A 57,671-nucleotide genomic window follows, 5' to 3' on the forward strand; every position below is an offset into this window, starting at 1 on the left:
GCTCTTAACTCAACAGCCTCCTGAACAGGGCATAAAATTCTACCCGTAGCGTTGATGAACGCTACCGCTTGCGTCGATTGTTTCTACCGCTAAGACTGCCTTACGCTACCGCTTGCGTTTTGGGGGTGTTTATAAAATCAATCCAATGGTAAGCAATGTGCCAAATATGAGCATGTTACGCGATGTTTCCCCCAAGATGCGGTTCAACTCTTTCCCCCGGTGAATCTTTGCCATCTTTTGAGTAGTCAGAATATGGGGTATCAGATAGATTTGCGGCAGGAGTGTGGCATAAACCTTTCCGATGAAAAGAAAGTAGAAGCAACACCAGCACGCAGCCATCCCCAACAAGAAGTAGAGTATCAGTCCTGTGCGTGCTCCGAAGCGTACCACTAACGTTTTCTTTCCGCTTATGGCGTCTTGTTCGCGGTCGCGGAAGTTGTTGACCATCAGCAGCGTGTCGATAACCAGTCCGCAGGCAAGCGATACAAACGTAACCGAACTGTTCCACCCGTGCGCCATGACATAGTATGTGCAGCCCACGGGGATGAATCCGAAGAAGATAAGTACCAGCACATCTCCCCACCCGTGATAAGCCAGCGGGTAAGGTCCTGTGGTATAGAGGAAAGCGAAAACGATGCACAGCAGTCCCACGGGAATCATTTCCCACCCCCCGTAATACAGCAGGCAGAGTCCGTCTATCCCCGATGCCACCGTCATCACGCCGATGCCCGCTTTCATGGCGCGCGGAGTAATCCAGCCCTGAGCGCAAGCACGTTCAGGCCCCAAACGGTCTTCTCGGTCGCTTCCCTTCAAGAAATCGTATAAGTCATTGATAAAGTTGGCGTTGATTTGCATCAGAAATGCAAAAAGGAAACACAGCATGGCAGGCATCCATTGGAACTGTCCGTAAATGTATGCGGTGGCACATCCCAGCATTACGGGGATGGCTGCGGCGGTCAGCGTCTTGGGGCGGCTTGCCAGCAACCAAGCATTTATCGAATTTGTTTTAACGGCATTCATGTCTTTCGGTTTTATTAATCAGACGGGCAAAGTTAGTTAAATTAGGCTAATGTTACGCGGATTATTTGTTACTATTTCTTATCTTTCGCTCAACTAAAATCGAAATTTTATGATAAAACATGTATGTGCGGGGCTTACCGCCCTCTTTTTCGCTGCGCTTTCCTTGCAGGCGGAAAACAAAGTTGTCAAGCTGCCTCGTGTGGTTGCTACAAACACGGCTTCAGTGGAAATCAAACAAATAGAGTTGTCCGATACGGCTACCGTGCTCGACATGGGCGCGTGGTATCGTCCCCATTACTGGATTCGCATCAGCAAGGATACGTACCTGCGCGGAGACGACGGAAAGAAATATCCGGTGCGTTTCGGTTCGGGCATCAAGCTGGATACCGAGTTCTGGATGCCGGACAGCGGTACGGCTTCGTTCAAACTCCATTTTCCGGCGTTGCCCAAGAGCGTAAAGTCGTTTGATTTTATAGAAAGCGATTGTGAGGATTGTTTCAAGATTTATGGCGTTTCGCTGCAAGGAGACACCCCTGTTTCCGTGCCTGAAGATTACCGTTCGGCAGAAACCGGTAAACCGGAAGCCTTGCCTGAGCCGCGCATTGAAGGCGGAAACGTAACCGTAGTCGGAAAGCTGTTGGAATACCAACCGTTCTATGACTTAAAGCCCATGTTCCGAATCCCGGAATTATGGCGGGGGAGCTTTGCCGAGCATCCGGTAACGGTTAATGAAGACGGTTCGTTCACTGCTACGTTTGAAGTCGCTTCAGCCACGCAGGTTGCGTTGGTAATCGGTACGATGAACCGCATGACCATGAATCTGTTTGTCTGCCCCGGTGATACGCTGTATGCGGCTGTCAATCTGCCTGAACTTACCCGCCGGAACAGCCATTTGCGCAAAGATGCGCCTACTTTAGGTCAACTTTGTTACTTCCGTGGAAAAATGGCGGCAATCAACAACGAGATGACCACCCGTTTTCCCACGCTTCCCAAAATGCCCGAAGGTCAGGAGTTCATGCTGGATATAGCCGGAATGTCTCCCAACCAATATAAAGCATATTGCTTGGAGAAAGAACGTGCTATCGAAGAAGCCGTGCAGTCGGACGCAACACTCAGCGAAGCCTGCCGCACACTGTATTTGAACAATATCCGTCTGAATTGTATAGACATGTTGAACATGCTTCAGCCTATGTTAGCAGAGGCATTGATAACGCGCGATAAAATCTCGTGGGAAGACGCTTATGCAAAGGTCAGAACCAATCTTCCGGATGTATCTTATTTTGATTACTTGAAAACTTTGCCTGTACTGAATGACCCGCAAGCTATATTTTCGTTAAGTTATCCTCAAAATGTATTATACAGTCGGTATCTGCCCATTGACCCTTCGGAAGGAAAAACAATGTTCCGCCGTTTGCTGGAGAGCGGAAAAGTTGAGGCGGCAGACGTTCCGGTACTGGAGAAATACGATGCTATGCAGAAAGAAAACCAGAAACTGGATGAGGAAGCAGCAAGAAACTTGGCTCAGAAGTACATGGAGGTGCTTCAGGAAATAAGTAATGCAGACCGCAGTTTCATTCTTGATAACATCATTAAGCCGAACTTGAGTGAGGGGAAAGGCTACTATTTCGATTTGCTTGATGTAATGACGTATGCAGGTAAGCTGCAAGATTTCATGCCTTTTACGGAGAGCGACAAAGAGGCTGTCCGTAACATCCGGATTCCATACTTCGTAAACAAGTTGGAGGAGATGAACAACCAGCTGTTGGTAACGATAGAAGAAAACAAGAAGAAAAGCGGTTACACGGTGAACGAAGTAGGAGAAGTAAGCAATGAAGATTTGTTCTACTCAATGGTATCGAAGTTTAAAGGTAAGGTGGTGTTAGTCGACTTCTGGGCAACGTGGTGCGGTCCTTGTCGCATGGCAATGAAGCAGATGCTCCCCATGAAAGAACAGTTGAAAGATAAAGACATTATTTATTTGTTCATAGCAGGCGAAAACTCTCCGAAACAAACGTGGGAAAATATGATACCGGACATTCACGGCGAGCATTACCGCGTAACAGACGAACAATGGAACTTCTTGAGCCAAAAGTTTGCCATCGAGGGCGTGCCCACTTACATTCTGTTGGATAAGGAGGGAGCGATAGCACAGAAATACACAGGCTTCCCCGGCGTAGACACCATGAAGAACCGGCTTTTGGAGTTATGTAAGTAAAAGATTGGGATGTATAAATCTTACCTTATCGTTTTAATGGCGGCGATGGCACTGTTATCTTCTTGTGCCACCGCCTCTTTTTCGCACTACAAAGGAGTAGGGCGCATCAAGCAGTACGACTTTTACAGCGAACAGTTACCCGATTCGTTCGACGGTTTTCGCGTAGCCTTTGCCTCCGATTTCCATTATGAAAGCCGCTTTACATCCAAGCGCCTGCCCGGAGCTATCCGCGCCTTGCAGTCGCTCGATGCCGATGTCTTGTTGCTCGGAGGGGATTATCGGGGACGGAACGGCGGGGATGTCGACGAACTTTTCCGCGCACTGGAGCAAGTCCGCACCCCTTACGGAACATACGCCGTGATGGGAAACCACGAGCGCGGCGAAGCAGACCGGATGGTGCGTGAAGCAATGCAGTACACGGGTGTGCATTTGCTTGAACACCGAGTCGATACGCTTCGGAAAGGAGATGCGTACATCCTGTTGTGCGGAATCCGTAACCCCTTCGACTTAAAAACAAACGGGGTTTCGCCTACGCTGAAGCTAAACCCCGAAGATTTTGTTCTGATGCTGACTCATACGCCCGACTATGTGGAAGATGTAGACGTATCGAATACCGACCTTGCGTTGGCGGGACATACACACGGCGGTCAGGTAAGCCTTTTAAAAAAATGGACTCCCGCTCATTTTTCGAAGTACGGGAATCGCTTTCTTACCGGACTGCGGCACAACAGTCGGGGGATTCCCGTTATCATTACCAACGGATTAGGAACTTCCCGGCGAGACATCCGGCTGTTCACGCCAAGCGAAGTCGTTTTAATCGTACTTCATAAGAAATAATATCCCGATATGAGTGCTTTAATAAAAAGACAGAATAAACAGGTCATCAGAAACGGCTTCCGGCTCCTCCGCCTCCGAAGTCTCCACCTCCGAAGCTGCCTCCGCTGAAACCACCGCCTCCGCCGTGACCTCCTCCACCTCCGAAGAACGGACCGCCCATAAACGGACCTCCCCATCCACCTGGATGATGGTGGTTATCATTGTCTCTTGATTTGCGTTGCTGCCGCTTGATATGTCCGCAATTCGTACAGCGGTAAACCACTTCTTCGGTACGTATTCCGTTTTCTCGCGATACTGTACGCACAGAAAGTTGGCGTAGCGTGTGCTTATGACACTGTGGGCAACGGTTACGCTGGCGGACGCTGTACCATAAAGCAGCAGGAGCGAGTACGAAGCAAGATATAAATATCATCAAAATCAGCATGTCGTCTTCTTCATTGCCTGCCGATGGCTGGCGCTCCATGCTGCCATCAAGTATGCCCCGTACCGCCTGTACGCCGGCAACCATCCCCGCATCCCAGTTTCCCTCAGCCAGCTCCGGATTCATGTAACGCTGTTGAATTTGTTTGCAGAGTGCGTCGGGCAAATCACCTTCCAGCCCGTATCCGGTAACAAACTGGATACACCGCTCCGAAGTAACGAGCAAGATGACCAACCCGTTGTCGCGTTCCTTTTCACCTACACCGGCGTGTCTGCCCAGTCGGTAAGCGAAATCAAAACAGTCGCCTCCCTCTATCTGTTCCACAGCTGCCACAAGCACCTGTATGCCTGTCTGTTTCTCCAGCGCATAGAGTGTGGTATCCATCACCGATACAGCCGCCGATGAGAGAATACCGTCGGGATTGGTGACATAAACATTACCCTGCGAGCGGGGCATGGGCAGGTTCTCCACCGTATATTCTCGCGCTACCAGCGAGATACAGGCAGAGATGAACAGCAACAGGAGCAGCTTGCGCTTCATACCGCTTAGAATTTAACTTCGGGAGCTTTCTCCGAACCCTCTTCTGCTTCAAAGTACGGATGTTTCTCGAATCCGAACATCGAAGCAATGATGTTAGCCGGAAAGCGGCGGATGCTTGTATTATACTGGCGCGCTTCATCGTTGAATTTACGGCGCTCTACGCTGATGCGGTTTTCTGTTCCTTCAAGCTGGGCTTGCAGTGTCTGGAAATTCTGGTTAGCCTTTAAGTCGGGATAACGCTCTACGGTTACCAACAGTCGGCTCAGTGCGCTGCTCAGTTCTCCCTGCGCTTTTTGGAAAGCCGCCATCCGTTCCGGGGTCAGTTCGTCAAGACTTACCGATGTCTGCGTAGCTTTGGCACGTGCCGATACCACCGCATCGAGTGTTTCTTTTTCATGGTCGGCATATCCTTTTACCGTATTAACCAGATTAGGAATCAGGTCGGCGCGTCGCTGATACTGGTTTTCTACGTTACTCCAAGCCGTTTCAACAGCTTCTTCTTTTGAAACAAGCGAGTTATAAGAGGTTACACAGAATATCACCACAAGGGCGAGTATGGCAACTACAATGATCCAAGTTTTTTTCATAACAGATGTGTTTGATTGATTTGTAAATAGTTTCGCCGACAAACATACGGAAAAATCTGAGTTTTTGCGTATCTTTGCCCCACAATTTTTTTTGATGACATATAGTTTATGAAGAATATACGGAATTTTTGTATTATAGCCCACATTGACCACGGCAAATCAACGTTGGCAGACCGCCTGCTGGAGTACACAAACACCATAAAAGTAACCGAAGGGCAGATGCTGGACGATATGGACTTGGAGCGAGAACGAGGCATTACGATTAAGAGCCATGCCATACAGATGGAATACATGTATAAAGGAGAGAAATACGTGTTGAACCTGATTGACACTCCGGGACACGTGGACTTTTCATACGAAGTTTCTCGTTCGATAGCAGCGTGCGAGGGAGCATTGCTGGTGGTAGACGCTTCGCAGGGTGTGCAGGCGCAAACCATCTCAAACCTCTATATGGCGCTGGAACATGATTTGGAGATTATTCCGGTGATGAATAAATGTGACATGGCGAGCGCCATGCCCGAAGAGGTGGAAGACGAAATCATAGACCTTATCGGCTGTAAGCGTGAAGACATTATCCGTGCTTCGGGAAAGACCGGAATGGGCGTGGAAAACATTCTTCAGGCTGTGGTAGAACGCATCCCTGCTCCGGTAGGCGACGAAAACGCTCCGCTTCAGGCGTTGATTTTCGACTCGGTATTCAACTCCTTCCGTGGTATTATCGCTTACTTCAAAGTGGTAAACGGGGTGATTCGCACGGGCGACAAGGTGAAATTCTTTAATACCGGAAAAGAATACGATGCCGATGAAGTGGGAGTTTTGAAGATGGACATGGTGCCTCGCAAAGAGTTGCGTACGGGAGACGTAGGCTATATCATTTCGGGTATCAAAACGTCGCGTGAGGTAAAAGTAGGGGATACGATTACCCACATAGCCCGTCCGTGCGACAAGGCTATCGAAGGATTTGAAGAAGTCAAACCGATGGTCTTTGCCGGAGTTTACCCCATCGAGGCGGAAGATTACGAAAACCTGCGTGCGTCGTTGGAGAAGTTGCAGTTGAACGATGCTTCACTGACCTTCCAGCCTGAGTCATCGCTTGCATTGGGCTTCGGTTTCCGCTGCGGATTCTTGGGCTTGCTCCACATGGAGATAATCCAAGAACGCCTCGACCGTGAGTTTGACATGAGCGTGATTACCACCGTGCCCAACGTATCGTATATGGTGTACGACAAGCAGGGCGGCGTACAAGAGGTGCATAACCCCGGCGGAATGCCCGACCCGACGCTTATCGACCACATCGAGGAACCCTATATCGACGCTTCTATTATTACGGCTACCGATTACATCGGACCCATCATGACCCTTTGTTTGGGCAAGCGGGGCGAACTGATTCGGCAGGATTATATTTCGGGCAATCGTGTGGAACTGCATTACAAGATGCCGCTCGGCGAAATCGTTATCGACTTTTACGATAAGTTGAAAAGTATATCGAAAGGATATGCTTCGTTCGACTATCACCAATCAGGCTTCCGTCCGTCGAAGCTGGTAAAGCTCGACATTCTGCTTAACGGAGAGTCGGTTGACGCACTTTCTACATTGACACACTTCGACAATGCTTACGATTTAGGGCGGCGCATGTGTGAAAAGTTGAAAGAACTCATCCCGCGTCAGCAGTTTGAGATTGCCATCCAAGCAGCTATCGGTGCGAAAATTATAGCCCGCGAAACAATTAAGGCCGTGCGTAAAGACGTAACAGCAAAATGTTACGGAGGTGACGTGAGCCGTAAGCGTAAGTTGCTTGAAAAACAGAAGAAAGGAAAGAAGCGTATGAAACAAATCGGAACGGTGGAAGTTCCTCAAAAGGCTTTCCTTGCCGTACTGAAGTTAGACTAAATCTTTGTCCTGAAAATAGTCTTATAATCAGTGATTTAATTCTACCGCTTATGTTCATGGATTCTACCGTATATGTTGCCTTGTTTATCGGCATGAATTCATGAACATAAGCGGTAGAATTTTTTTGTCATTCAAACCAGTTTTTAAGGCTTGTTTGGAGATTGTTTGCCCATCTATTTTGTAGTTTTCTTTTAAAAAGTTTGTACCATTCTTTTTAATTGGTTACATTTGCTCCACTAAAATTTTAATATTATGAATTGGCTACAAGATTTATTGACGAATCCTAACTCGATAGCCCATATCGTTGCACTTTATGCCTTTGTTATATCGGTAGGTGTCTTGTTGGGAAAAATTAAGTTCTTCGGCATTTCGCTGGGGGTTACTTTTGTCTTGTTTGTCGGGATTTTGGTCGGACACTTCGGATTTACCGGAAATACGTCTATCCTCTCGTTCATACAAGACTTCGGGTTGATTTTGTTTGTATTCTGTATCGGTTTGCAAGTCGGCCCCTCATTTTTTTCTTCCTTTAAGAAAGGAGGTATAACCCTAAACCTGCTTGCGGTGGGGATTGTAACGTTAAACATTGCTGTAGCACTGGCGTTGTATTTTGCTTTACAGGGCCGTGTGGAAATACCGATGATGGTGGGTATTCTTTGCGGTGCGGTAACAAACACTCCGGGGCTTGGTGCTGCCAACGAAGCTTTACAGCAGTTGCATTACGACGGACCGGAAATAGCAACGGGGTATGCGTGTGCTTATCCGCTCGGTGTAATGGGAATTATTCTGTCAATGATTTTAATCCGTTACATTTGCCGTATCGACCTGAATCGGGAGGCGGAAGAAATTCAGCGCGAAGAAGATGAGAATCCACATTTGAAACCTTATACTATTTCATTGAAGGTGCAGAATGAAGCCCTCGATGGAAAGAGTTTGTTACAGGTTCAGAATTTCCTCGCTCGTAATTTTGTATGTTCGCGTATCTATCAAAACGGACATATCCATATCCCGAACGCAAATACCTTGCTTCATGTGGGCGACCGAATGTTCATCGTTTGCGCGGAAGACGACTCGGAAGCTATTTCTGCTTTCATCGGTCCGAAGATAGATGATGTGGATTGGCAGGCAACGGATAAACAGGATAAGCCGATGGTTTCGCGCCGTATTTTGGTAACGCAGCCCAGTATTAACGGTAAGACGTTGGGTGAAATGCACTTCAGCAGCATTTATGGTGTAAATGTGACGCGCGTTAACCGTTCGGGTATGGACCTTTTTGCTGCCCGTAACCTGCGCCTTCAGGTGGGCGACCGTGTGATGATGGTAGGTCCGCAAGATGCTATCGAACGTGTGGCAGGCGTATTGGGTAATCAGTTGAAGCGACTCGACCATCCGAATATCGTAACCATTTTCGTCGGTATTCTTTGTGGTATTATTTTCGGAAGTCTTCCGATAGCAGTTCCGGGTATGCCGACTCCGGTGAAGTTAGGTTTGGCCGGTGGTCCGTTAATCATATCCATCCTGATAGGACGATTTGGTTATAAAGTGAAATTGGTTACCTATACTACCATGAGTGCCAATTTGATGTTGCGCGAAGTGGGATTGGTTTTGTTCCTTGCCAGTGTAGGTATCAAGGCCGGCGGAAACTTTGTTCAGACAGTAGTGGGCGGCGATGGATTACTTTATGTGCTTATCGGTTTCCTGATAACGTTTATTCCGTTGATAATTATCGGAGTTGTAGCCCGCTGGCATCATAGAGTTAATTATTATACGTTGATAGGTCTTATTGCCGGTAGTACAACCGATCCCCCTGCATTGGCATATTCCAATCAGATTTCCGGAAACGATGCTCCGGCGGTAGGTTATTCTACGGTTTACCCGTTGGCAATGTTCCTCCGCATATTGACTGCCCAGTTGCTCATATTGCTGATGGCAGGATAAAGACAGAAAGAAAGTTATAACTGAAATATTCTTATAAGGTGTGGATTGATGAGATAATTCTTTTGGGTGAGAATCTTACAATCCACACCTTTTTATTTTGATACATATTTTAATACTGGTGTTTATGAATTTTCTTGAATTAGTGAAAGCGCGTCATTCTGTACGTAGTTACAAGCAATGCCCGGTTGAACCGGCCAAATTAGATTACATTTTAGAGTGTGTGCGGTTGGCTCCCTCGGCAGTAAACTGTCAGCCGTGGCGTTTTTCTGTGGTAACCGAACCAGACAAACTGGCTCGCCTGAAAGAAACATACGCCCGCGAATGGATTCAGAACGTACCTTGTATAATCGTTGCGTGTGGAAACCATGCCGAGGCATGGCATCGGAAATCAGATGGAAAAGACCATACGGATGTCGATGTGTCTATCGCTGTGGAGCATCTGTGTTTGGCTGCCACTGAACAAGGATTAGGTACATGCTGGGTATGTAATTTTGATACTGAGCGATGCCGACAGGTGATGCAATTGCCCGAAGAACTTGAACCGATAGCTTTGATTCCGATAGGTTATCCTTCAGAAGAGGTTATAGCGGAAAAGAAACGAAAACCGTTGGATGACATTTTATTTTAAAAGAAAAACAGATTCGCGTAAACACAGCCATGCTGGGCAGTATGCGAATCTGTTTTGTTTTTATACGGTTATTTACTTCTGGTTACGGTGTAAATAACCTTTCCGTTTTTATCAATCAAGTGTAATTTCAGCTCTTTTTTATCTGCTGTGATAAGCGAGAAGCCCGATGTGTCACTGCAAAACTGAGTTCCTTCGATGGGTTGAACCTTGCGGCTGAGCGACCCCGAAGTATTAACCACATAGTCGATGTTGCTGCCCGGCTTGCGGATATGCTGGAAGTTATGAATGTGTCCGCATAAATACATGTCTACGTTTTTATGTTTGCGCAGAATGCTGTCTAAACGTTTCTGTAAATCGGTGCGTTCCGAGTCGTTCTTATCCGTGTCGGCATAAATAGGATGATGCCCTACCACCAATACCCAATCTTCTTTCGAGGCAGTCAGTACCGAGTCAATCCATGCCAGTTGTTTGTCTATATCCTGTTTGCAAGCGTCGGGATATTTGTCGGTATCCTTGCGGTACTTGTCGAGTAGCGGAGCCGTGTCTACCATAACGAGCCGGATAGTTATGTCATCGTTTTCTTCTACACGTGTATAGTAGCGTGCAGGCATCCTCCAACGCGCACTGACGTTACTGTAATCAATTACCGCCTGTGTGTTGCCCCGGTATTCATGGTTACCAAGTATCGGATACCACGGTAACATCAAGTCAGGATGACTGTAAATCAGTTCATAGTTGGTCAGCCACAGCGGGTCGTTCACGCTGCGTACACCTTCAAAGTGGTGCACATCTCCGGCAGCCACAACGAACTCTATGTCGATGTTCTCTGCCATCTTGCCCATCATTTCGGCTATCGGTTTCTGGTCGTAATACCCGTTTCTTCCCAAGTCGTTGGCTAAGTAAAAGTTCAACGGCTTTTCCAATCCCGACCAGTCTTGAGGTGTTTGTGCAAAACCGGCGATGAAAAACAATCCCAAACAGAGTGAGATTATAAATCTTTTAATAGTAGTCATAAGAGTTTAAAATGATTAGTTTGTTAATAAATGCGTTACAAAGATGAATACTGATTCTGAAAAGATATTGAAATCGTTTTCGAGCCTGCTTAAAATATTCGGTTAAGCCGAAGAATCAAAAAAACAAGCCTTTGTGTTACCCTAAAAAATGCTATGGGTAGTGTTCCTTGTTCCATGCGGAAGAATTGCCTTGTTCTATTCGAAAGACTTGTCTACTCTATGGGTAGAATTTTCCGGGTTTCAGACATCAGGAAATTTATATTCAGAAAGCTTTCCATCCTGAAATAAAAAAGTCCGGGATAAAAGTGCGTTCCCGGACTTCCTAATCAGATATAATCACTATATCTGAACTTGGAATTTAGAAAAGGATTATTCAATTCCGTAAGCTCCGAAATGATTTGCCACAGCCGGAGAGGTATAAGTTTCTCCGTTGACGGTCAAACCCGAAGTTTGGAAGAAAGGAGCCATTGTAGCATCGGTTCCGTCATACGCACCGGTAAGAACCGGAGAACCGCTTTGTACATGGAAGTCCCAACTGTCGTCATAAGTGTAGCTGGTCAGTGAAACTCCGTTGATGTCGAAGTTTACAAACATCGGGTCTTTGCCATCTTCTTGCGTAGCGATGAGGCTGTGAGCATCTACCACCCCTTGATTATAATCTTCGTGAGCGTAGTTGTATCCTTCCCAAGCGTAAGCCACACCCGATTCGTCTTCGAATACGATTTCACTTTCCTGACTTCCTGAAGCGTAGTAGTTATAGTCGATAACCGAAGCGTCGGCATAACCTTCTTCAGGGTCGTTGGCAAGTGTATAGCTCGGAGTCATGGCTCTGAACTTGCAGTTTACCATCAGGTTATTGAATACATGTACAAGTGCATTCTTTTCTACATAGATGCAACCGCCTTTTTCTCCGTCTCTGCGCCATCCTGAGTTGATGATGGTATTGTTATAGGCTTGGATGAGCGCCTGTCCGCGTGTTTCGCTCTGTCCGGAGCTTGACAGTTTCAATCCGTTTGTGTTGGGGCTGAACATGATGTTTCCGGCAACGTCTACCTTACATCCGGCTTTTACGTTAACGGCTTCGGCACCGTCGTAACCGTTGGCAGCAAACGTGTTGTTGGCAATGATGGCATTACCTCCCATCAGATAAATACCGTCGCTCCATCCGTTGCGGATAATTGAGTTGGTGATGACATAATTACCGTTGATATTGTTTGTCGTGATTTGCGGGTAAGCATCATCTCCGGCAGTATAGATGCCGGCAGAAGCAGCGGGCGAACCATCAGTTACTTGTCCGCCGGTATATTCGATGATGGTATGGTCGATAAGCATTTCGTCGCATGACTCTGTAGCTACTATACCGCCCCACATACCTTTCAGCGTGTTGTCTTCCGTACGTTCTGCTTCAGGGATGGAAAGAAGAACCGGATTGGCTTCCGTACCCTCGCAATACAAATTACCTTCTACGGTGAACTCGATGGGCACATGATTCGTACCTACACCCGATGTGCTGAATATAACCTGTACACCTTCTTCGATAGTCAGCGATTTTCCTTCGGGGACAGTGATGTGTCCGCTTACGTTGACAACAGAGTTTGCCGTCCATGTACCTTCTACTTCACCCGATACGGTTTCAGTCTGTTCAGGTTCGTCATTTCCAGTTCCACTGCCACCGTTGTTTGTCGGTTGGTCATCGTCACTACATGCAGCGAAAAATGACATAGCCATCATCGCCGTTCCTGCTAATAAATACTTCTTAAAGTTCATGTGTATATAAAATTAGTATGTAAAGTTAGTTATTGTCAGATGCTGTTTTATAGTTTATATCTCACTCCGATCATGAAAGACTGTCCGTGCCACTCTTTGCGTTCAATAACATTTCCGCCCGTACGTTCCGAGTCAACGTTTTCCGTACGCGAACTGCTGTGAATGTAGCGCAGCACCGGCATGTTGAGCAAATTAGATGCTTTGGCAAAAATGGCTATCCCGTTTTTGAAGCTCTTTTCCACCGATGCGTCTAACTGTGCATAACCTTTCTCCCATATATCGTCTTCGTACCAATTTGAAATATCGCTCAAACGTTTTCCCGTATAGCTTCCGGCTATCTGTCCTTCCCATCCGTATTTGGTGCTCTTGAAGAGGAGAGACAGGTTGGCTACGTGGGCAGCCTGACCGAACAAGGGGCGCGACTGGCGGATGGATTTCACCTCTGAGCCGTCCATGATTCGCTTGTCGGTAGTAATCTTTGAGTGCGTATAGGTATAGTTCGCCTTAATGCCAAACCAGTTGAAATACTTCATGATATCAACTTCCACCCCTAAGTTCTTGGCGTTACCGAAGTTCATCGGTTTGTAGTATGTATCTTGTCCTTCGTTTATCAGTCCGTACTCAATCGGGTTTTTCAGCTTTTTATAGAAAAGCCCCACCATGAACTGTTCAGACGATTTGGGGAAGAATTCATAACGCAGGTCGATATTGTCAGCCACCGTATGCAGCAAGTCTGGATTACCTTTCTCCTTGTAATCTTCATTGATGATGGTATAAGGTACGATTTCGAAGAAACTCGGACGGTTGATGGAACGTGCGTAAGAGAAACGCAGGTTCGCATTGCGATGCACATTGTACTTGGCATGGAAGCTGGGTAGTACGTCCGTGTACTTCTGGTTGCCTTCCGGGTCAGCGTTGTCTGTCGGGAACTTCAATACATATCCCTGATTGGTGTGCTCCATGCGGACACCGGCTATAAGTTCCCATTTGTTCCATGTATATTTCACCATACCGTAAGCCGCACCGATTTTCTCCGTGGCATCATAATTCAACGGGTCACTGATGTTTCCATACGTACGTGGAGTAAATAATATTTCATCGTAGTTGTTCCAGTCGTCTCCTTTATATTGCAAATCTCCGAGACCGGTAGCCGAATCGAAAGTATATTCGTTGAAGAAACTGTCGCGCTTTTTGTCACGGTACATACCACCGATAGAAAAATCGAATACAGAACCACCGTCTAATTTCAATTTGTACATCAAGTCTATGTATCCCGCCTTGTCTTTATCCGAGTTATGTTCCCAACGCCGGGTAGCCGAATCGGTGTTTTGTAGGTGGCTTCCCTGCATGAAGATTTCGGCACGGTCGGGTGTTTCACTGTACGCTTTCGATAGTACCGCCGACCAGTTCAGTCGTAAAGCATCATCGTCGAGAAAAGCATGTTCGCCTTTCAGCGTTGAGTTGATGATGTATTGATGCTCCCACATCATGCGTACCGAACCTTCTTGGTCATCGTGCGCATCTTTTACCTCCGCTTCACGCATATCCATGTAACCGTTATACCACGTCAGTTTATGATGCGGGTTGATATGATAATCCAGCTTGGCGTGAGCGCCGATACGTGTCTGCTGTGATGAATAATTGCGGTATTCAATGCCGTTATGACTTGTGCCGGGCTGGTAATACAGATTGCTTTCCTTGCCGCGATACGTGTTTAAGAAACTTCCGGCAAGCATTACTCCCAACTTATTATCGAAAAAGCGGTCGCCGTACGAAAGCCCAGCCGTAAGGTCGGGAAGCGGTTTCTGCCATTTCATGCGTAAGTTATCTGTCTTAAAGTTATCCATTGTCACACGGTTATCTTCGGGCATCCCCATCGCTTCGTAAGGAGATTTCTTTACGATGGCACCGTGGTTGAACGATTGGAAATCGCGGTCGAAATACATGGCGTTATATCCGGTTGAAATGTTGGCCGTAAACTGGCGTTCCGTTGGGGCATCTTTCATGATTAAGTTCACAGCCCCGCCAATACCGTCGCCTTCCATGTTGGCAGTGAGCGATTTGGTGACCTCTAAGCGGTCAAGCATTTCCGACGGGAATATATCCAGCGGCACAAAACGGTTTTTGTTATCCGGACTCGGTATCTTTACGCCATTCACCAGCGTGTAGTTGTATCGCTTGTCCATGCCTCGCAGGATGGCGTACTGACCTTCTCCGCTGCTGTTCCGCTCTACCGTTACGCCCGACATACGCTGAATCACGTTGGCAACCGTGATGTCGGGCGACAGTTCGATGGCTTTCGCACTCATCACATTTACTACGTTCATGGCAGTCCGTTCGATGCTTCGTGCACCCGCTTCGGTACGTCCGGGGTTGGTAGCCACCACCGTAACGCTTTCCAGTAATACATCGTCGCTCTTCATCGGGATAATTACTTCCGAATCTTTAGAGCCGATTTCAATTTCGTATTTCTTATATCCTACATACGAACACACCAGCGTATATTTAGGACGGTTTACCGTCAGGTTAAAACTACCGTCCAGTCCGGTTACAGTGCCTTTCGAGGGGTCTTCCTTTACGATGACGGAAGCTCCGATGATTTCCTCTCCCGTTTGGGCATCTTTGATTTTTCCTTTGATGTCTCCCGCATACAGATTACTGCTTGCCAGAAACAATGTACATAACACTAAATTTAATTTCATCCTTTTCTTTTTTGATGTTGCAAAGGTAGAGGGGGCGTTTTACATGATGATTTCGTTCATATTTCAAAAAGAATACAGAATAGATACAGAATAAATACAAAATTTAACCAAAATTGCTTTGTATGGGCGAGATGGTCTGTGCGGACTGTTGGTGAACAGACCTCTGAGCTTTTTTAACTTTTCTGTCCGGCGAAAGAAGGGGAGAAATTCTTTGGTTACATACTCGGAAAACGCAACCGTTAGTGTTGCTCATCCCATGCGGATAAGTTGGTCGGTTCTACCCATAGAGTTACCCCGTTCTATGGGTAGCGTTTTCAAGCTATATATAAAGGAAGGTAAGCCGTAAAAAGAAAAATCCATGCGGATGTTTTTTATAGGAAGCATCCGCATGGATTAAATAATGATTCGAATGGAGTTTCTGCCCGCTAAGGAAATGTTGGGGATTAGTTGTTACTGTGTGCCGACGGCAAAGAGATAGCCGAAGTAACTTGCTGCCAATACCGCCGCACGTCTTTCCAGTGGTAATACGGAGCCTTGTCTGTCTTTACGGGCAACGTAACTTCTCGTTCGTTTAAAAGAAGTTTCACCAAAATGTCTTCGCTTCCGGCTTTGCGGTAAAAAATGAGTTGTACGTTGCCACACATGGGAATAATCCGGTATGTACGATAAGTATCGGCTATTTTTTGCCAGTCGGATGTAGCTTCGGTCAGCCGGTTGATACCCATCAGCGCAGCGAGCGGCGCCAAATTCGTATCGTGTCCGTAGCGCAGGCTGACAGCGTTTCTTTTTGAGGCAATCACCGTATCTGCCGTTTCAATAAAGTTGTCAAGCAGATTTTTTTCCAGTTTATACATACACGAACCGCTCAGCGGAGAAGCCCCCTTTTCATAATACCACTCAAAGTTGTTCCGTTGCCATAAGTCGTAGCGTTCGTCATCGGTAAACAGGAAAGAAAGATTCTCCTGCCCGTAACTGCTTTGACTGATGCCATCCAGTTCAAATAAATCGGCCATCAGTTTTGAAGGCTCTTTTACATACTTGCTGTCGGTGAATAATTGTTTCATCAGCCGGTCGGGATGAATATATATGCAATCCGCCGCACGATATACACTATCAGCATTCGCTAAGTGAATAGCCTCGTAAGCCTCGTTCTTATATTTAATGTAATAAGCATCGTGTTCACTGGCATCGGTTGTGATGTTGAGTTGAGGATTTAAGCCTTTCAGCTCCACACAAGCTGCCGCCATCGACAAAAAAGCACGTGTCTTATATGTAGAGCGTGCATCGACATGTGTTCCATTTGTAAATACCTGCGGGTAGTTTTCATACATGCGGCGTATTAACTCCCGGTGTTGCTGAGCCCCTTTCGGTGTCAGCTCGCCATACCTACCCTCCGCCTCTTTAGCTAAGGCTTCTACTATTCGTAAGGCATGTTTCCCGTCATCGGTTAATATCCCCTTGTTTGCCGCTTCCTTTAAAATGGCAAGCGGTTCATCGTATTTCTTCTTTTTGGTAAGATAACGCGACCCGTGACGTGCAAAGGCAGAGATATAAAACGGTTTGTATCCGTCGGGAGCAGCAGTGAGAGACGTTTTTGGCGCTTGATAAGCATAATACTTTCCTGCGGCGAATGCAGGATTTGCTTGAATTTCCTCTGATGCACTTTGTCCGGCAGCCGGCAAGAACGTTCCGGCAATCAACATTGAAATAATAAATCTTTTCATCCTTCTTTTAATTTTTGCGGGTGTAAAGGTAGGTATCTTTTCGGGAGTGTCCGATGAAAAAATCGGGCTGATTGACTCGGAACAGGCAAATGAAATAATGTTGTAATGTGTTTGTAATACAAAAGGATATCACCGAAAAATAATGTTTGATTTTGTAATTAAGGGGAAAAGATATTAGAGTGGGAGAAAGATTTGTTTGTTAAAATGTGTTTAGATGAAAGTAAATATTTTCATAAAATACGATAAATTCAATATAATTTTATATATTAGCGGCACTGTTAATTGAAAGAAATCGCTTTATCGTATAAATAAATAAAATCATACATAAATTTGTATGAATATAGATTATAGATATATTAACCTTAAATTTGTTAGTTATGCAGAAACGATCATTTCTTGTAGTTGTAATGTTCCTGATAGGAACGTTGTTTACGAGTTTGTATGCGCAGACGCATACAGTTACCGGTAAGGTAACGGATAAAGAAATGGGAGAACCATTGATTGGTGTGAATGTTTTGATTAAAGGGACATCCACAGGTACTATTACCGATTTCGATGGTAATTACACGCTCGAAGCATCTGCTTCTGATGTTTTGGTATTCTCGTATGTCAGTATGAAATCGATTGAAGAACCGGTAGGCAACCGGAGCACAATCAACGTAGTCATGTCGTCTGATTCGGAAGTCTTGGGCGAAGTGGTGGTAACTGCGATGGGTATCAAACGCCAATCGGAAACCTTGACCTACTCGGCACAGACAGTGGGTGGTAAAGATGTGAACGACATCAAGAGCGTTAATATGATTAATTCGCTGCAAGGTAAAAGTGCCGGTCTTACCATTACTCCGAACTCAACCGGTGCCGGAGGTTCTTCTAAAATCCTGTTCCGTGGAAGTAAGTCTATCAGCGGAAGCAACCAGCCTTTGATTGTTGTTGACGGAGTTCCGGTTATGAACAGTGTCAGCGATGATCAGGTTGACAGTAACTATGGTGGTCAGCGAGATGGTGGCGATGTGATGTCGACTATCAATCCCGATGACATCGCTTCAATCACTTTGCTGAAAGGTGCATCGGCAGCAGCATTGTACGGTGCGGTGGCAGCCAACGGTGCAATAATGATTACCACCAAGTCTGCACAATCGGGCAAAGTAGCAATAAGCGTGTCAAGCAACACCACGATGGAAACTCCGATGATACTTCCCGAATTCCAGAACCAGTATGGTGTGAGCGACAGCGGTATGTATAGTTGGGGAGAGAAACTGTCTGCCGAAGCTCCCAACTATGCGAAAGAGTTTTATCGCGTAGGGTTCACCACTAATAACTCTATTTCGCTTTCGGGAGGTGGTGAAAATATTCGTTCTTACTTCTCTTACGGTAATGTTTATTCGCAAGGCATTACTCCTACCAACGATTACCGGAGCCATAATTTGAACTCTAAAGTGGGCTTTGATTTGTTCGAGAAAAAAGTGCATGTTGACTTTAGTGCAAAATTCACCAATCAGCATATCAAGAACCAAGCGGCTGCGGGTTATTTGTTTAATCCGCTGACGGGTGTTTACCTTTTCCCGCGTGGTGAGGATTGGAATTACTATAAAGAAAACTTCGAAGTGTACGACCCGGCTCGCGGCATTAACGTACAAAACTGGACCAATACGTTGCAGGAACAGTTTGGTAATCCTTACTGGATGTTGAACCGTCAGGCTTCCGTAGTAGACCGTAACCGTTATGAATTTGGCGGAAGCATCAAATGGGATATCAACGAAGACTGGAACATTCAAGGACGTATGCGTTATGAAAGAGGCGAAGAACATTGGGTAAACAATCTGTATGCTTCCAGTGCCGGCGATAAATACAAGATGGGACGTATGAAAGATAACCGTTACTTCAGCGACCAGCTTTATGGTGACGTATTGATTAATTATAGCCATACATTCGGCGATTTCTTTGTGACGGCTACAGCTGGTTCCAGCTTTACGAAGAGTAAAACCTCTCATGTTGATATGAATGCTGAAGGTGAAGTCTTTACATCTCCGGGTTCGGGCAACGTATATTACCCCAACATCTTTGCGCCGGGAAACTATTATAAAAACATGTTCGTACTTGGCAATAATGATTTCTGGAATACGGAGAAACGTTTGAATGCTGTGTTTGCTACGGCTCAGGTAGGTTGGAAAGATGGTTTGTTTATTGATGTTTCGGCTCGTAACGACTGGTCTTCAGCCTTGTCATTTACTGAAAGCTGCTCGTTCTTCTATCCGTCAATAGGCGGTAGTTTCCTGATGAACAAGTTTGTTGATATGGGTAAGAATGTCGATTTGTTTAAGTTCCGTGCCAGCTACTCTATCGTAGGTAACGACGTGCCTGTATTTATGACCAATTTGCTTTACCACTTCGTTAAGGATGGTAACGGAGCAATAGCAGCTCCCGATAACGCACCGTTCCGTACGTTGAAGCCGGAAAAGACCCATTCTATCGAAGTCGGTTTTGACGGTACGTTCTTCCAAAACCGCTTGACATTGGGATTAACTTACTACAAAACCAACACCAAGAACCAGTTCTTCTCTGTAGCTGCTCCTTATCAGTCCGGTTTGCGTAACCGTTATGTAAATGCCGGTAATGTTCAGAATCAAGGTTTTGAAATCTCCGCAGGATGGTATCAGCAGTTTAATAACAACTTTAGTTGGAGTACGAATTTCAACCTTTCTTATAATGATAACCAAATTAAAGAGTTGGTTGATGACCTGCCGAATGGTTTGACTTTGACTGACTTTGGCGGTGCGAAGATTATCTTGAAAGAAGGAGGTGAATACGGTGATTTGTATGTACGTCACATTATACGCAATGAAGACGGTACGCCGGTGAAGGATGCTGCCACAGGTAAACCGCAAATAAGCGGCGACAGTACTGAAGATATGATTTATGCAGGCAACATGAATTCTAAAGTAAATGCCGGATGGACAAATACATTCCATTACAAAGATTTCACTTTGTCGTTCTTGATTGATGCGCGTTTTGGTGGCAAAGTTCTGTCAATGACTGAAGCTACATTAGACGGTTGGGGCGTTTCCAAACGTTCAGGCGATGCACGTAATGCAGGAAAAGTAGTGGTAGACGGCGTGGAATTTGATCCGAAGGCATGGTATACCACAACGGGTAGTACCAGTTACAATACTCCGTATGCGAATGAAAACTATGTTTACGATGCTACTAACGTTCGTTTGCGTGAATTAAGTTTCGGTTATACATTCCGTAATCTTTTCGGTATCGGAAAGAATCTGACAGCTTCTATCATCGGACGTAACTTGTTCTTCTTCTATAAAGACGCTCCGGTAGACCCGGATGTATCTCCCGGAACTGGAAACGGTGTTCAAGGTATAGATATGTTCGGATTACCAACTTCACGTAGTTTTGGTTTGAACTTAAAACTTAACTTCTAAATCTTTGTAACTATGAAACGAAATAAACTTTTTACATACGCTTTAATAATGGCATTGCCTGTGCTGGGCGGTAGTATCGTGACGTCTTGTACGGATAGTTTTGAAAGTTTGAATACGAGCGATGCACAAGTTAATCCGGACGATCTTCCTTTTTCTTCCCAATGGTTGGAGCCTATGACGTATTGTTATCCGCCTCAACAGAATATGTTCCAGTTCTGGACCAACTTGACCATCGACTGGTATAGCGGTTACTTTATGACTCCTAACGGAGGCTTTACGAACTGTAAAATGGCTGTTAACCGTGGACATAGCGGCGGTATGCACGAGAATTACTATTTGCATATTTTCAATAATACACGCCGTATCATTGCCAACTGCGAGGAACAAGAAGAAAATATCTTGGCAGCTGTGATGCGGATTGTACAGGCTTATGGTACGCTGATGACTACCGATGCTTACGGTCCGCTGGCTTATACGTCAGTAATAGAAGCCGACGATTATACCACTTCTTACTACTTCGACAGCCAGCAAACCATCTACACCTCTATGTTGAACGATTTGGGAAATGCTGTGAAAACACTTGAATCTATTAATGAAACCAATGATGCTACCGAACTTCAGAATTTGGCGAGTGCGGATGTATGGTGTGGAGGTGACATCGGATCATGGATTCAGATAGCCAATACGATGCGTTTGCGTATGGCACTTCGTTTGTCAAAGCGTGTTGACGAAATGAGTGCGGCAGGAGTCGACCTGAAAGCCATTGCCAAAGAAGCTGCTCGCAATACATTGGCAGCTTCCGGAGGTAAGGATATTTTAATTAATAAAGGGCTTGAAAACGAAATGTGGCTGATGTTCAACTGGGGTGACTGTGGATTTAATGCCAACTTGGTTACTTTGATGAGTGGAATGAAAGACCCTCGCCAACCGCTGTATATGACGAAAAATACCGATGAAATTTTGCATAAAGGGTATACGAAAGAATCGAAAGACGGTACTACCACCTATTACAAAGGTACGGGCGATAGCAAAACTCAGGTAGAACAAAGCGAAGCTGTGTCAGCTCCGACCAACTCAGGTTATTACGGAATCCGTTTTGCATTTGATGTTCCTAACAAACCGAACAGCTGGAGTACGCTTTCCGGATGGATTCAAGGCGATAATGGTTCTTCATACTCTATGCCGTTGCCTATATTCAAAGGAGCAGAAAGCTATTTCTTGTTGGCTGAAGCTGAACTCCGTGGATGGATTACAGCGCAAGAAGCAGGTGGCTCTGTACAGGAATTGTATGAAAGAGGTGTAAGAGCTTCCATCCAAAACGAGGTGGATTACCGTGGTCCGTATGCTAATTTAACTACTCCCATCAACGCTTCTGCCGCAGCCGATGAATACCTGAACCAAACTTCGGGTCAAGCAGATTTGGATGACCCCATTGACGATTCTCTTGACCATGAGGCTATGAATCATTTGGGTGCAAAATGGGTAGGTGGCGACCAAGAACAGCAACTGGAACAAATTATCATCCAGAAGTATTTGGCTTTGTTCCCCTTATCTACCGAGGCATGGGCTGAACAGCGTCGTACTGGATATCCAAGACTATTCCCTGCTCTTATTAATCAGGGAGGAGCCAGCTACGTAAATATGGAAGAAGGTCTGCGAAGAGTGATTTACAGTTCGAATGAATATGATACAAACGCGGCAGAACTGAATAATTCCGGACTAAAATTGTTAAACGAAGAAAATACAAGTAAAACAGGCATAACTGGCGATAACGGAGGTACTCGTGTATGGTGGGATAACGCCAATAAGGGCAACTTCTGATAACGCCGGGGAAGCTGATGGCGTTTAGCTCCCCTTTTGAATTTCTCTATTACTATAAGTCCCATGACCGGAAAAAACGTTTTTCGGTCGTGGGATTTTTTGTAGAATGAATTTTTGTTTTATTTGCATCAATATTGTCATTTATCCGCATAAATTCATAAGTATTGCCTGTTGTATAATTTTATTGACTAATTTTTTTACATTTCTGCCCGATTTTTAAAATAGGGTTGATTGTCTACTTTTTAAATTTGCAGAAAAAATCAAACATCTACAAATAAACAAAGTAATATTATGAAATTCATTATGAGGGCCTTTGCGCTGTGTTTGTTGGTTTTTTTATCGAATGCAGCGTTGTCGGCTAAAAAGACAGAAGCCGAAACGGTGAGGGAGATAATAGATAAGGTTAACCGCCATTGGCAGAAAGAAAATGTTCCCGAAGTTCGTTCATTTTGGGATAATGCCGCTTATCATACCGGGAATATGGAGGCTTATTTTCTTACTGGCAACGAAGAATATCGGGCTTATTCGGAAGCATGGGCAGAACACAATCACTGGAAAGGGGCGAAAAGCAATCGTCGTTCGGAATGGAAATATTCTTACGGTGAGACTGATGAATATGTTTTATTCGGCGACTGGCAAGTATGTTTCCAAACCTATATTGATTTATATAATATAGCTCCCGAAGATTATAAAATACGCCGTGCCCGTGAGGTTATGGAATACGAGATGAGTACGCCTAATCAAGATTATTGGTGGTGGAGCGACGGGCTGTATATGGTAATGCCTGTGATGACAAAACTTTACAAGCTGACACATAATGAATTATATCTGAAGAAACTGTATGAGTATATCGTATATTCAGACAGTATTATGTTCGATAAAGATGAAAATCTGTATTATCGCGATGCGAAATATGTATTCCCCAATCATAAAAGCGTAAACGGGAAAAAGGATTTCTGGGCGCGGGGAGACGGATGGGTACTTGCAGGCTTGGCTAAAGTCTTGAAGGACTTGCCTGCCGATTATGAACACCGTCAGTTTTTTATCGACAAATACAAGAAAATGGCAAAGGCGGTTGCCGCTGTTCAGCAGCCGGAAGGTTATTGGACGCGCAGCATGTTAGACCCTGAATATGCTCCCGGACCGGAAACCAGCGGAACGGCATTTTTCATGTATGGTTTTATGTGGGGAATCAACAATGGTTATTTGGATGAGGCATCTTATTTGCCCGTAGTGCGTAAAGCGTGGAAATATTTGTCTGAAACAGCGCTTCAGAAAGACGGAACGGTAGGTTACGTTCAGCCTATCGGGGAAAAAGCAATTCCCGGCCAGATTTTAGATGCTCATTCTACGGCAAACTTTGGGGTGGGGGCGTTTTTGCTGGCGGCTTGTGAGTATGTACGTTACCTCGAAGCTCCCGCTACGGCTGACCGTGCTTATTGGTGTGGCTTGGCTTATCAGTTGGCTGCACCCGTATTGAGCAACATGGCAAAAGGCGAATTACAGAAAAACATGCAGGTAGAGGTTAGTCCCACATGGGACGGACGCGATAAGCGGGTGACTTACATGGAGGCATTCGGACGTTTGATGGCGGGCATTGCACCGTGGTTAACTTTACCGGATGATGATACGGAAGAAGGTAAAATGCGCAAACAGCTCCGCGGATGGGCGTTGAAGAGCTACGCCAATGCCGTCGACCCTCAAAGCCCTGATTATCTGTTGTGGAGGAAAGAAGGACAACCGCTGGTTGATGCGGCATACATAGCCGAAAGTTTTCTTCGTGCATACGAACAGCTCTGGCTTCCTCTCGATGAAACGACTAAGAAACGCTACATCGAAGAGTTTACTTTATTGCGCCGGATAGACCCTCCTTATACGAACTGGTTGCTCTTCTCGTCTACGATAGAGAGTTTTTTGGCAAAAGCCGGAGCGCCTTACGATGCTTATCGTGTCAATTCTGCCATTCGGAAGGTAGAAGAATGGTATACAGGCGATGGCTGGTATTCTGACGGACCTGCTTTTGCTTTCGATTATTACAGCAGTTATGTGTTTCATCCCATGTATTTGGAAACTTTACAAGCCATGAAAGATGCCAATGCCTATACTCGTCTGCATTATGCTAAATATTACACCCGTGCCTTGCGCCGTGCGCAAAAGTACAGTTTGATACTGGAGCGTTTCATCTCGCCCGAAGGAACTTTCCCCGTATTCGGACGCTCTATTCCTTACCGGATGGCAACCATGCAGCCATTGGCGCTTATGGCGTGGTATCAGGAATTGCCCGCCGGAGTGAGCAACGCCCAAGTACGTAGCGCATTGACGGCTGTGATGAAGCGTATGTTTGCCACCGGGAAGAACTTCAATGAAGGAGGATTTCTGACCATCGGTTTTACAGGGCGTCAGCCTAACGTAGCCGACTGGTATACAAATAACGGAAGTCTTTATATGACTTCACTTTCTCTGCTTCCGTTAGGGCTTCCCGCATCACATCCGTTTTGGACGGATGCTCCGCAAGACTGGACGAGCAAACGGGCATGGGGAGAAAAACCTTTCCCGAAAGACCATCAATGGAAAGATGAAATTCGTACTTCGGATCTGTTCTGAGTATTGAGTGTTATAAAGCAAAAGCGCAGATTTTCAGCGGAAATACTCCAATGAAAATCTGCGCTTATTATGTTATTATCCCAAGAAAGCATAGGCAGAATCCTCTGCCTTTGTATCTCTGGAAACGCTACCGTTAGTGTTGGTCATTTCTAACGGTAGCGTTGCCCGGTTCTACCCATAGAGTTCATTGGTTCTACGGGTAGCGTTTTCGGGCTTTTCCCAAGCCGGATAAAGTTGATAAACTCTATATGGAAGAGGGCCTGTGGCTCTCTTTTTTATTTGTCTTTTTTCCCGAAAAGAGAAAAATGAACGTAGCGTTTCGGATGCTCTTGCAGGTCTTTCAGCAGACTGGCAGCATTGGCAGATGTAGCGTTCAGGTTATTGTAAAGCGATGAATCGTTCATCAGCAGTCCCAGTGTATTATCTTTTCGGTTCAGTTTGGCTGTCAGCGTATGAACATTTTGTAGGGTTGAATCTATTTTGGTGAAAGTCGATGCGTAGTCAATGTCTTTCAGGTTGCCGCTGATGGTTTCTAAGTTGGCGGTGATTTTTGCAGCATTATCTGTAATTTGCGGAATATCCTCAGACATCAGTCGGTTGAGCTGTTTTCCGGCGGCATCAAGCGATGCCGTCAGCTTTTCTGCATTATGTAAAGTATTGGCTAACGCCGGATCAGAAAGCAAACGGTTCAGCGACCCCATGATAGAGTCGAGTTTGGGAAGCATTTTCTGTATCTGAGGCAACAGGTCTTTTTCGGCAGCCCCTAAAATGCCATCGTTTGCTACTCCGGTAAGCGTGTCGCCCGGATTGTAAAAATTAGAAGAACCATGGTCTAAAAGCAAGTTCATCTTGACAGTTCCCAGCATTTCAGTAACCAGCTCAGCCTTACTTCCCGAAGGGATGCGCATGTTCTGGTCGATTTCCATACCTACCACCACGTGTCCCGGTTTGTTGTAATTATACTGGATATCGCGTATGATACCAACTTTAAATCCGTTGGCAAACACAGGGCTGGATTGAGATAGTCCGTTGATGTTTGTAAACTCTACATAATAATAGCTTTCAGGTTTAAACATGTTGATACCCTTCAGGTAATTGATACCGAAGAACAGAACCACCAGTGCCGTGATTCCCGTCAAACCTATTTTCATTTCTTTCTTCATATAATTTTTCTTTTTTTATTTTCGGTTGTTCTTAAATTCTTTGATGGCTTGGTTTACATCCATTTTTTGTTCGCCCCGGAATGCGATGATAAAAGCATCGCTGAATTTGCTGTCTACTTTATTGCGTTTCAATCGGAGTATTTTGTTATAATCGGTTTCTGCTCCGTAAGTATACTTCACCAATCCGCCTTCGCGGTAATAATCTACCGGCGAAAGTCCTTTCAGTTGTCTGCTGCCTTTGGGCAAAACTTTCGAAGCGGTCAGGATTTGTATCTTAAATACGGGTCGTGAAGTAGTTGTTTCTTCTGTCACCACAGGCTGTTCGGTTTCTACCTGTCGGTCTGCTTGCTGAGGCTGTGGTACGCTTACATCTTTCCCTTTGCCTTGCTTGTAGTTAAGAAATGCTTTATAAATGCTCCGTGCCAGCGTTGAACTGCCTGCATCCGACAATAAAAAACGTTCTTCTGCCGGGTTGGTAATATATCCCAACTCTATCAGTACGCTGGGCATTGTTGTTTCGCGCAGTACGAGAAATCCGGCTTGGTGAACCCCTTTGTCCGTACGGTTTTCGGCACGGAACTGTTTTTGTACCAACTGGGCAAAATTTACGCTTTGCGCCATGTTTTTGTCTTGCAAGAATTCAAAAATGATATAGCTTTCCGAAGAGTTTGGATTAAATCCTGCATATTGTTGCGTATAGTCATCTTCGATAAGAATAACCGAGTTTTCTTTTTTTGCCACTTCCAGATTTTCCTGCGTCTGGTGGAGTCCCAACGTGTACGTTTCTGTTCCGCTCACTTGCGCTGTACGCGAAGCAATGGAGTTGGTATGTATCGAGATAAACAAGTCTGCTTTAGCATTATTGGCTATTTCGGCCCTCCGGTGAAGCGGCACGAATATGTCTTTATCGCGTGTGTAAATCACCTTTGTATCGGGGCAGTTTTCTTTAATGAGCCTTCCTACTTTCAAGGCCACGCTAAGGTTGATGTTCTTTTCCCGTCCGCGTTTGCCTATGGCTCCGGGGTCATGTCCTCCATGTCCGGCATCGATGACTACGGTAAAGGTTTTGTCTGTCGGAGAAGCATACAGGCTATCCGGCTGGAGCATAGCCAAACAAGCCAAGATACCTGATAACAATATAATTATGTAGTTTCTTCTTATTCGCATAACTTTACAATCGGGACAAAGTTAATAGTTTTTTTGCGGATAACCGTTTTTCCGCCAAGAAAGAAAAGGATATTCATAAATAAAAGCTATAAAAACATCGAAAAATCCTATCAAATGCTGTTTTTTGCGTATATTTGTTGAATATAGGATGTGGCTCGGCAGCGTAAAACTCGAAACCAGTATTTTCGGTTTTCTTCTGCGCTTGCCTTTCGCTATATTTGTTGAATAACGGATTTTATAAAAATATTTATTGTTATGACATTGATTGACGGAAAAGCCGTTTCAGAACAAGTGAAGCGGGAAATAGCGGCTGAAGTCGCTGACATAGTTGCCAATGGCGGCAAGCGTCCTCATTTGGCAGCAATCCTTGTGGGACATGACGGGGGAAGTGAGACGTATGTGGCAGCAAAAGTAAAAGCATGTGAAGTTTGTGGTTTTAAGTCGACGCTGATTCGTTATGAGTCTGATGTAACAGAAGATGAGTTGCTGGCAAAAGTGCGCGAACTGAATGCCGATGACGATGTAGACGGATTTATCGTCCAACTTCCTTTGCCGAAGCATATTTCAGAACAGAAAGTGATTGAAACCATCGACTACCGTAAAGATGTAGACGGTTTTCATCCGATAAATGTAGGCCGTATGTCCATCGGCTTACCCTGCTACGTATCGGCCACTCCGAACGGTATTTTGGAGCTGTTGAGACGCTACAATATTGAAACTCAAGGGAAAAAATGTGTAATATTAGGTCGAAGCAATATCGTGGGCAAACCGATGGCTGCCCTGATGATGCAGAAAGCCTATCCGGGCGATGCGACCGTTACGGTATGTCACAGCCGTAGCCGCGATTTGGTTAAGGAATGTCAGGAGGCAGATATATTGATAGCCGCAATGGGCCAGCCGAATTTTGTAAAGGCGGAAATGGTAAAAGAAGGTGCGGTAGTAATCGACGTAGGTACCACACGTGTGCCTGATGCCACAAAAAAATCAGGATTCAAGCTCACGGGCGATGTGAAATTTGACGAAGTTGCTCCGAAGTGTTCGTTTATCACTCCCGTACCGGGTGGGGTAGGTCCGATGACCATCGTTTCATTGATGCGCAACACCTTGCTTGCCGGAAAGAAAGCTATTTATAAGTAATAAACCTCTGTTATCGGCTTGATTTCAGATAAAATATGCGGGTAGGCAATAAAAAACGTCTGAAAAATTTGCAAAGTCGGAAGAAATGTCTACCTTTGCAATCGCTTTTGAAAAGCAAGCTGACATGGTGACTATAGTTCAGTTGGTTAGAGCGTCAGATTGTGGTTCTGAATGTCGTGGGTTCGAGTCCCACTAGTCACCCTCCGAGAGAGGGATGCTTTGAGAAAGTTTTTTATTATCTATATGTTCATGGTGACTATAGTTCAGTTGGTTAGAGCGTCAGATTGTGGTTCTGAATGTCGTGGGTTCGAGTCCCACTAGTCACCCCGAAGGAGAGGGATTTCAGCGATGAATTCCTCTTTTTTTGTTGTAATCATTTCGTGTTTTCCAGTGGCTTTGCAAGAATCGTGAGACATCTTTGAAAACAATCGTCACACCCCAACGGAGAGATATTTGAACAAGCAAATCTTTCGAGAAGAGAAGACGAATAAATGTATTGTTTTTTTGTATTATTTAAAAAGAATTTGCTATATTTGCATCAAATACTTCTGATGACATGAAATTTCGCACGGTGGCAAAGTTGGGTATCATTCTTTCCGTTATTCTGTTTTGTATCGGAATAGGGCTTTATGGCTTTGCCCAATTAAGTGCTACGGATAAGGGACAAGATGTAGATGTACTGTCGTTTGTTCCGCAAAATAGCGTAGGAGTGCTTGAAACCGATAATCTGGAATTTTTTATGAATGAAATCCCGCAGACTGCATACGCCTCCCAGATGGATACGTTAAGTAGGGCGGGGATAACAGACGCCATATTCAGCGACTTGAGCAGGTATGCTGTTCGTAGTGCACACGGCTTGAGCGGACAAATGAACCACGTACTGATAAGTTTTCATGCACCCAGTACGGCCCAAGACATCGTGGTTTATTTCCGTGTAGGCAAAGGCGGCAAGGAAAAAGTGGTAGATGCTATTTGTGAGAAATACGGAGTAAACTTTACACCGAAGAAAGAAACTTACCGGGGCGAGAAAATAGAAATATATCCGATAGGCGCATCGAATTTTGTTGCCGTTTATGAAGAAAGCGGTTTCTTGGCGGTAAGTTACCAAAAACGTTTGATTGAAGACGTTATTGATGCAAAGCGAGACAATCTTTCTTTGCGCAACGATTCGATTTTTAATGCAGTTTATCGGGATAAGTCGACTAATTTCATGACTTTATACGGGCGTGTGCCTTCGCTTCCGTTACTTGCTTCTGCTGAAGACAGACAGCACTGCTGGAGTGAGTTCGATATTCATCTTAACAGTGATGTGTTTTATTTGAGCGGGGGAATGTATGAGCCTGATTCCTGCATACAGAAATCGGTTGATTTATTGCATGGCATCAATGAAATAAAAGAAGATAGTTTATTGGTTCTGTCAGGAACAGATAAAATAGCTTCTTATATATCCGGAGTGATAGCTTTGCCTTCTCACTCGCTGTTTGACGAATGCGTGTCTAACTTGTCGCGTGATGCCTCTTTTATTATGGTGGCGGATATGGATAAAGTATCTCGTTCGCCCGAACTTTATAGTGCTTATTTATCTCCATTTATATTGGCTCACCCTAATTTATTCCGTTCTTTCATCTTGTCTGTACAAATAACCGAAGTAGAAAACAGGTTATCTCATATTTTTGTTTTTACTTATAAAGATTGATGTCGGATTAGGCTAAGTCACTTATCTTAGTTTATACTTTTGAAAATGTGGAGTCACTTTCAAATGAAAGTATAACAGTGAAACAACCGTAAGGGTTGCTCCGAACATATAGGCAATGCGGAATGATGCTATTTCGGCAATATATCCTCCGGTTAACATTCCTATACCGATGCCTACATCCCATGAAGTCAGGTAAGTGCTGGTAGCTGTGCCGCGTTGGTTATTGGGAGCAAGGTTGACAAACAAGGTGTTGTAAGCCGGAAACATAGTCCCGAATCCTATTCCGAGCAAGAGGGCGATTGCGAAGAAAGAGCAGGTAGTAAAACTGTAACTCCAATCAATCAGCCACCCACATGCCGTTAGTCCGAAATAACAGAAGCACACCAAGTAAAGTCCGGCAGCGATAACCTGCGTAACCATGCCCTTGTCTACCAAACGTCCGCTGAATAATCGGCTGATAGCCATACCCATTGCCATACAAGTGAAAAAGAATCCGGTTTCGGCAGTGATGCCGATCTGCCGGGCATACATGGCTACATAATTGGTTGTCATTCCGTAAGGGATGGAAAGCAGCAACAAACTGAATCCGGCAGGAAGTCCTTTTAGTAAAATAAAGCGGTCGAGAGAAATCGGTTCGCGCTTTACCGGAGGTTTATATGGCGTTTTTACCAAGCAAGCGCAAAGAAATCCCAATACGCAAGAGCCTAACGCATAAGAGAAGATAGTAATATACGAAGCCCCTCCGCTGTGTAAGAATAATCCGAACATAGGGCCGATAGACATGGCTATGTTGTTTGCCAATCCGTAATACCCCAATCCCTCTCCGCGTCGTGAAGACGGCATGATGTCGATTACAATGGTATTCCCGCCCACGGTAACCATTCCGAACGAAATACCATGTATGATGCGGAAGATGATAAACATCGTCAGCATACCTGCCACCATATAGCCGGCGAATATCAGTGTGAATGTGAAATAAGCCAGCAGGTAAAGAGGTTTTCGTGCAAAAGCATCGAGCAGATAGCCGGAAAAAGGCCGGATACACAACGATGAAATGGTGTAACAAGACAGTACGATACCTATCGTAGTGTTGGACGAATGAAATATTTCAGATAAATAAAAAGGAAGTACAGGGGTAAGTAGCCAGAATCCAAAGTATAGTAAGAAATTGGCTGCCAGAATAAAGCAGTAGCTTGGAGTGACAAGTCTATCTTTTCTCATGGCGCAAAATAGTTTAAATGCGGATTAACACCGTTTTCTGTTCTGTGTTAATCCGCATTTTGTTATTAATTTGCTGATTCGAATTCTTTCAGGAAGCGAGTGTCGTTTTCAGAGAACATACGCAAATCTTTTACTTTGTATTTCAGATTTGTAATACGTTCTACACCCATTCCGAAAGCATATCCGGTATAAACTTTGCTGTCGATACCGTTGGCTTCGAGTACGGCGGGGTCAACCATTCCGCAACCTAAGATTTCCACCCAGCCGGTATATTTACAGAAAGCACAACCCTTTCCGCCGCAAATGTCGCAACTGATGTCCATTTCTGCGCTCGGTTCGGTAAACGGGAAATAAGACGGGCGCAAGCGAATTTTGGTCTCAGGACCGAACATCTCTTGTGCAAATTGAAGCAACACTTGTTTGAGGTCGGTAAACGATACATTTTTATCAATGTATAATCCTTCCACCTGATGGAAGAAACAGTGGGCACGGTAACTGATGGCTTCGTTTCGGTAAACACGTCCCGGACAAATAACGCGGATGGGAGGCTGTGAAACTTCCATGACACGGCTTTGCACAGACGAAGTGTGTGTACGAAGAATAATATCGGGATGGCTTTCGATGAAAAAAGTATCTTGCATGTCGCGTGCCGGATGGTCTTCTGCAAAGTTCATAGACGAGAAAACATGCCAGTCATCTTCTACTTCCGGACCGTCGGCAATGGTGAATCCCATTCGGCCGAATATGTCAATAATTTCGTTACGAACGATGTTCAGAGGATGGCGAGTTCCCAATTCGATCGGGTAAGCCGTGCGTGTCAAATCCAATTCTGCCGCTCCGGTATCTTTGCTGTCGAAAGCATCTTTAAGTTCGGCAATACGCTCTTGTGCGCGATTTTTCAATTCGTTCAGTTTCATACCCACTTCTTTCTTTTGTTCGGCGGGTACATTGCGAAAATCTGCCATCAGCGCATTAATGACTCCCTTTTTGCTCAAATATTTGATGCGCAAAGCTTCCAGTTCATCGGCGTTGCTGGCAGTGATATTCTCTACCTCTTGAAGCAGTTGTTCTATTTTTGCTAACATATTTCTTGTGTTTATTATCGTTAGGTGCAAAGGTAAGGATTAAAACCGAAATATCTTGTTTTTTGTTAGATAAAAAAGAAAACTTGTATTTTATGGCATAGCGAAACGAAAAAAACGGTATTTTTGCTCCGAATTATTCAGTAAGAAATGAGAGAATTAATCATCGGGTGTCTTTTGCTTGTGCTAATGGCATCCTGTGGGGGTAAGAAAAAGCAAGTTGACCCCTTTGAGACGTTGACAGAGCAAATTGATTCGGCAATGACGATACATTCGGATTCGGTTTGTGAAAAGGTAGATGCGGAAGAAGAAGCTGTCCCTGTCGCCGCTGACGAGAGTTTTGCCGATTTCTTTTATAATTTTGCTTCGGATGAAAGTTTTCAGCGTAAGCGTGTGGTGTTTCCTTGTCCATTTTATGTGGGCGAGGTGGTGAAGCGTATTGCCCGCGATGAATGGAAATATGACCCCTTGTTCAGTTGCGAACCTGTCTATACGGTTTTGTTCGATAGTGAAGAAGAAATGGAGGTAGAAAAAGATACTTCTATCCACAGTGTGCAGGTCGATTGGATTTATTTGTCGGAAGAGAAAGTCCAACGCTATTATTTCGAGCGTAAAGACAATCGCTGGTATCTGGAAGCTGTGGATATTCACCATTCAAAGGCTGTAAGTAAAGACAGTACGAAAGAAGATTTCCTTACGTTTTATGAGAACTTCTCCCGCGATTCGGTGTTCCAGCGCAGCCGTTTGCATAATCCGTTGACGTTTGTGACTTCCGATCCGGAAGATGAATTCCAGATTCTTGAAACAACTCTTGATGAAGGTCAGTGGTTTGCTTTTCGTCCTCCGATGATGAAAGACCGATTGACGAATGTGCATTACGGTCAGTCAGAGAATAAAGATTCGGATACAAAGATTGTTGAGTTCAAAGGGTTCGGCAATGGCTTCAATAATACATTATATTTTAAACGTCGTCATGGCATTTGGAAGTTAATGGAATTTGAAGATTTGAGCGATTGAAAAACAAGATTATGAAAGAATATAATAACTATTCTCTGCTTCCTTATAATACATTTGGGATAAATGTTCAGGCTGCCCGGTTCGTGGAATATGTTTCGGTAGACGAACTGGTAACTTTTCTTTCGGCTAATGAGAAAGAGCGTTCTTCTTTTTTGCAGATAGGAGGGGGCAGTAATTTGCTTTTTACATCAGATTATTCAGGTACTATTCTTCATTCTGCCATCAAAGGGTATGAAATAACCGGGCAGACTAAAGACTATGTGGAAGTTTGCGTTGGTGCCAGTGAGGTCTGGGACGACTTTGTATCTTATGCCGTGTCGTGCGGATGGTATGGAGCCGAAAATCTTTCTTTGATACCGGGCGAGGTTGGTGCGTCGGCTGTTCAGAATATCGGTGCATACGGCGTGGAAGTAAAAGATTTAATCCGTTTTGTTGATGCGGTTTGCATTGAGACCGGAGACGTAAGACGTTTCAGTGCTGAAGAATGTCAGTATGCTTATCGTTCAAGTGTGTTTAAGAAAGAACTGAAAAACAAATATATCGTTACTTATGTAACTTATCGGTTAAGCAAGCATCCTTTATACCGGTTGGATTACGGGAATATCCGTACAGAGCTGGAAAAAGAAAAGTGTGAGCTGACGCTCGATAATATTCGCCGGCTGATTATAAAGATTCGCGAAGCAAAATTACCCGATCCGAAACGGATAGGCAATGCCGGAAGTTTCTTCATGAATCCCTTTATTGAGAAATCGCAGTACGAAGTATTGTTGAAGGCTTATCCCGATATGCCCTGCTATCCGGCTGCCGATGGACTTGTTAAGATTCCGGCGGGGTGGCTGATAGAACGTTGCGGGTGGAAAGGTAAATCGCTCGGGCGTGCCGGTGTATATGAGAAACAGGCTTTGGTGTTAGTGAACAGGGGAGGAGCCACAGGAGAAGAAGTTGTTCGGTTGGCAAAAGAAATCATCCGTTCCGTGGAAGAAAAATTTGGTATCACAATAAAACCTGAGGTCAATATTATATGAAGATTACAATATTAGGAAGTGGTACATCGGTAGGGATTCCGCAGATAGGTTGTACTTGTAAGGTCTGCACGAGTAGCGACCCGCGCGACAAGCGGTTGCGCTGTTCGGGACTGGTGGAAACAAACGGTGTGCGTGTATTGATAGACTGCGGACCTGATTTTCGTGAACAGATGCTTCGGCTGAATGATTTCCGCCCCATCGACGGTGTACTGGTTACTCACGAGCACTACGACCATGTGGGTGGTCTGGATGATTTGCGCCCTTTCTGTTCGTTCCGTGAAATACCTGTTTGCGCCGAAGATTACGTAGCCGACCGTCTGCAAAGCCGTATGCCCTATTGTTTTGTCAAGCATCCCTATCCGGGGATTCCTCATATTCCTTTGACCCGCTTGCGTGCAGGCGAATCTTTTGCGTTGTCGAACGGTGAGGGGCGACGGGTAGAGATTATGCCTTTCCGCGTACTGCATGGCCAGCTTCCCATATTGGGTTATCGTATCGGGCAGATGGCTTGGATTACAGACATGCTTACCCTGCCCGAAGAATCCTATTCTTATTTGCAAGGGCTGGATTGCTTGATAATGAACGCACTTCGTTTTGAGAAACATTGGACGCACCAATCTTTGTCCGAGGCATTGGAAAAGGCAAAACGGATCGGGGCACGTGAAACCTATTTTATTCACATGAGCCATGATATAGGCTTACACGCTGAAACGTCGGCATTGCTTCCTGAACACATTCATTTGGCTTACGATGGTATGGAAATCATGCTGTAATCGGGCTATTTCAAGAATTTCCCGCCGATGTAAAGTCCGAGTCCTACGAAAATCAGCGCACATATTACGCTGGCAGCGATGTATATAATCCCCTCTATGCGCTGTCCGTTTTGAAACAGTTGTATGGTTTGGGCTGAAAAGGTAGAAAATGTGGTAAAGCCTCCGCAAAATCCGATGGCAGCGAAAAGATAGACTTCTCCTTTGGTACTTGCAATCAGCAGCCCGATTATGAACGAGCCGATAACATTTGCAGTGAAAGTTGCTATTTCGGATGCTATGGCAAGGTGTGCCGACAGTAAGGTCAACAGATACCTTGCTATGCTTCCCGTAGCCCCTCCAAGAGCTACTAAAAGACATTCTTTTATCATATTCAGGTAGTTTAGTTTTGTGAAACCTTATAAACGTTAGGCGTGAATCCTGTTATTTTCTTAAACCAGACATTAAATTGTTGTACGTTGGCAAATCCCAGCAGGGCAGCTACCGAAGCCGGAGTGCTTTCTTTTTCCAATAAAATTCTTTTTGCGGTTTCCAGCAGTTTTATTTGAAAAAATTCTTTTAGCGTTTTTCCGGTTTCAAACTTCAGCAAATCCTCAAAATAACAAGGAGACAGTTTTAATAAGTCAGCGCAATAGTCGGTTGTAGGATAATTTCCCCGCCGAAGCATTCCTGAACTTATGTATTTGTCTAATATTGCATCGGTTTGTTTTATTATCAGTTTGTTCTTGTTTTCCCGCGTGATAAATTGGCGTTCGTAAAACCGTGTACAATAGTCTAACAGTAGTTCTATATATCTTACTATTAAAGTTTGGCTGTGCCGGTCTATCGGGTGATGCAGTTCGGCATCCATTTCTTGTAAACACTCGGTTATTTTATTTTTTTCTTTGACAGACAAGTGCAATGCTTCTTCTTTGCGGTATTGGAAAAAAGTATAACGTTTGATACCCTCTTTTAAGTGTGTACCGCACAGTAAGTCGGGGTGAAAGGCAAGCAGCCATCCCTGTTGAGGTAAAACTCGTTTATACGTCATGTCGAAAGTTTGTTCGGGCGGTAAAAACACCATCGTGGCATACGAAAAATCGTAAGGTTTGCGGCCACAGCAACAAATGTGTTCTTTCTCATTCTCTATCAGTAAAATGGCATAGAAATCGAAACGGACGCCATGTTCTTTCACGTCCGTATTGTCCAGCCGGATAACGCTTGCTAACGGATGGAGCGTTTGGCAGCCGAGACATCTGTTACATTGATGCACCGTTTTGATGTCCAGAATTTCTTTCATGAAGTTAATTTGTGTTTACGGATGCAAAGGTAAGAATAAAATTAGTACCTTGTTTGCTCCGTTTATATGAATCTGTAATTTGGGTTATTATCTCTGTAATTAAGGTAAAGCGGGAGGTAAGTAAAGATGCTGAATATCCGTGGTTTAGGTGCCTTTTTGAATCATTCAAGGCTTGCTTCCGAAGCGTATGAAAATTCTACCCGTAGCGTAGGTGTGTCTTCCGAATAGAACCGGTCAACTTATCCGCATGAAATGACCAACGCTAACGGTAGTGTTTTCAGGGATAAACCGGCTGTGTTTGGAAGGGATGTTTTTTGTTGATTCGGAAAACTTAAACAGGAATTTAGGTTATCGGAATTTCTTTTTTCGTTTTTATCTTTGCAGCCTGTAATTATGATGATATGGAAGGCAGAGAAAAAACTAATACAGACTTATTATTGGCGTTGATACGCGAGGGGCGTCCGATGACGCTCGGACAACAATTAAAACTGACCATACAGCTTAGTATCCCGGCCGTGGTTGCACAGTTTTCTTCCATCGCGATGCAATATATCGATGCTGCGATGGTGGGGAGCTTGGGTGCTGAGGCTTCGGCTTCCATCGGCTTGGTGTCGACTACTACATGGTTGTTCAGCGGACTTTGTGTGGCGTGTGCCACGGGGTTTTCTGTCCAAGTGGCACACGCCATCGGTGCAGGTGATATGCGTCTGGCGCGTGCTGTGCTTCGTCAGTCGTTCGTGGCTACACAGGTCTTTGTTTGCCTGTTGGCTGCTGTCGGTATGCTGATCAGCGGTTCGTTGCCCCGCTGGTTAGGCGGAGAAGATGAAATTTGCGGTGATTCGTCCCTCTACTTCTTCATTTATGCGGCTTTCTTACCCATGCTTCAACTCAATTTCCTTTCGGGCAGTATGTTGCGGTGTAGCGGAAACATGCGCGTGCCCAGCATGTTGAGCATGTTGATGTGTCTGCTCGATGTGATATTTAATTTCTTTCTTATTTTCCCTTCCCGTGAAGTGAGTTGGTTCGGGCTGTCGTTCTTTATGCCGGGAGCCGGAATGGAAGTGGCGGGAGCTGCGCTCGGTACCGGATTGGCAGAAATGGTAACCGCCGGTTTGGTTACGTGGTATCTTTGTACACGGTCCTCTAACTTAAAGTTATCCGGCGAGCGGGGCAGTTTCCGTATCAAGTCTGCCACCCTGAAAAAAGCGCTTCGCATCGGGCTGCCCATGGGGATAGAACATGCCGTGATATGTGGCGCTCAGATTATGACCACCGTTATCGTCGCCCCGTTGGGTATTTTCTCGATTGCAGCCAATTCGTTTGCCATTACAGCCGAAAGTCTGTGTTACATGCCCGGTTACGGTATAGCTGATGCTGCCACCACGCTGGTAGGACAGAGTTTGGGCGCGGGACGTAAAGATTTGACCCGCCGTTTTGCCCGGATAACGGTATTCATGGGCATGGCGATAATGGGTGTCATGGGAGTGATAATGTATGTGGCAGCTCCTCTTATTATCGGTTCGATGACCCCGGATGCCGAAGTGCTCTCATTGGGAGTAATGGCATTGCGCATCGAAGCGTTTGCCGAACCCATGTTTGCCGCCGCCATTGTAGCCTACGGTGTTTTTGTAGGGGCAGGAAGCACGATAATCCCTTGTTTAATGAACTTCTTCAGCATCTGGGCTGTTAGGTTGACGCTGGCTGCTGCTTTGGCTCCTTCGATGGGCTTGAAAGGGGTTTGGCTGGCAATGTGCATCGAACTGTGTTTCCGGGGAATCATATTCTTGTTCCGGATGGAAAAAGGAAATTGGATGAATAAGATATAGCAAAAGTATTGCCGGGCAGTGAATCCGTAATCAAGGTAATAACGTCAGTAATTTATGCACATCTGCATTAGGGTGAACGGTATATCTTTGCAACATGATAAAAAGGTAAGATTAATAATTTAAAAGTAAAGATTTTATGGAACATATATCAGGAAAAGAATACGGAGGCGAACGCCCCTTGTTTGCATCTCATGACTTGTATTTGGAAAACGTAACCATCCATGCCGGTGAATCTGCATTAAAAGAATGTACGAACATTGAGGCTGTAGGATGTCGGTTTGAAGGGAAATATCCTTTTTGGCACGTTGACGGCTTTGTGGTGAAAAACTGTTTGTTTACCGAAGGCGCCCGTGCCGCTCTGTGGTATTCGCGTAATCTGGAAATGACAGATACTTTGGTTGAAGCGCCGAAAATGTTTCGTGAAATGGATGGTATCCGGCTGGAGCGGGTACGCATTCCGGATGCACAGGAAACGCTTTGGCACTGCCGGAACGTGGAATTGAAAAACGTGGAAGTGGCCCATGCAGACTATCTGTTTATGCACAGCGAAAATATACGTATCGAAAATTATCGCCAGCAGGGAAACTATTCTTTCCAGTATTGTAAGAATGTAGAAATACGTAATGCCGTAATCGACTCGAAAGATGCGTTCTGGAATACCGAAAATGTAACCGTTTACGATTCGGAACTGGAGGGTGAATACTTGGGATGGCATTCTAAGAATTTGCGTTTGGTTAATTGCAAGATTTCGGGGACGCAACCCTTATGTTATGCCCATAACTTGATATTGGAGAACTGTACGATGGCAGACGACTGCGATTTGGCTTTTGAGTACAGCAGTGTGGAGGCAAGTGTAAAAAGTCCGGTCCGCAGCGTGAAAAACCCGCGTACGGGAAGCATTACGGCAGAAAGTTATGGTGAAATTATCTTGGACGAAAACATCAAAGCTCCTGCCGACTGCAAGATAAAAGTATGGAACGAATAAATTCGGATGTATTAAAATGAAGTATGATTTCGATGAAGTGATTTCCCGCCGGGGGACGCTTTCTTATAAATGGGACAGTGCGACGGATGCAGAGGTATTGCCCCTGTGGGTGGCTGATATGGATTTCCGTACGTCGCCTGCCATCATCGAGGCTTTGCAGCGGCGTGTTGTTCACGGTATATTCGGATATACGCGCGTTCCGGATGCTTATTATCAGGCGGTGACGGACTGGTTTGCTCGGCGTCACGGGTGGAACATACAGCGTGAGTGGATGATTTATACCTCAGGGGTAGTGCCGGCTGTGTCGGCAGTAATTAAAGCATTGACCGTTCCCGGTGATAAGGTGTTGGTACAGACACCGGTGTATAACTGTTTCTTTTCTTCTATCCGTAATAATGGATGTACGTTGGCAGCCAGTCCCTTGCTCCGTGTCGGCAATACGTGGCAGATGGACTTTGAGGATCTGGAACGGAAAGCGTCCGATCCGGATGTAAAAGTCTTCTTGCTCTGTAATCCCCACAATCCGGTGGGACGGGTTTGGACGCGCGAAGAATTACTGAAAGCAGGAGAAATCTGTTCCCGTCACGGCGTAACGGTTGTGTCGGACGAGATTCATTGCGAATTGGTTTATCCGGGACATGCATATACTCCTTTTGCTTCCATATCCGATGACTTCTCTGCACACGCTATCGTCTGCATCTCGCCCAGCAAGGCGTTTAACATAGCCGGATTACAGATTGCAAACATCGTAGTTCCGGACGAAGAAGTCCGGCGGAAAATAGATAAGGCGATAAACATCAATGAGGTGTGCGATGTAAATCCTTTCGGTGTAACGGCTACCATCGCTGCTTATACCGAAGGTGAGGAATGGTTGAACCAGTTGCTCGTTTACCTTCAGGCTAATTATAAATGGATGCAAGATTATTGTCGTACCCATTTGCCTGATTTCCCGATAAGCGATTTGGAAGGCACGTATTTGGTATGGATGGATTGTTCGATACTCCATAAGACCTCTGACGTGCTGGAACAAGAACTGCTGGACGAAAGTAAGCTGTGGCTGAATGCCGGAACCATGTACGGGGCAGAGGGCGAAGGGTTCATGCGGTGGAATATAGCTTGTCCGCGCTCGGTATTGGCAGAGGGGCTGGAGCGATTCCGCAGTTATGTGTATGGCAAATAGTTCTTAACTGTTGGTTTTGAAGCAGAATGCCTCTTGTGTTGATTTGCTTTTTTAGAAGGGATTCTTTATTTTTGCTGCAAATTAAATAAAGATAGTTATGGGATTTGGAAAATGGATTGGCGGAATCATGGGATTTATGGCTGGAGGCCCTTTAGGTGCGTTGGCGGGCTTTGCCTTAGGTTCTTGGTTTGATAAAGCAACCGACCTTTCCGGGCAGGCTGCCGAAGGGACGGGCAATAACAGCGGTTATGGAGGATACGCCGGACAGCGGAACAGTTTTCTTTTTTCGATGTTGGTGATGGCTTCATATATTATCCGTGCCGACGGGCGTGTAATGCACAGCGAAATGGAGTTTGTCCGACAGTTTTTACGGGTGAACTTCGGTGAAGCTGCCGTGGCGGAAGGCGAGCAAATCTTATTAAACCTTTTTGAAGAGCGTAAACGCATGGAACAGACCGATGCGATGGCGTTTAAGAGAACCATTCGCGATTGCGGGGCTCAGATTGCAGCCAACCTGACTTACGAAGAACGCTTGCAGTTGTTAGGCTTTTTGGTGAAGATAGCCCAAAGTGATGGAAACGTCTGTCAGGCAGAAATCGATGCACTGAAAGAAGTAACGCTGGCGATAGGACTTTCGCTGAAAGAGGTTGAATCGATGCTCAGTTTAAGAGGCGATTCGCTGGAGGATGCTTACAAAGTTCTTGAAATTGAACCTACAGCAACGAACGACGAGGTGCGTGCCGCTTATCGTCGCTTGGCGCTGAAACATCATCCTGACCGCGTGGCCACACTTGGAGAAGATATCCGTAAGGCGGCAGAAGAGAAATTCCAGCTAATCAACAATGCTAAAGAACGGATTTACAAGGCAAGAGGCATGAAGTGACAGTTACATGCCGGATAACGGAATTTATAGCCCGTATACTTTGAAAGATAAAAGCTGTTGTTTCAAAGTATATGGGCATTTTTATGTACACCCGTCGGTAAAAACCGTGCTACGTCCGGTGTTCAGCCAATCATATCCCATAGAAGAATCGTTTCTGTTGATAACTTTTTTAGACAGGATATAGAATGTTTCTGCCTAAAAACATAGTTTAGTAACACGAAACTTTTTGTTGCTTTTCCCGATTATAATCCTTAATTTGCGCCTCGTTAAATTTGAGATATGAAAAGCATATCCTTTCGTTACTAACTAATTTATGAAATACCATGAAAGTATATCAAACCAATGAAATTAAAAACATTGCCCTTCTCGGTAATGATGGCGCAGGTAAAACCACCCTCACAGAGGCTTTACTCTATGAGAGTGGTATTATAAAACGTCGCGGCAGAATTACTGCCAAAAATACGGTAAGCGATTATTTCCCGGTAGAACAAGAATATGGTTACTCGGTTTTTTCTACGGTTTATCATGTAGAGTGGAACGGTAAAAAACTGAACATTATCGACTGTCCGGGAAGTGACGATTTTGTGGGAGCGGCTATTACGGCGCTGAACGTTACGGATACTGCCATTTTGTTGCTTAACGGTCAGTATGGTCCGGAAGTCGGTACTCAAAATCATTTCCGATATACAGAGAAATTGGGTAAACCGGTTATTTTCCTTGTTAACCAGTTGGATAGCGAGAAGTGTGACTTCGATAATGTGCTTGAACGGTTAAAAGAAAATTACGGTTCTAAAGTTGTTCCGGTTCAGTATCCGCTGGCTACGGGTCCGGACTTCAATTCATTGATTGATGTACTTTTGATGAAAAAATATTCATGGGGTCCTGAAGGAGGTGCTCCTACCATCGAACCGGTTCCGGAAGAGGAAATGGAAAAAGCACAGGCTTGGCATAAAGTGCTTGTTGAAGCTGCTGCCGAACACGATGAAACGCTGATGGAGAAATTCTTCGAATCAGAATCGCTTACCGAAGATGAAATGCGCGAAGGAATCCGTAAAGGGCTGGCTGCGCGCGGTATGTTCCCCGTATTCTGCGTGTGTGCAGGTAAGGATATGGGTGTTCGCCGGTTGATGGAATTTTTAGGCAATGTGGTTCCGTTTGTCGATGAAATGCCTACGGTTTTCAATACACGCGGTATCCCCGTTCCGCCTGATGCCAACGGACCTACTTCGCTGTATTTCTTCAAAACAGCGGTTGAACCGCATATCGGCGATGTTCAGTATTTCAAGGTGATGAGTGGAACTGTTCACGAAGGGGACGATTTGACTAATGCCGACAGAGGTTCGAAGGAACGCATGGCACAGCTTTATGTATGCGCCGGAGCTAATCGTGAAAAAGTAGACGAACTGCGTGCCGGAGACATCGGTTGTACAGTGAAGCTGAAAGACGTAAAAACAGGAAATACCCTGAACGGAAAAGATTGCGACAACCGTTTCAACTTTATTAAATATCCTAACTCGAAATATACTCGCGCAATCAAACCTGTCAATGAAGCCGATACGGAAAAGATGATGGCGGTATTGAACCGTATGCGTGAGGAAGACCCGACGTGGGTAGTAGAACAATCAAAAGAACTGAAGCAGATTTTAGTTCACGGACAGGGAGAATTCCACTTGCGTACTTTGAAATGGCGTTTGGAAAACAATGAAAAGTTGCAAGTACAGTTCTATGAACCCAAAATCCCTTATCGTGAAACAATTACCAAAGCAGCACGTGCAGACTATCGTCATAAGAAACAGTCGGGAGGTGCAGGACAGTTCGGCGAAGTTCATCTTATTGTAGAACCTTACTACGAAGGAATGCCCGCTCCGGAAGTATATAAGTTTAACGGACAGGAATTTAAGATGAACGTAAAAAGTACCGAAACCATTGATTTGGAATGGGGCGGCAAGTTGGTATTTGTTAACAGTGTAGTAGGTGGAGCCATTGATACACGCTTTATGCCGGCTATCCTGAAAGGTATTATGAGCCGCATGGAGCAAGGTCCGCTTACCGGTTCGTATGCCCGCGATGTTCGCGTAATCGTTTACGACGGAAAGATGCACCCCGTAGACTCTAACGAAATTTCGTTTATGCTGGCAGGTCGTCATGCTTTCAGTGATGCCTTTAAAAACGCAGGACCGAAGATTCTGGAACCGATTTACGATGTGGAAGTGTTCTGTCCGAGCGACAAGTTGGGCGATGTAATGAGCGATATGCAAGGACGCCGAGGCATGATTATGGGTATGAGCAGCGAAAAAGGCTATGAAAAGCTGGTTGCAAAAGTTCCGTTGAAAGAAATGTCTAATTATTCAACGTCATTAAGCTCACTCACAGGAGGCCGTGCATCTTTCATTATGAAATTTGCCAGCTACGAACTTGTTCCGGCAGACGTTCAGGCTAAACTGATAAAAGAGTTTGAAGAACAAGAAAAAGAAGAAGCATGATTTAGAAAAATTATATCTGTCAGATTAGTTTGAGAAAAAGGTATTGTCGTACGCAGTCAAACGGCAATACCTTTATTTGCTATATATAGAGCTGGCATTTGAAAGAATAAGAGCGTGTCAATTTGTGGTCAGGACAGAACATATCTTGTTTAACCGATCTTAAACAAATGCGCCATTCTTTTGCTTTTGTTTAATTTTTTATTATTTTTGCACGAAAACAAGGCTGTGAGGACTTTTAAGTTTGTAAAATCTAATGTTAGAAGGAATATTCAGTTAATATTAGAAAATCGTGGATTAAAACTTGTTAAGTCCGGTATCAGTTAGGAATTAGGCTGTTAATTTTGCCTGCATGAAAAAGTCTACTATTTGGATATTAGGAATTGTAATGGGACTGTCTTTTCTCAGTTTGCTTTACTTGCAAGTGAGTTATATTGAAGAGATGGTCAAAATGCGGCGTGGACAGTTCGAAGAGAATGTAAACCGTAGTTTAGGAAAGGCTGTACATAATCTGGAACTGGTAGAAACAAAGAAGTATTTAGAGAAAGACGTGGCTGCTCAAGAAAGAGCAATGCAACTGTCACAACAGTTGGAACAGCAGAGTAACAATCGGGTGATTGAACACCGGCAATATACCGTAACTTCTCCCGACGGAACAATGCTCTCTTCTTTCGAAATGAAAACAGTAACCAACAGCCGTCCTTCTAACGTGCCGAAAGTAACATTTTCGACAGGGAAAAATATAGCACAGACTTCACGTGCCTTGCAAGAGATTCTGAAAGAGCGTTATGTGTACCAACGCGCGTTGCTCGATGAAGTCGTATATAACATTCTTTATACAGCAAGCGATAAGCCCTTGAAAGAACGCATTAACTTTAAGCAGTTAGACCATTTCCTGAAATCGGAACTGTTTAATAACGGGATAGACCTTCCTTATCATTTCTCGGTGACCGACCGCGATGGAAAAGAAGTATACCGCTGTTCGGATTACATTTATAATGATGAAAAGGTTTATTCACGTTTGCTGTTCGAAAAAGACCCACCGGCAAAAATGGGGTTTGTGAACATCTTCTTTCCCACGATGGATGATTATATCTTCAGCTCGGTTCGGTTTATGATTCCGTCTTTGATTTTTACATTGGTGTTATTGGTAACGTTTATCTTTACCATTTATATTATTTTCCGTCAGAAGAAGCTGACCGAAATAAAAAACGATTTCATTAATAACATGACACATGAGTTTAAGACTCCTATATCTACAATATCTTTGGCAGCTCAGATGTTGAACGACCCCGCTGTGGCAAAGTCGCCGGTGATGTTTAAACACATTTCGGGCGTGATAAATGACGAAACAAAACGTTTGCGCTTTCAGGTAGAAAAAGTATTGCAGATGTCAATGTTTGAACGGCAGAGTGTGACCCTGAAGAAAAAAGAAGTCGATGCCAATGAGTTGATAAATGGGGTGGTAAATACATTCCGTTTGAAAGTTGAAAAATGCGGAGGAACACTTGAAGCTGAACTAAATGCCGAAGATCCTGTTATCTTTGTAGACGAAATGCATTTTACAAACGTTATATTTAATTTGCTGGATAACGCGGTAAAATACAAAAAGCCGGAGGGTGATATAGCCTTGAAGGTGAAAACATGGAATGAATCAGGCAAACTGTACATAAGTATAGAAGATAACGGAATCGGTATCAAGAAAGAAAACCTGAAAAAGATATTTGATAAGTTCTACCGTGTTCATACCGGAAACCGTCACGATGTGAAAGGATTCGGACTTGGACTGGCGTATGTGAAGAAAATCATTACAGACCACAAAGGTACGATTCGCGCCGAGAGTGAGCTGAATGTAGGAACTAAGTTTATTATTGTATTACCTTTATTTAAAGACGAATAGTATGGACGAAAAATTACGTATTTTATTATGCGAAGACGATGAAAATCTTGGCATGTTATTGAGAGAATATTTGCAGGCAAAGGGATATGCTGCCGACCTTTGTCCGGATGGGGAAGTGGGCTATAAAACTTTCTTGAAGAACAAATATGATTTGTGTGTGCTTGATGTAATGATGCCGCGCAAAGACGGCTTTACGCTGGCTCAGGAAATCCGTCAGGCAAATGCGGAAATTCCTATTATTTTCCTGACGGCAAAAACGCTGAAAGAAGATATTCTGGAAGGTTTTAAAATCGGTGCAGACGATTACATCACGAAACCATTCAGTATGGAAGAGCTGACTTTCCGTATCGAAGCTATTTTGCGCCGTGTACGTGGAAAACGGAACAAGGAAAGCAACATTTATAAGATAGGACGTTTCACGTTTGATACACAAAAACAGATTCTTTCTATCGGCGATAAGCAGACCAAGTTGACAACAAAAGAATCAGAATTGTTAGGACTGTTGTGTGCACATGCAAACGAAATCTTGCAGCGCGACTTTGCCTTGAAAACCATTTGGATTGACGACAATTACTTCAATGCAAGAAGTATGGATGTGTATATCACTAAACTGCGTAAGCATTTGAAAGAAGATGATTCAATCGAAATCATCAATATTCACGGAAAGGGATATAAGTTGATTACTCCCGAAGAATAATGGATTTCTGGCTGCAAGCGGAAATAAAAAAGCCCGGTACACGAACATACCGGGCTTTTTTATTGCTCTGAAACTTTACTTGATAAGTTACTCTGTAATGCGTTTGTTGATAATGATATGAGCAAGTAATCCGACAACAACTAATAACAGCGATGTGCCCAACGTTGTATTGTCATTAACATTACCATTAACGAAGCAGAGGATCAGGATGATTGCACCCACTATCACCAAAATCACTCCTAAATTCTTTAACAAGGTTTTCATGTGTGTTTTCTATTTTATGGTTTAATTTATTCATTATTACAAATTAAAGCATAATTCTTTAATGAACGAAATTATTTCATGAAAAAAACAGAATATTAAGCAAATATCTTTCTTCTGAAACGATCTTCTGTAAGAGTCTGCTTAAAATTTCCGGCTAAATTTCAAGGGGAGGAGGCATAAACTCCTCCGTCTGCCATGAAAAAATGCGACATCGGCTTTATTGTTTCAATCCGGTGCGTCGCCCGATATGATTCGGGAGGATTGTTCGTTTATGCCGCTTGCTCAAACGTTGTGCGCCTTGTTTGGAAGCCTGAAAACACTACCCGAAAGGCGGGTCGGTTCTATGGGTAGAACCGGGCAACTCATCCGTTAGAAATGACCAACACTAACGGTAGCGTTTGGACCGGCATAACAGAAGGGATTTTCTCCCCTGTGTTTCCGCAAACAAGAGGCATTATGGAGTTCCGGTGTCCGACATAAAGCCGGGTGGAGTGAAACAAGTACGGATAAAAATACTTAATCGGAAAATTTAAACAGGCTCTAAGTTTTATTCTTTTGTGTTGGTAAATATTTTGCGTAGAACTTCTTGGCTGACTTTCAGTTCTTCAATCGTTAATCCGTGTAACGCCTCCCGCAGGGTTTTGTTGGCAATGTGGCGCGCTTTCCCCTCCAGTCCTTTCCCTTTTTGGGTCAAATGGATTTTGTTGGTACGCCGGTCTTTGGGATTTGCCGTGCGCACCACCAACTGTTGGCGTTCCATGTTGTCAATAAGTCGAGTCATGCTCGGCTTGTCTTTAAACGTGGCATTACATAACTCTTGCTGGGGAACGCCATCTTTTTCCCATAAATAAAGTAAAACAGTCCATTGTTCAGGGGTAATGTCAAGTCCGTTTTGGCGGAAGTTACGGTTTAGTTTTCGGTTGATAGCAGCAGAGACCTTGCCATTAAGGATGGCGAAAATAAGCTGTATGTCGAAATTGAATTGTTCAATCATTAGTCTTTGTCATTTAAATAATTACAAAGATACATATCTTTCATAAAAGCCCCCTTGTTTTAAGATTCTTTTTGCATAAAAAGTGGATAAAGGTTTGTTTGTTAGAGAAAAAGTCGTACCTTTGCGCCGCAAATAAAATTTTAATATTAATAATTTAATTAACGAATAAGTATGAATCAATACGAAACCGTTTTCATTTTAACTCCCGTTTTGTCTGACGCTCAGATGAAGGAAGCGGTAGAGAAGTTCAAAGCAATCCTGACTCAGGAAGGTGCTGAGATCATCAATGAAGAAAACTGGGGATTGAAGAAGTTGGCTTATCCTATCCAGAAGAAAACTACCGGTTTTTATCAACTGATTGAGTTTAAGGCAGAACCGTCTGTTATTGCAAAATTGGAAGTAAACTTCCGTCGTGACGAACGTGTAATCCGTTTCTTGACATTCAGAATGGATAAGTACGCTGCAGAATATGCTGCTAAGAGAAGAAATGTAAAATCAACTAAAAAGGAGGAAAACTAATCATGGCACAGCAACAATCAGAAATCAGATATTTAACTCCGCCCTCAGTAGACGTTAAAAAGAAGAAATACTGCCGTTTTAAAAAGAACGGTATCAAGTATATCGATTATAAAGATCCTGAATTCTTGAAGAAATTCTTGAATGAACAAGGAAAAATCCTTCCGCGCCGTATTACCGGTACTTCATTGAAGTTCCAACGTCGTATTGCGCAAGCTGTGAAGAGAGCACGTCACTTGGCGTTGCTGCCTTACGTAACTGATATGATGAAATAATTAAAGGAGGAATAAGAGTATGGAAATTATTTTGAAAGAAGACGTAGTTAACTTGGGCTACAAGAATGATATTGTAACCGTTAAGTCTGGTTATGGTCGTAACTATCTTATTCCGACGGGAAAAGCAGTTATCGCATCTCCGGCTGCCAAGAAAATGTTGGCTGAAGAATTGAAGCAACGCGCACACAAGTTGGAAAAAATTAAGAAAGATGCTGAAGCAGTGGCTGAATCACTGAAAGGCGTTTCTTTGAAAATTGCTACCAAAGTTAGTGCAACAGGCGTTATCTATGGTTCTGTAAGCAATATCCAAATTGCTGACGAATTGGCTAAATTGGGTCACAACATCGATCGTAAGATTATCGTTGTGAAAGGTCAAGTGAAGGAAGTTGGTCAATACACCGCAACCGTTAAACTTCATAAGGAAGTTTCTGTTGAAATTCCGTTTGAAGTTGTTGCAGAAGAAGCTTAATTTGCTATCTGTAAATACTTGATAAAAAATCCCGATCGGAAATCATATTTCGGTCGGGATTCTTTTTTTGTCTCTATGTGCAGGTGAAATCTGGATCTGAATCTTTTATGTGATGAATGGAGATAACGTTTGCCGGTTGCCGGTTCTTGGTTTGTTTTATTCAATCAGGGGGAGACGTACGGACATAAAAAAAGTCTGGCAGTGCTTTCGCACCCAGACTTTCAATTCTCTCTAATGTTCGTTAGATTATTCAGCTACAACAGCAGAGTCAGTAGCTGCTGAATCAACAACTGCTGCTGAGTCAGTTGCAACCGGAGCAACTTCTTCTACAGTAGTTGCAGTTGAATCTACGTTAGCTTCAGTGTTAGCTGCTTGGTTACCGCAAGATGCGAAAGAAATAGCAGCAAATGCTACGAACAAAAATACTAATTTTTTCATTTTCTTTGCTTTTTTAAATCTGTAATACTTATGTTGTTCTCTTAAAACGTTGCAAAGATACAGACTTTTAGAATACGTTGTTCTTTTAAAGCCTACTTTTTTTCAAAAAAATATGTTTTTAAATATAAATTTCTTTATCTCTGCCGTTTGGACGCAAGTAAATGCGTATGTAAAGCCGTATAGGGCGGTTTGTTGACGGATGGTTTTGTGGCATGGATAAAAGGATTATTTAATAATTATTGAGTATTAATGCAGGGAGTAGGTGCTTAACGCGGGAGAATCCGATAAAAATGTGTAACTTTGTAGCATCTACCAATCGAGACTAAAATTATATATGATAGATACAAATGTTTTTCAGGATAAAAAAGCTGTTTATTACACTTTAGGATGTAAACTGAATTTCGCAGAAACTTCTTCTATCGGAAAGACTTTGAAAGAAGCCGGTATCCGTACCGTTCGAAAAGGAGAAAAAGCTGATATTTGCGTGATAAATACTTGTTCGGTTACCGAAGTGGCAGATAAGAAATGCAGGCAGGCGATTCATCGTTTGTCGAAGGAACATCCCGGAGCGTTCATCGTTGTAACAGGATGTTATGCCCAGTTGAAACCGGAACAGATTGCTGATATAGAAGGGGTAGACCTTGTATTGGGGGCAGAACAGAAAGGGGAGTTGATTAATTATTTGGGCGATTTGAAGAAACGTGAACACGGAGAGGCTGTGACGACTGTTACTAAAGATATCCGTGCCTTTTCTCCGTCGTGTTCCCGCGGAGACCGTACGCGCTATTTCTTGAAAGTGCAAGATGGTTGTGACTATTTCTGCTCATACTGTACGATACCTTTCGCACGCGGAAGAAGCCGTAACGGAAAGATTGAAGACCTTGTGGCTCAGGCGCGTCAGAGTGCGCTTGAAGGAGGAAAGGAGATTGTGCTTACCGGAGTAAACATTGGCGATTTCGGAAAAAGTACAGGCGAGAATTTTTATGATTTGGTAAAGGCACTCGATGAAGTAGAAGGCATTGAGCGTTTCCGCATATCATCTATTGAACCCAATTTGTTGACGGACGAAATTATCGGATACGTTGCCCGTTCAAAGCGGTTTATGCCTCATTTCCATATCCCTTTGCAGTCCGGATGCGATGAAGTGCTGAAGTTGATGCGCCGGCGATACGATACGGCTTTGTTTGCTTCTAAAATCCATAAAATAAAAGAATTAATTCCCGATGCCTTTATCGGTGTGGATGTTATTGTGGGTACGCGCGGTGAAATACCTGAATATTTTGACCGTGCTTACGAGTTTATAAAGAGTCTGGACGTTACTCAGCTCCACGTGTTCAGCTATTCCGAACGTCCCGGAACACAAGCCCTGAATATTGATTATGTGGTTTCGGCGGATGAAAAACATCGCAGAAGCCAGCAGCTTTTGGCGCTTTCGGAAGAAAAGACGCGGGCTTTCTATGCGCGTCATATCGGGAAAGAAGCTGTGGTATTGATGGAGAAATCGAAAGCCGGAGTTCCGATGCATGGTTTTACGGACAATTATATCCGGGTAGAACTGCCGCACGATGATTCGCTCGATAATCAGTTGGTGCGTGTGCGGTTAGGAGAGTTTAATGAAGAAGGTACGGCACTGAAAGGAACAATTCTGGCATGAAAAAAGTATCGGTAGTCATATTAAATTGGAATGGGGCTGACATGCTTCGTCGTTTCTTGCCCTCGGTATTAGCTTGCTCACAGGCAGAAGGGGTAGAGGTCTGTGTGGCAGATAACGGTTCGACGGACGATTCTTGCGAAATTATCAAATGGGAGTTTCCCGATGTGCGGCTGATTCGTTTGGCAGAAAACTATGGTTTTGCCGAAGGATATAACAAGGCTTTGAAGCAGGTGGAGGCAGAGTATGTGGTTCTGCTGAATAGCGATGTCGAGGTTACTCCGGATTGGCTCACTCCAATGGTCGATTACATGGATACCCACCCCGATGTGGCTGCCTGTCAGCCTAAAATATTAAGTTATCATGAGCGGAATAGCTTTGAATATGCTGGTGCGGCAGGCGGATTTATAGACTGTTACGGCTATCCGTTTTGCCGGGGACGTATCTTTGAATCGGTGGAGGAAGATAGAGGGCAGTATGACAAGGTTGTTTCTGTTTTTTGGGCAACGGGGGCTGCGTTACTGATTCGGCTGAAAGTTTATCAGGAAGTGGGCGGGCTGGACGGACGTTTCTTTGCCCACATGGAGGAGATAGACCTTTGTTGGCGTTTGCGCAGTCGCGGTCACAATGTGGTTTGCTTGCCTTCAAGTAGCGTATATCACGTAGGGGGAGCCACGCTGAAAAAGGATAACCCGCACAAAACGTTCTTGAATTTTCGCAATAACTTGCTGATGCTCTACAAAAATTTGCCCGAAAAAGAACTTCGTCGGGTGATGTGCGTGCGCGCCTGTTTAGATTATGTAGCGGCCGCTTTTTTCTTTCTGAAGGCCGATTTTCATAATGCTCATGCTGTAATCGAAGCGCGTAAGGAGTACCTCCGTTTGCGCCCGCAGTTCGTTGACGACCGGCGTAAGAACCTTGCTTCTACGCAGTTGACAGACATCCCCGAACGTTTTCGTTTCAGTATCTTGTGGCAGGCAAAAGTGCGCGGACGCAAGGTCTTTACAGCATTGTTCCGTTGATGTGGAAGCCGGAATACAGCGTTGACTCAAACTTTATCCGGCTTTTTCGGTAGCTTGAAAACACTAACGGTTAGACCGATTGGTTCTATGGGTAGAAACGGTGAGTTCTACCGCTTAGGATGACCGACACTAACGGTAGTGTTTGAGAGCTTTATCCGGCGATGTTTTCTTGGATATATGCTTCTATTTTATCTGTTTCATCGGGGTGGAACCATGCGATGTCTGCATCGCGCTTAAACCATGTCATTTGTTTGCGTGAATAAATGCGCGAGTTTTGCTTGATTTTTTCGATGGCGAACGGTAGCGTCCATGTTCCGTCGAGGTAATTAAATATTTCTTTATATCCCACGGTGTTCAGCGAATTCAGGTGGCGATACGGATAAACGCTCCGCGCTTCTTCTACTAATCCTTCGTCTATCATTTGGTCTACCCGCCGGTTGATTCGTTCGTACAATTCTTCACGGTCTCGCTTCAAGCCTATTTTCAGTATGTGGAACGGGCGTTTTTTGTTACTGCGTGTGCGGAACGACGTATACGTTTTTCCGGTCATGTAGCAAATTTCCAAAGCATGAACCACCCGCTTCGGATTCTTTAAATCTACGATGTTGTAATATTCAGGGTCAAGCAGTTTCAGTTCGGCGCATAATCGTTCCAGCCCTTCCGTTTCGTAGCGGTGAATCATCAGTTCGCGTGTTTCCCTGTCTACGGTAGGGATGTCGTCTATGCCCTTACATACGGCATCGACGTACATCATCGAGCCTCCGGTGAGTAAAACAACGGGATGGATTTGGAAAAGCTGATTTAATGTGTTTAACACATCAGCTTCGTATTGGGCTGCGCTGTAATAATCGGTAAGTTGCAGTGTTCCCACGAAATGATGGCGCACGCGCTCCAGTTGTTCTCTGGTAGGAGCTGCTGTTCCTATTTTCAAGTCCGCATAAAGTTGCCGCGAGTCGGCAGAGATGATTTCTGTGTGGTAATTCTCAGCTATTTTCAAACTGAGTTCCGTTTTCCCGACACCTGTCGGGCCGATTAGTACGATAAGTGTGGGAGTTTGCATAGAGAATGATTAAAAAAGAAGCACGAATTACACATGAATACGCAGCTTGGTCTTTATCCTGTCGCTTAGCTTTGTGTAATTCGTGCCGTGTTAAAGGGATGTTTTAATATTTATCTTCGTCGTAAGGATTACCTCCTTCATTCATGTCGAACCCTTCGGGGTCGAAGTCTTCCAAATCAAATTCTTGGTCACCGTAAAAGTTTTCATCAAGGTCGAGTGCAGCATTCGTATTCATTTGCTCATCGAAATCAATGGTTTGCTGGGGTGCTTCTCCCTCTTTCCGTGAACAAACAGCCTTGTCTAAGTCTTTACCTGTGATGATTTCTGATAATTCGATGAAGAACACACGTTCTGCCAGCGGGTCGAATACGTATAACAGTTTTTGTTTTTCGTCCTCAAGTAGTTCGCTCAAGCGAGTGTCGCGCATTACGTATGTATCTTCTTCCGAGCTTCCTCCGCCCATGTCCTCCAGTGTGACTTCTGTTTCTTTTTCCCAATCGTCGTCGCAGATGAAAAAAGAAGTCATTTGGTCGTCTTTATAGCCGACAGATTTCAATATCGCTTCGTGTAGATCGTAAAACGAAGCATCAGAGTCGATTTTTATTTCTCTAAAGAAACCATCGACTTCGTCTGATATGATTCTAAACTTATATACCATTGTTACTTTTGTTTTAGTCGTTTATTGACGAGGTAAAGTTACAAAAATCTTTTCAGCGTATGATTCCTCGCTGTGAATTTTCAACAAACGAAATGATATATTCTATTTCTTTGCTCATAGGTATTTCGTTTCGGATTTGCTCTAACGCATCGCTTACTATTTTTCCGCTGTTGTAGATGATGCGGTAAGCGTTATGGATATTTTCAATCAGCTCGTTTGAAAATTCCCTGCGTCGCAATCCTACAATATTGATGCCGCAGTAGGCTATCGGGTCTCGTCCGGCGATGATGAAAGGCGGAATGTCTTTGCTGAAACGGCATCCTCCTTGAATCATTACGTAGCCTCCCACGTGACAGAACTGGTGCATTAATACGCCTCCGCTGACGATGGCGTTGTCATCAACTATAACTTCTCCTGCTATTTTGGTTGCATTTCCGATGATACAGTTGCTTCCTACGTGTGTGTCGTGAGCCACGTGTACCCCTTCCATCAGTAAGTTATTGTTTCCTACAATGGTTTTTCCTTTCGATGCAGTTCCCCGGTTGATTGTTACGTTTTCGCGGATGGTGTTATTGTCTCCTATTTCGGCGGTTGTTTCTTCCCCCCTGAATTTCAGGTCTTGCGGAATGGCTCCAATGACTGCTCCCGGAAAAATGCGGTTTCCGTTGCCGATTCGTGCGCCGTATAAAATATTCGCGTTCGGCATAATAACATTGTTATCTCCGATAACCACATTTTTATCGATGAAAACGAACGGACCTATTTCCACATTTTCTCCTATTTGGGCTTCAGGATGTATGTATGCTAACGGACTTATCATAGCTGTATATTAAGAATAAACAAAGAAATTGCATCAAAATATTGTAGTTGTAAATCGGTTGATATTGTTGTGTTCAAGCGGTTGTTTCTTATTTTGATGCAAATCTTCATTATATATTATTTGTTTTTTACGATTTGTGCCATAAATTCGGCTTCACAGACAATTTTTTCTCCTACGAATACGTATCCTTTCATAGTAGATATGCCACGTCGGATAGGAGCTGTTAACTCAACACGGAAGATTAATGTGTCTCCCGGAACTACTTTCTGACGGAACTTCACGTTGTCTATTTTCAGGAAATAGGTGGAATATCTTTCCGGTTCGTCAACAGAGTTGAGAACCAATAGTCCGCCTACTTGTGCCATAGCTTCTATTTGAAGTACACCCGGCATGACCGGTTCTTGAGGGAAATGTCCTTGAAAGAACGGTTCATTGGATGTAACGTTTTTCACTCCCACGATATGGTTTGCCCCGATAGCGATTACTTTGTCGACCAACTGGAATGGATAGCGGTGAGGAAGTAACTCACGAATGCGGTTTACATCCATCAAGGGCTTTTCGTTGCTGTTATAAATCGGTGCCTGTATTTCGTGTAAACGGATTTCTTTTCTTAGCTGGCGCGCAAACTTATTATTGATTGTATGTCCCGGACGGGTAGCAATGATACGTCCCTTTATAGGTTTCCCTGTCAGTGCAAGGTCGCCAATAATATCAAGCAATTTATGACGTGCCGGTTCGTTGGGCCATACCAAAGGGATATGGTTTATATATCCCAGATGGCTTGCATCCATGTGTGGAACACCCATTACATCTGCAAGTTTGTCGAAGTTATCTTGCGTCATTTGTTTTTCGTAGATAACGATAGCGTTATCTAAATCGCCTCCTTTGATAAGTCCGGCATTTAATAGCGGTTCAATTTCACGGACGAAAACGAATGTACGTGCCGATGCGATTTCATTTGGAAAGTCATTCATGTTTTCCAAAGTCGCGTATTGATTATTCAATATGTTCGAGTCGTAGGAAATCAATACATTGAGGCTGAACTTATCGTCTGGCAATACAATGATGGAAGAACCGGTTTCTTCGTCGCGGAATTCAATTTTCGACTTGATGATATAATAGTCTTTCGGAGCGGCTTGTTCTTCGATGCCAACACGTTTTATACATTCTACATACGCTTTTGCACTGCCGTCCAAAATTGGGAATTCAGGTCCGTTTACTTGAATAAGACAGTTGTCGATACCTGCTGCATAGAGTGCAGCTAAAGCATGTTCAACGGTACTGACTTTCACCCCGTTTTTCCCTAAAACAGTACCACGTGTCGTATCTACAACGTTTTCTGCCACGGCATCCAATATAGGTTGGTCATCGAGGTCTATGCGTTGTATTTTATACCCGTGATGCTCTGGGGCAGGATTGAATGTAACAGTCAATTTGACTCCTGTATGAAGTCCCTTGCCGTTCAAGGAAAAACTGCCTTTTAAGGTTTGTTGTTTCAACATGGGTTTATTTATTAAGTTGTTTTTTCAGTTCTTCTATTTCTCTTTTTAGGCATCCCAATTCGGTATACATATCCGGCAATTTCTTGTAAATTACAGCCGAACGTGCGAATTGTTTGGGGTCAATAGCGGGATATCCCATCAGCGTAGTTCCCGACTTTGTGTTTCCCGGTATACCCGATTGTGCCCCCACTGTTACATGGTCGCCTATTGTTATGTGTCCTGCTACTCCTACTTGTCCGGCAAAAGTACATCGCTCTCCGATCTTTGTAGAACCGGCAATTCCTACTTGTGATGCCATGACAGTATGACTGCCTACTTCTACGTTATGTGCTATTTGAATCAGATTATCCAACTTAACTCCTTTACGGATGATGGTGGCACCCATTGTAGCGCGGTCAACGCAGGTGTTTGCTCCTATTTCTACGTCATCCTCCAGAATAGCGATTCCTATCTGGGGGATTTTTTCATAGCCATTTTCAGTAGGAGCAAACCCGAATCCGTCAGCACCTATCACCGAACCGGCATGAAGGATGCAATTATTCCCTACGCGGCAGTCATGATATATCGTAACGTTCGGATAAAGAATCGTATTGGCTCCCACTTTTGCGTTACACCCTACGGTTACGTGCGGATGGATGTAGGTATTGTCTCCAATCTCGGCACCTTCTTCAATACATGCAAAAGCTCCAATGTATACATTGTTACCTATCTTGGCGTTTGTTGCCACCGAAGCTAAGGGGTCAATACCTTGTTTTTTAGGCAGGCTCGCTTCGTACAGCATCATAAGTTTTGCCAGACTTTCGTACGCATTGTCCACTTTGATAAGAGTGGCTTTTATTTCATGCTCCGGCTCAAAATCTTTATTTACCAGTACAATGGAGGATTGCGTATTATAAATATAATGAGTGTATTTGGGGTTGGAGAGAAAAGACAATGCACCTGCAATGCCTTCTTCTATTTTGGCAAAAGTGTGTACCGTTGCGTTTTCGTCTCCAATAATGGTTCCGTGGATGTATTCCGCAATTTGTTTAGCTGAGAACTCCATAATATTTTTTTGTTCTTTTATTCCTTTTGTTCCTTTATACCTTTTGGTTAATAACTGCCTAAATTGGCATACTCATCAGATAATTATGCAAATTACGTGTTTTTTTTTCAGAAATCCGTGAAAAATGTCATTTTTTTCTCCTTGCACGCTTGAAAATCTTTGAACAGACGGCTTTTCCGGTTAGAAAATGCCTTTGAGTTGTTCCTCCATTTGGAGTTGGACTTTGTGAGCTTCTTCTCCGGCAGCTTTGGCGAAATTTTCGGTTTTGTCTGCATAGATGATCGCACGGCTGGAGTTGACGATAAGTCCAC

47 protein-coding genes and 2 tRNA genes (1 of these 49 running past the window's edge) are annotated in these 57,671 nt (G+C 44.3%); 27 read left to right on the forward strand and 22 right to left on the reverse strand.

Translation table 11 applies throughout. The features are described 5' to 3' along the window. Positions 1–129 precede the first annotated feature (129 nt). Positions 130–1,020: a 1,4-dihydroxy-2-naphthoate polyprenyltransferase gene (locus tag M3085_RS10915; protein ID WP_249052999.1), complete on the reverse strand. Its 891-nt coding sequence runs from the start codon at positions 1,018–1,020 to the stop codon at positions 130–132. Positions 1,021–1,129: 109 nt separating this feature from the next. Here M3085_RS10915 and M3085_RS10920 point away from each other — a divergent pair, with 109 nt between their 5' ends. Both M3085_RS10920 and M3085_RS10925 read left to right on the forward strand, forming a co-directional pair. Further along, entirely contained in the window at positions 1,130–3,235 is a 2,106-nt protein-coding gene (locus M3085_RS10920) for a TlpA family protein disulfide reductase (protein WP_249053000.1), read from the forward strand. Positions 3,236–3,244: 9 nt separating this feature from the next. Then, positions 3,245–4,072, forward strand: coding sequence for a metallophosphoesterase (locus tag M3085_RS10925; protein ID WP_249053001.1), 828 nt, complete (start codon positions 3,245–3,247; stop codon positions 4,070–4,072). Positions 4,073–4,118: 46 nt separating this feature from the next. Here M3085_RS10925 and M3085_RS10930 read toward each other — a convergent pair whose 3' ends face one another. Both M3085_RS10930 and M3085_RS10935 read right to left on the reverse strand, forming a co-directional pair. Continuing rightward, entirely contained in the window at positions 4,119–5,033 is a 915-nt protein-coding gene (locus tag M3085_RS10930) for a TPM domain-containing protein (RefSeq protein ID WP_191710062.1), read from the reverse strand. A gap of 5 nt (positions 5,034–5,038) precedes the next feature. Beyond that, entirely contained in the window at positions 5,039–5,620 is a 582-nt protein-coding gene (locus M3085_RS10935) for a LemA family protein (protein WP_178256704.1), read from the reverse strand. Positions 5,621–5,728: 108 nt separating this feature from the next. Between M3085_RS10935 and lepA the strand changes: the two genes are divergently transcribed. The 3 genes from lepA (at position 5,729) to M3085_RS10950 (ending at position 10,073) form a co-directional block, all read left to right on the forward strand. Then, complete coding sequence (lepA, locus tag M3085_RS10940; protein WP_191710063.1) at positions 5,729–7,510, forward strand: translation elongation factor 4; 1,782 nt, start codon at positions 5,729–5,731, stop codon at positions 7,508–7,510. 252 nt (positions 7,511–7,762) lie between these two features. Further along, positions 7,763–9,445 carry a putative transporter gene (locus M3085_RS10945; protein WP_249053002.1) on the forward strand — a complete coding sequence of 561 codons (1,683 nt, stop codon included), beginning with the start codon at positions 7,763–7,765 and terminating at the stop codon, positions 9,443–9,445. Positions 9,446–9,569: 124 nt separating this feature from the next. Then, positions 9,570–10,073: a nitroreductase family protein gene (locus M3085_RS10950; protein ID WP_191710065.1), complete on the forward strand. Its 504-nt coding sequence runs from the start codon at positions 9,570–9,572 to the stop codon at positions 10,071–10,073. A 68-nt stretch (positions 10,074–10,141) separates the two neighbouring features. Here the strand turns inward: M3085_RS10950 and M3085_RS10955 are convergent, their stop codons facing one another. From M3085_RS10955 to M3085_RS10970, 4 genes are all read right to left on the reverse strand, one after another. After that, positions 10,142–11,086, reverse strand: coding sequence for a metallophosphoesterase (locus M3085_RS10955; RefSeq protein ID WP_178256701.1), 945 nt, complete (start codon positions 11,084–11,086; stop codon positions 10,142–10,144). A gap of 369 nt (positions 11,087–11,455) precedes the next feature. Further along, positions 11,456–12,853, reverse strand: coding sequence for a right-handed parallel beta-helix repeat-containing protein (locus M3085_RS10960; RefSeq protein ID WP_249053003.1), 1,398 nt, complete (start codon positions 12,851–12,853; stop codon positions 11,456–11,458). A 47-nt stretch (positions 12,854–12,900) separates the two neighbouring features. Continuing rightward, a complete protein-coding gene (locus M3085_RS10965) occupies positions 12,901–15,555 on the reverse strand; it encodes a TonB-dependent receptor (RefSeq protein WP_249053004.1) in 2,655 nt (884 codons plus the stop codon). Between the two features lie 443 nt (positions 15,556–15,998). Then, positions 15,999–17,279: a histidine-type phosphatase gene (locus M3085_RS10970; RefSeq protein ID WP_178256698.1), complete on the reverse strand. Its 1,281-nt coding sequence runs from the start codon at positions 17,277–17,279 to the stop codon at positions 15,999–16,001. A 377-nt stretch (positions 17,280–17,656) separates the two neighbouring features. Between M3085_RS10970 and M3085_RS10975 the strand changes: the two genes are divergently transcribed. From M3085_RS10975 to M3085_RS10985, 3 genes are all read left to right on the forward strand, one after another. Then, positions 17,657–20,713, forward strand: a complete 3,057-nt coding sequence (locus M3085_RS10975) for a SusC/RagA family TonB-linked outer membrane protein (RefSeq protein ID WP_178256697.1) — start codon at positions 17,657–17,659, stop codon at positions 20,711–20,713. Between the two features lie 12 nt (positions 20,714–20,725). Then, positions 20,726–22,534 carry a SusD/RagB family nutrient-binding outer membrane lipoprotein gene (locus tag M3085_RS10980; protein ID WP_249053005.1) on the forward strand — a complete coding sequence of 603 codons (1,809 nt, stop codon included), beginning with the start codon at positions 20,726–20,728 and terminating at the stop codon, positions 22,532–22,534. Between the two features lie 291 nt (positions 22,535–22,825). Next, the gene (locus M3085_RS10985) at positions 22,826–25,138 is read left to right on the forward strand and encodes a DUF2264 domain-containing protein (RefSeq protein ID WP_239466555.1); all 2,313 of its coding nucleotides are present in this window, start codon (positions 22,826–22,828) and stop codon (positions 25,136–25,138) included. A gap of 275 nt (positions 25,139–25,413) precedes the next feature. Here M3085_RS10985 and M3085_RS10990 read toward each other — a convergent pair whose 3' ends face one another. Together M3085_RS10990 and M3085_RS10995 are read right to left on the reverse strand one after the other, a co-directional pair. Beyond that, positions 25,414–26,301, reverse strand: a complete 888-nt coding sequence (locus M3085_RS10990) for an MlaD family protein (protein WP_249053006.1) — start codon at positions 26,299–26,301, stop codon at positions 25,414–25,416. A gap of 15 nt (positions 26,302–26,316) precedes the next feature. After that, positions 26,317–27,408 carry an N-acetylmuramoyl-L-alanine amidase family protein gene (locus tag M3085_RS10995; protein ID WP_410554648.1) on the reverse strand — a complete coding sequence of 364 codons (1,092 nt, stop codon included), beginning with the start codon at positions 27,406–27,408 and terminating at the stop codon, positions 26,317–26,319. A 315-nt stretch (positions 27,409–27,723) separates the two neighbouring features. Between M3085_RS10995 and folD the strand changes: the two genes are divergently transcribed. The 4 genes from folD to M3085_RS11015 all read left to right on the forward strand — a co-directional run bounded on the left by folD (position 27,724) and on the right by M3085_RS11015 (position 30,301). Next, positions 27,724–28,605, forward strand: a complete 882-nt coding sequence (gene folD, locus M3085_RS11000) for a bifunctional methylenetetrahydrofolate dehydrogenase/methenyltetrahydrofolate cyclohydrolase FolD (protein ID WP_191710072.1) — start codon at positions 27,724–27,726, stop codon at positions 28,603–28,605. 127 nt (positions 28,606–28,732) lie between these two features. After that, positions 28,733–28,806: transfer RNA gene (locus tag M3085_RS11005), tRNA-His, on the forward strand. Positions 28,807–28,857: 51 nt separating this feature from the next. Beyond that, positions 28,858–28,931 (forward strand) — tRNA-His (locus tag M3085_RS11010). Between the two features lie 230 nt (positions 28,932–29,161). Then, the gene (locus M3085_RS11015) at positions 29,162–30,301 is read left to right on the forward strand and encodes a hypothetical protein (RefSeq protein ID WP_191710073.1); all 1,140 of its coding nucleotides are present in this window, start codon (positions 29,162–29,164) and stop codon (positions 30,299–30,301) included. A gap of 21 nt (positions 30,302–30,322) precedes the next feature. On the opposite strand, the gene M3085_RS11020 is transcribed toward M3085_RS11015, so the two are convergent. After that, the gene (locus tag M3085_RS11020) at positions 30,323–31,522 is read right to left on the reverse strand and encodes an MFS transporter (protein WP_178257609.1); all 1,200 of its coding nucleotides are present in this window, start codon (positions 31,520–31,522) and stop codon (positions 30,323–30,325) included. Between the two features lie 65 nt (positions 31,523–31,587). After that, on the reverse strand, positions 31,588–32,607 hold the full coding sequence (gene pheS / locus M3085_RS11025; RefSeq protein ID WP_249053008.1) for a phenylalanine--tRNA ligase subunit alpha: 1,020 nt from the start codon (positions 32,605–32,607) through the stop codon (positions 31,588–31,590). A gap of 147 nt (positions 32,608–32,754) precedes the next feature. Here pheS and M3085_RS11030 point away from each other — a divergent pair, with 147 nt between their 5' ends. From M3085_RS11030 to M3085_RS11040, 3 genes are read left to right on the forward strand one after another with little or no spacing between them, the layout of a single operon-like run. Then, positions 32,755–33,621, forward strand: coding sequence for a DUF4348 domain-containing protein (locus M3085_RS11030; RefSeq protein ID WP_178257607.1), 867 nt, complete (start codon positions 32,755–32,757; stop codon positions 33,619–33,621). 11 nt (positions 33,622–33,632) lie between these two features. Next, entirely contained in the window at positions 33,633–34,646 is a 1,014-nt protein-coding gene (murB, locus tag M3085_RS11035) for a UDP-N-acetylmuramate dehydrogenase (protein ID WP_249053009.1), read from the forward strand. Continuing rightward, a complete protein-coding gene (locus M3085_RS11040; RefSeq protein ID WP_249053010.1) occupies positions 34,643–35,419 on the forward strand; it encodes an MBL fold metallo-hydrolase in 777 nt (258 codons plus the stop codon). Before murB ends, M3085_RS11040 begins: the two co-directional genes overlap by 4 nt. Positions 35,420–35,424: 5 nt before the next feature. Here the strand turns inward: M3085_RS11040 and crcB are convergent, their stop codons facing one another. Further along, positions 35,425–35,787: a fluoride efflux transporter CrcB gene (crcB, locus tag M3085_RS11045; RefSeq protein ID WP_178257604.1), complete on the reverse strand. Its 363-nt coding sequence runs from the start codon at positions 35,785–35,787 to the stop codon at positions 35,425–35,427. Between the two features lie 11 nt (positions 35,788–35,798). After that, positions 35,799–36,695: a helix-turn-helix domain-containing protein gene (locus M3085_RS11050; protein WP_191710076.1), complete on the reverse strand. Its 897-nt coding sequence runs from the start codon at positions 36,693–36,695 to the stop codon at positions 35,799–35,801. A gap of 401 nt (positions 36,696–37,096) precedes the next feature. Here M3085_RS11050 and M3085_RS11055 point away from each other — a divergent pair, with 401 nt between their 5' ends. From M3085_RS11055 to M3085_RS11085, 7 genes are all read left to right on the forward strand, one after another. Continuing rightward, complete coding sequence (locus M3085_RS11055; protein ID WP_249053011.1) at positions 37,097–38,521, forward strand: MATE family efflux transporter; 1,425 nt, start codon at positions 37,097–37,099, stop codon at positions 38,519–38,521. Between the two features lie 136 nt (positions 38,522–38,657). Beyond that, the gene (locus M3085_RS11060) at positions 38,658–39,506 is read left to right on the forward strand and encodes a DUF3737 family protein (protein ID WP_249053012.1); all 849 of its coding nucleotides are present in this window, start codon (positions 38,658–38,660) and stop codon (positions 39,504–39,506) included. A 16-nt stretch (positions 39,507–39,522) separates the two neighbouring features. Next, complete coding sequence (locus M3085_RS11065) at positions 39,523–40,686, forward strand: MalY/PatB family protein (RefSeq protein ID WP_249053013.1); 1,164 nt, start codon at positions 39,523–39,525, stop codon at positions 40,684–40,686. A gap of 97 nt (positions 40,687–40,783) precedes the next feature. Then, entirely contained in the window at positions 40,784–41,569 is a 786-nt protein-coding gene (locus M3085_RS11070) for a DnaJ domain-containing protein (RefSeq protein ID WP_249053014.1), read from the forward strand. A 323-nt stretch (positions 41,570–41,892) separates the two neighbouring features. Continuing rightward, positions 41,893–44,052, forward strand: a complete 2,160-nt coding sequence (locus M3085_RS11075) for an elongation factor G (RefSeq protein ID WP_178257431.1) — start codon at positions 41,893–41,895, stop codon at positions 44,050–44,052. Between the two features lie 349 nt (positions 44,053–44,401). Further along, positions 44,402–45,949, forward strand: a complete 1,548-nt coding sequence (locus M3085_RS11080) for a sensor histidine kinase (protein ID WP_178257432.1) — start codon at positions 44,402–44,404, stop codon at positions 45,947–45,949. Position 45,950: 1 nt separating this feature from the next. After that, positions 45,951–46,646 (forward strand): response regulator transcription factor, encoded by a 696-nt coding sequence (locus tag M3085_RS11085; RefSeq protein WP_178257433.1) that lies wholly within the window; start codon positions 45,951–45,953, stop codon positions 46,644–46,646. Positions 46,647–46,733: 87 nt separating this feature from the next. On the opposite strand, the gene M3085_RS11090 is transcribed toward M3085_RS11085, so the two are convergent. Together M3085_RS11090 and M3085_RS11095 are read right to left on the reverse strand one after the other, a co-directional pair. Further along, entirely contained in the window at positions 46,734–46,910 is a 177-nt protein-coding gene (locus M3085_RS11090; RefSeq protein ID WP_178257434.1) for a hypothetical protein, read from the reverse strand. Positions 46,911–47,457: 547 nt separating this feature from the next. Next, positions 47,458–47,904, reverse strand: a complete 447-nt coding sequence (locus M3085_RS11095) for a MarR family winged helix-turn-helix transcriptional regulator (protein ID WP_178257435.1) — start codon at positions 47,902–47,904, stop codon at positions 47,458–47,460. A gap of 171 nt (positions 47,905–48,075) precedes the next feature. On the opposite strand from M3085_RS11095, the gene rpsF reads away from it, so the two are divergent. Genes rpsF through rplI form a run of 3 tightly spaced genes read left to right on the forward strand, consistent with a single transcriptional unit; the run spans position 48,076 to position 49,164 of the window. Beyond that, positions 48,076–48,423, forward strand: a complete 348-nt coding sequence (gene rpsF, locus M3085_RS11100; protein ID WP_178257436.1) for a 30S ribosomal protein S6 — start codon at positions 48,076–48,078, stop codon at positions 48,421–48,423. Between the two features lie 2 nt (positions 48,424–48,425). Continuing rightward, the gene (rpsR, locus tag M3085_RS11105; RefSeq protein WP_191710081.1) at positions 48,426–48,695 is read left to right on the forward strand and encodes a 30S ribosomal protein S18; all 270 of its coding nucleotides are present in this window, start codon (positions 48,426–48,428) and stop codon (positions 48,693–48,695) included. Between the two features lie 19 nt (positions 48,696–48,714). Continuing rightward, positions 48,715–49,164, forward strand: a complete 450-nt coding sequence (rplI, locus tag M3085_RS11110; protein ID WP_191710082.1) for a 50S ribosomal protein L9 — start codon at positions 48,715–48,717, stop codon at positions 49,162–49,164. Positions 49,165–49,410: 246 nt separating this feature from the next. On the opposite strand, the gene M3085_RS11115 is transcribed toward rplI, so the two are convergent. Further along, a complete protein-coding gene (locus tag M3085_RS11115; protein ID WP_178257672.1) occupies positions 49,411–49,602 on the reverse strand; it encodes a hypothetical protein in 192 nt (63 codons plus the stop codon). A gap of 334 nt (positions 49,603–49,936) precedes the next feature. Here M3085_RS11115 and mtaB point away from each other — a divergent pair, with 334 nt between their 5' ends. After that, positions 49,937–51,256, forward strand: coding sequence for a tRNA (N(6)-L-threonylcarbamoyladenosine(37)-C(2))-methylthiotransferase MtaB (gene mtaB / locus M3085_RS11120; protein WP_249053015.1), 1,320 nt, complete (start codon positions 49,937–49,939; stop codon positions 51,254–51,256). Continuing rightward, positions 51,253–52,275, forward strand: coding sequence for a glycosyltransferase family 2 protein (locus M3085_RS11125; protein ID WP_178257670.1), 1,023 nt, complete (start codon positions 51,253–51,255; stop codon positions 52,273–52,275). The genes mtaB and M3085_RS11125 overlap by 4 nt, the downstream gene beginning before the upstream one ends. A 151-nt stretch (positions 52,276–52,426) precedes the next feature. Here the strand turns inward: M3085_RS11125 and miaA are convergent, their stop codons facing one another. The 6 genes from miaA to pyrF form a co-directional block, all read right to left on the reverse strand. Then, positions 52,427–53,335: a tRNA (adenosine(37)-N6)-dimethylallyltransferase MiaA gene (gene miaA, locus M3085_RS11130; RefSeq protein ID WP_191710084.1), complete on the reverse strand. Its 909-nt coding sequence runs from the start codon at positions 53,333–53,335 to the stop codon at positions 52,427–52,429. 103 nt (positions 53,336–53,438) lie between these two features. Beyond that, a complete protein-coding gene (locus tag M3085_RS11135; protein WP_178257668.1) occupies positions 53,439–53,993 on the reverse strand; it encodes an IS1096 element passenger TnpR family protein in 555 nt (184 codons plus the stop codon). A gap of 52 nt (positions 53,994–54,045) precedes the next feature. Continuing rightward, a complete protein-coding gene (gene lpxA, locus M3085_RS11140; protein ID WP_178257667.1) occupies positions 54,046–54,813 on the reverse strand; it encodes an acyl-ACP--UDP-N-acetylglucosamine O-acyltransferase in 768 nt (255 codons plus the stop codon). 116 nt (positions 54,814–54,929) lie between these two features. Then, on the reverse strand, positions 54,930–56,315 hold the full coding sequence (locus tag M3085_RS11145) for a bifunctional UDP-3-O-[3-hydroxymyristoyl] N-acetylglucosamine deacetylase/3-hydroxyacyl-ACP dehydratase (protein WP_249053016.1): 1,386 nt from the start codon (positions 56,313–56,315) through the stop codon (positions 54,930–54,932). Positions 56,316–56,319: 4 nt separating this feature from the next. Then, on the reverse strand, positions 56,320–57,360 hold the full coding sequence (gene lpxD / locus M3085_RS11150) for a UDP-3-O-(3-hydroxymyristoyl)glucosamine N-acyltransferase (protein WP_191710086.1): 1,041 nt from the start codon (positions 57,358–57,360) through the stop codon (positions 56,320–56,322). A 180-nt stretch (positions 57,361–57,540) separates the two neighbouring features. After that, a protein-coding gene (gene pyrF, locus M3085_RS11155) for an orotidine-5'-phosphate decarboxylase (protein ID WP_191710087.1) crosses the window boundary here: on the reverse strand, positions 57,541–57,671 show its final stretch. The gene runs 694 nt beyond the window's last position; only the last 131 of its 825 coding nucleotides appear in the window; its start codon lies off the right edge, out of view — the gene reads right to left on this strand; its stop codon occupies positions 57,541–57,543.

Origin of the sequence: Bacteroides caecicola (assembly GCF_023337095.1) — a bacterium.
In the GTDB taxonomy this organism is placed as follows: domain Bacteria; phylum Bacteroidota; class Bacteroidia; order Bacteroidales; family Bacteroidaceae; genus Phocaeicola; species Phocaeicola gallinarum.

Excerpts from the sequence above, each read along its gene's own strand:
- M3085_RS10915 (WP_249052999.1), bottom strand. The coding sequence starts at position 1,020 with ATGAATGCCGTTAAAACAAATTCGATAAATGCTTGGTTGCTGGCAAGC.
- M3085_RS10920 (WP_249053000.1), top strand. The coding sequence starts at position 1,130 with ATGATAAAACATGTATGTGCGGGGCTTACCGCCCTCTTTTTCGCTGCG.
- M3085_RS10925 (WP_249053001.1), top strand. The coding sequence starts at position 3,245 with ATGTATAAATCTTACCTTATCGTTTTAATGGCGGCGATGGCACTGTTA.
- M3085_RS10930 (WP_191710062.1), bottom strand. The coding sequence starts at position 5,033 with ATGAAGCGCAAGCTGCTCCTGTTGCTGTTCATCTCTGCCTGTATCTCG.
- M3085_RS10935 (WP_178256704.1), bottom strand. The coding sequence starts at position 5,620 with ATGAAAAAAACTTGGATCATTGTAGTTGCCATACTCGCCCTTGTGGTG.
- lepA (WP_191710063.1), top strand. The coding sequence starts at position 5,729 with ATGAAGAATATACGGAATTTTTGTATTATAGCCCACATTGACCACGGC.
- M3085_RS10945 (WP_249053002.1), top strand. The coding sequence starts at position 7,763 with ATGAATTGGCTACAAGATTTATTGACGAATCCTAACTCGATAGCCCAT.
- M3085_RS10950 (WP_191710065.1), top strand. The coding sequence starts at position 9,570 with ATGAATTTTCTTGAATTAGTGAAAGCGCGTCATTCTGTACGTAGTTAC.
- M3085_RS10955 (WP_178256701.1), bottom strand. The coding sequence starts at position 11,086 with ATGACTACTATTAAAAGATTTATAATCTCACTCTGTTTGGGATTGTTT.
- M3085_RS10960 (WP_249053003.1), bottom strand. The coding sequence starts at position 12,853 with ATGAACTTTAAGAAGTATTTATTAGCAGGAACGGCGATGATGGCTATG.
- M3085_RS10965 (WP_249053004.1), bottom strand. The coding sequence starts at position 15,555 with ATGAAATTAAATTTAGTGTTATGTACATTGTTTCTGGCAAGCAGTAAT.
- M3085_RS10970 (WP_178256698.1), bottom strand. The coding sequence starts at position 17,279 with ATGAAAAGATTTATTATTTCAATGTTGATTGCCGGAACGTTCTTGCCG.
- M3085_RS10975 (WP_178256697.1), top strand. The coding sequence starts at position 17,657 with ATGCAGAAACGATCATTTCTTGTAGTTGTAATGTTCCTGATAGGAACG.
- M3085_RS10980 (WP_249053005.1), top strand. The coding sequence starts at position 20,726 with ATGAAACGAAATAAACTTTTTACATACGCTTTAATAATGGCATTGCCT.
- M3085_RS10985 (WP_239466555.1), top strand. The coding sequence starts at position 22,826 with ATGAAATTCATTATGAGGGCCTTTGCGCTGTGTTTGTTGGTTTTTTTA.
- M3085_RS10990 (WP_249053006.1), bottom strand. The coding sequence starts at position 26,301 with ATGAAGAAAGAAATGAAAATAGGTTTGACGGGAATCACGGCACTGGTG.
- M3085_RS10995 (WP_410554648.1), bottom strand. The coding sequence starts at position 27,408 with ATGCTCCAGCCGGATAGCCTGTATGCTTCTCCGACAGACAAAACCTTT.
- folD (WP_191710072.1), top strand. The coding sequence starts at position 27,724 with ATGACATTGATTGACGGAAAAGCCGTTTCAGAACAAGTGAAGCGGGAA.
- M3085_RS11015 (WP_191710073.1), top strand. The coding sequence starts at position 29,162 with ATGAAATTTCGCACGGTGGCAAAGTTGGGTATCATTCTTTCCGTTATT.
- M3085_RS11020 (WP_178257609.1), bottom strand. The coding sequence starts at position 31,522 with ATGAGAAAAGATAGACTTGTCACTCCAAGCTACTGCTTTATTCTGGCA.
- pheS (WP_249053008.1), bottom strand. The coding sequence starts at position 32,607 with ATGTTAGCAAAAATAGAACAACTGCTTCAAGAGGTAGAGAATATCACT.
- M3085_RS11030 (WP_178257607.1), top strand. The coding sequence starts at position 32,755 with ATGAGAGAATTAATCATCGGGTGTCTTTTGCTTGTGCTAATGGCATCC.
- murB (WP_249053009.1), top strand. The coding sequence starts at position 33,633 with ATGAAAGAATATAATAACTATTCTCTGCTTCCTTATAATACATTTGGG.
- M3085_RS11040 (WP_249053010.1), top strand. The coding sequence starts at position 34,643 with ATGAAGATTACAATATTAGGAAGTGGTACATCGGTAGGGATTCCGCAG.
- crcB (WP_178257604.1), bottom strand. The coding sequence starts at position 35,787 with ATGATAAAAGAATGTCTTTTAGTAGCTCTTGGAGGGGCTACGGGAAGC.
- M3085_RS11050 (WP_191710076.1), bottom strand. The coding sequence starts at position 36,695 with ATGAAAGAAATTCTGGACATCAAAACGGTGCATCAATGTAACAGATGT.
- M3085_RS11055 (WP_249053011.1), top strand. The coding sequence starts at position 37,097 with ATGGAAGGCAGAGAAAAAACTAATACAGACTTATTATTGGCGTTGATA.
- M3085_RS11060 (WP_249053012.1), top strand. The coding sequence starts at position 38,658 with ATGGAACATATATCAGGAAAAGAATACGGAGGCGAACGCCCCTTGTTT.
- M3085_RS11065 (WP_249053013.1), top strand. The coding sequence starts at position 39,523 with ATGAAGTATGATTTCGATGAAGTGATTTCCCGCCGGGGGACGCTTTCT.
- M3085_RS11070 (WP_249053014.1), top strand. The coding sequence starts at position 40,784 with ATGGGATTTGGAAAATGGATTGGCGGAATCATGGGATTTATGGCTGGA.
- M3085_RS11075 (WP_178257431.1), top strand. The coding sequence starts at position 41,893 with ATGAAAGTATATCAAACCAATGAAATTAAAAACATTGCCCTTCTCGGT.
- M3085_RS11080 (WP_178257432.1), top strand. The coding sequence starts at position 44,402 with ATGAAAAAGTCTACTATTTGGATATTAGGAATTGTAATGGGACTGTCT.
- M3085_RS11085 (WP_178257433.1), top strand. The coding sequence starts at position 45,951 with ATGGACGAAAAATTACGTATTTTATTATGCGAAGACGATGAAAATCTT.
- M3085_RS11090 (WP_178257434.1), bottom strand. The coding sequence starts at position 46,910 with ATGAAAACCTTGTTAAAGAATTTAGGAGTGATTTTGGTGATAGTGGGT.
- M3085_RS11095 (WP_178257435.1), bottom strand. The coding sequence starts at position 47,904 with ATGATTGAACAATTCAATTTCGACATACAGCTTATTTTCGCCATCCTT.
- rpsF (WP_178257436.1), top strand. The coding sequence starts at position 48,076 with ATGAATCAATACGAAACCGTTTTCATTTTAACTCCCGTTTTGTCTGAC.
- rpsR (WP_191710081.1), top strand. The coding sequence starts at position 48,426 with ATGGCACAGCAACAATCAGAAATCAGATATTTAACTCCGCCCTCAGTA.
- rplI (WP_191710082.1), top strand. The coding sequence starts at position 48,715 with ATGGAAATTATTTTGAAAGAAGACGTAGTTAACTTGGGCTACAAGAAT.
- M3085_RS11115 (WP_178257672.1), bottom strand. The coding sequence starts at position 49,602 with ATGAAAAAATTAGTATTTTTGTTCGTAGCATTTGCTGCTATTTCTTTC.
- mtaB (WP_249053015.1), top strand. The coding sequence starts at position 49,937 with ATGATAGATACAAATGTTTTTCAGGATAAAAAAGCTGTTTATTACACT.
- M3085_RS11125 (WP_178257670.1), top strand. The coding sequence starts at position 51,253 with ATGAAAAAAGTATCGGTAGTCATATTAAATTGGAATGGGGCTGACATG.
- miaA (WP_191710084.1), bottom strand. The coding sequence starts at position 53,335 with ATGCAAACTCCCACACTTATCGTACTAATCGGCCCGACAGGTGTCGGG.
- M3085_RS11135 (WP_178257668.1), bottom strand. The coding sequence starts at position 53,993 with ATGGTATATAAGTTTAGAATCATATCAGACGAAGTCGATGGTTTCTTT.
- lpxA (WP_178257667.1), bottom strand. The coding sequence starts at position 54,813 with ATGATAAGTCCGTTAGCATACATACATCCTGAAGCCCAAATAGGAGAA.
- M3085_RS11145 (WP_249053016.1), bottom strand. The coding sequence starts at position 56,315 with ATGTTGAAACAACAAACCTTAAAAGGCAGTTTTTCCTTGAACGGCAAG.
- lpxD (WP_191710086.1), bottom strand. The coding sequence starts at position 57,360 with ATGGAGTTCTCAGCTAAACAAATTGCGGAATACATCCACGGAACCATT.